At 58.2% G+C, this 57671-nt stretch carries 48 protein-coding genes and 5 pseudogenes (1 of these 53 cut by a window edge); 29 read left to right on the top strand and 24 right to left on the bottom strand.

Going from position 1 to position 57671, the window contains the following annotated elements:
* The 3 genes in view from FQ185_RS11880 to FQ185_RS11870 are tightly spaced (at most 11 nt apart) and all read right to left on the bottom strand, a layout consistent with a single transcriptional unit that may run on beyond the window.
* On the bottom strand, positions 1-726 hold the 5' portion of the coding sequence (locus FQ185_RS11880; protein ID WP_149417607.1) for a bifunctional 2-polyprenyl-6-hydroxyphenol methylase/3-demethylubiquinol 3-O-methyltransferase UbiG. 351 nt of this gene lie to the left of the window's left edge; only the first 726 of its 1077 coding nucleotides appear in the window; its start codon is at positions 724-726; its stop codon lies off the left edge, out of view.
* Positions 727-737: 11 nt separating this feature from the next.
* A complete protein-coding gene (locus FQ185_RS11875; RefSeq protein ID WP_149417606.1) occupies positions 738-2066 on the bottom strand; it encodes an ABC transporter ATP-binding protein in 1329 nt (442 codons plus the stop codon).
* Entirely contained in the window at positions 2056-2886 is an 831-nt protein-coding gene (locus FQ185_RS11870; RefSeq protein WP_256730402.1) for an ABC transporter permease, read from the bottom strand. The genes FQ185_RS11875 and FQ185_RS11870 overlap by 11 nt, the downstream gene beginning before the upstream one ends.
* 1455 nt (positions 2887-4341) lie before the next feature.
* Between FQ185_RS11870 and FQ185_RS11865 the strand changes: the two genes are divergently transcribed.
* Positions 4342-6336, top strand: coding sequence for a nucleoside-diphosphate sugar epimerase/dehydratase (locus FQ185_RS11865; RefSeq protein ID WP_149417605.1), 1995 nt, complete (start codon positions 4342-4344; stop codon positions 6334-6336).
* Positions 6337-6795: 459 nt separating this feature from the next.
* Here the strand turns inward: FQ185_RS11865 and FQ185_RS11860 are convergent, their stop codons facing one another.
* Positions 6796-7734 (bottom strand): NAD-dependent epimerase/dehydratase family protein, encoded by a 939-nt coding sequence (locus FQ185_RS11860; protein ID WP_149417604.1) that lies wholly within the window; start codon positions 7732-7734, stop codon positions 6796-6798.
* A 406-nt stretch (positions 7735-8140) separates the two neighbouring features.
* Here FQ185_RS11860 and FQ185_RS11855 point away from each other — a divergent pair.
* From FQ185_RS11855 to fabF, 4 genes and pseudogenes are all read left to right on the top strand, one after another.
* Positions 8141-8454, top strand: a pseudogene (locus FQ185_RS11855) (polysaccharide biosynthesis protein); the annotation flags it as partial.
* 112 nt (positions 8455-8566) lie between these two features.
* Entirely contained in the window at positions 8567-8902 is a 336-nt protein-coding gene (locus FQ185_RS11850) for a helix-hairpin-helix domain-containing protein (RefSeq protein ID WP_149417603.1), read from the top strand.
* A gap of 208 nt (positions 8903-9110) precedes the next feature.
* Positions 9111-9905, top strand: coding sequence for an SDR family oxidoreductase (locus FQ185_RS11845; RefSeq protein WP_149417602.1), 795 nt, complete (start codon positions 9111-9113; stop codon positions 9903-9905).
* Positions 9906-9937: 32 nt separating this feature from the next.
* Complete coding sequence (gene fabF, locus FQ185_RS11840) at positions 9938-11212, top strand: beta-ketoacyl-ACP synthase II (RefSeq protein WP_149417601.1); 1275 nt, start codon at positions 9938-9940, stop codon at positions 11210-11212.
* Here fabF and FQ185_RS11835 read toward each other — a convergent pair.
* The gene (locus FQ185_RS11835) at positions 11209-11766 is read right to left on the bottom strand and encodes a TetR/AcrR family transcriptional regulator (RefSeq protein ID WP_149417600.1); all 558 of its coding nucleotides are present in this window, start codon (positions 11764-11766) and stop codon (positions 11209-11211) included. The genes fabF and FQ185_RS11835 overlap by 4 nt on opposite strands.
* 175 nt (positions 11767-11941) lie before the next feature.
* Between FQ185_RS11835 and FQ185_RS11830 the strand changes: the two genes are divergently transcribed.
* Together FQ185_RS11830 and FQ185_RS11825 are read left to right on the top strand one after the other, a co-directional pair.
* Complete coding sequence (locus tag FQ185_RS11830) at positions 11942-12595, top strand: GntR family transcriptional regulator (RefSeq protein WP_149417599.1); 654 nt, start codon at positions 11942-11944, stop codon at positions 12593-12595.
* Positions 12596-12610: 15 nt separating this feature from the next.
* A complete protein-coding gene (locus FQ185_RS11825) occupies positions 12611-13462 on the top strand; it encodes a DUF1989 domain-containing protein (RefSeq protein WP_149417598.1) in 852 nt (283 codons plus the stop codon).
* A 45-nt stretch (positions 13463-13507) separates the two neighbouring features.
* Here the strand turns inward: FQ185_RS11825 and FQ185_RS11820 are convergent, their stop codons facing one another.
* A complete protein-coding gene (locus FQ185_RS11820; RefSeq protein WP_020796133.1) occupies positions 13508-13675 on the bottom strand; it encodes a DUF2897 family protein in 168 nt (55 codons plus the stop codon).
* A 139-nt stretch (positions 13676-13814) separates the two neighbouring features.
* Complete coding sequence (gene eat, locus FQ185_RS11815) at positions 13815-15179, bottom strand: ethanolamine permease (protein ID WP_149417597.1); 1365 nt, start codon at positions 15177-15179, stop codon at positions 13815-13817.
* A 406-nt stretch (positions 15180-15585) separates the two neighbouring features.
* Between eat and kdpF the strand changes: the two genes are divergently transcribed.
* From kdpF to FQ185_RS11780, 6 genes are all read left to right on the top strand, one after another.
* Positions 15586-15675 (top strand): K(+)-transporting ATPase subunit F, encoded by a 90-nt coding sequence (kdpF, locus tag FQ185_RS11810; protein WP_007899818.1) that lies wholly within the window; start codon positions 15586-15588, stop codon positions 15673-15675.
* An 8-nt stretch (positions 15676-15683) separates the two neighbouring features.
* The gene (gene kdpA / locus FQ185_RS11805) at positions 15684-17387 is read left to right on the top strand and encodes a potassium-transporting ATPase subunit KdpA (protein ID WP_149417596.1); all 1704 of its coding nucleotides are present in this window, start codon (positions 15684-15686) and stop codon (positions 17385-17387) included.
* Positions 17388-17405: 18 nt separating this feature from the next.
* Positions 17406-19463: a potassium-transporting ATPase subunit KdpB gene (kdpB, locus tag FQ185_RS11800; RefSeq protein WP_149417595.1), complete on the top strand. Its 2058-nt coding sequence runs from the start codon at positions 17406-17408 to the stop codon at positions 19461-19463.
* Positions 19464-19620: 157 nt separating this feature from the next.
* On the top strand, positions 19621-20166 hold the full coding sequence (gene kdpC, locus FQ185_RS11795; protein ID WP_149417594.1) for a potassium-transporting ATPase subunit KdpC: 546 nt from the start codon (positions 19621-19623) through the stop codon (positions 20164-20166).
* 136 nt (positions 20167-20302) lie between these two features.
* Positions 20303-22954: a sensor histidine kinase KdpD gene (locus tag FQ185_RS11785; RefSeq protein ID WP_149417592.1), complete on the top strand. Its 2652-nt coding sequence runs from the start codon at positions 20303-20305 to the stop codon at positions 22952-22954.
* 36 nt (positions 22955-22990) lie between these two features.
* Positions 22991-23680: a response regulator gene (locus FQ185_RS11780; RefSeq protein ID WP_149417703.1), complete on the top strand. Its 690-nt coding sequence runs from the start codon at positions 22991-22993 to the stop codon at positions 23678-23680.
* 34 nt (positions 23681-23714) lie between these two features.
* Here the strand turns inward: FQ185_RS11780 and FQ185_RS11775 are convergent, their stop codons facing one another.
* Positions 23715-24761 carry a patatin-like phospholipase family protein gene (locus tag FQ185_RS11775; protein WP_149417591.1) on the bottom strand — a complete coding sequence of 349 codons (1047 nt, stop codon included), beginning with the start codon at positions 24759-24761 and terminating at the stop codon, positions 23715-23717.
* Between the two features lie 222 nt (positions 24762-24983).
* Between FQ185_RS11775 and FQ185_RS11770 the strand changes: the two genes are divergently transcribed.
* From FQ185_RS11770 to FQ185_RS11760, 3 genes are all read left to right on the top strand, one after another.
* Positions 24984-25262 carry a hypothetical protein gene (locus tag FQ185_RS11770; protein WP_045058957.1) on the top strand — a complete coding sequence of 93 codons (279 nt, stop codon included), beginning with the start codon at positions 24984-24986 and terminating at the stop codon, positions 25260-25262.
* A 45-nt stretch (positions 25263-25307) separates the two neighbouring features.
* Positions 25308-26075, top strand: a complete 768-nt coding sequence (locus FQ185_RS11765; RefSeq protein WP_149417590.1) for a CHAD domain-containing protein — start codon at positions 25308-25310, stop codon at positions 26073-26075.
* A gap of 198 nt (positions 26076-26273) precedes the next feature.
* Complete coding sequence (locus FQ185_RS11760) at positions 26274-27071, top strand: acyl-CoA thioesterase II (RefSeq protein WP_149417589.1); 798 nt, start codon at positions 26274-26276, stop codon at positions 27069-27071.
* Position 27072: 1 nt separating this feature from the next.
* On the opposite strand, the gene FQ185_RS11755 is transcribed toward FQ185_RS11760, so the two are convergent.
* The 3 genes from FQ185_RS11755 to FQ185_RS11745 form a co-directional block, all read right to left on the bottom strand.
* The gene (locus FQ185_RS11755) at positions 27073-27438 is read right to left on the bottom strand and encodes an Mpo1-like protein (protein ID WP_149417588.1); all 366 of its coding nucleotides are present in this window, start codon (positions 27436-27438) and stop codon (positions 27073-27075) included.
* A gap of 219 nt (positions 27439-27657) precedes the next feature.
* On the bottom strand, positions 27658-29139 hold the full coding sequence (locus FQ185_RS11750; RefSeq protein ID WP_149417587.1) for a methyl-accepting chemotaxis protein: 1482 nt from the start codon (positions 29137-29139) through the stop codon (positions 27658-27660).
* Between the two features lie 207 nt (positions 29140-29346).
* Positions 29347-30156: a TatD family hydrolase gene (locus FQ185_RS11745; RefSeq protein WP_149417586.1), complete on the bottom strand. Its 810-nt coding sequence runs from the start codon at positions 30154-30156 to the stop codon at positions 29347-29349.
* A gap of 236 nt (positions 30157-30392) precedes the next feature.
* Between FQ185_RS11745 and FQ185_RS11740 the strand changes: the two genes are divergently transcribed.
* The 4 genes and pseudogenes from FQ185_RS11740 to FQ185_RS11725 all read left to right on the top strand — a co-directional run.
* On the top strand, positions 30393-31814 hold the full coding sequence (locus FQ185_RS11740; RefSeq protein WP_149417585.1) for a transglycosylase SLT domain-containing protein: 1422 nt from the start codon (positions 30393-30395) through the stop codon (positions 31812-31814).
* A 102-nt stretch (positions 31815-31916) separates the two neighbouring features.
* On the top strand, positions 31917-32351 hold the full coding sequence (locus FQ185_RS11735) for a DoxX family protein (protein ID WP_149417584.1): 435 nt from the start codon (positions 31917-31919) through the stop codon (positions 32349-32351).
* A 247-nt stretch (positions 32352-32598) separates the two neighbouring features.
* Complete coding sequence (locus tag FQ185_RS11730) at positions 32599-32907, top strand: class I SAM-dependent methyltransferase (protein WP_149417583.1); 309 nt, start codon at positions 32599-32601, stop codon at positions 32905-32907.
* A gap of 153 nt (positions 32908-33060) precedes the next feature.
* Positions 33061-33217 (top strand): annotated as a pseudogene (locus tag FQ185_RS11725) (GFA family protein); the annotation flags it as partial.
* 111 nt (positions 33218-33328) lie between these two features.
* On the opposite strand, the gene FQ185_RS11720 reads toward FQ185_RS11725, so the two are convergent.
* From FQ185_RS11720 to FQ185_RS11710, 3 genes are read right to left on the bottom strand one after another with little or no spacing between them, the layout of a single operon-like run.
* A complete protein-coding gene (locus tag FQ185_RS11720; protein ID WP_149417581.1) occupies positions 33329-34924 on the bottom strand; it encodes an aldehyde dehydrogenase (NADP(+)) in 1596 nt (531 codons plus the stop codon).
* Positions 34925-34941: 17 nt separating this feature from the next.
* Positions 34942-36159 (bottom strand): fumarylacetoacetate hydrolase family protein, encoded by a 1218-nt coding sequence (locus tag FQ185_RS11715; RefSeq protein ID WP_149417580.1) that lies wholly within the window; start codon positions 36157-36159, stop codon positions 34942-34944.
* Between the two features lie 28 nt (positions 36160-36187).
* On the bottom strand, positions 36188-37972 hold the full coding sequence (locus FQ185_RS11710; RefSeq protein ID WP_149417579.1) for an IlvD/Edd family dehydratase: 1785 nt from the start codon (positions 37970-37972) through the stop codon (positions 36188-36190).
* 277 nt (positions 37973-38249) lie between these two features.
* Between FQ185_RS11710 and FQ185_RS11705 the strand changes: the two genes are divergently transcribed.
* The 3 genes and pseudogenes from FQ185_RS11705 to FQ185_RS11695 form a co-directional block, all read left to right on the top strand.
* Positions 38250-39287: a LacI family DNA-binding transcriptional regulator gene (locus FQ185_RS11705; RefSeq protein ID WP_149417578.1), complete on the top strand. Its 1038-nt coding sequence runs from the start codon at positions 38250-38252 to the stop codon at positions 39285-39287.
* A 183-nt stretch (positions 39288-39470) separates the two neighbouring features.
* Complete coding sequence (locus FQ185_RS11700; RefSeq protein WP_149417577.1) at positions 39471-40823, top strand: MFS transporter; 1353 nt, start codon at positions 39471-39473, stop codon at positions 40821-40823.
* Between the two features lie 134 nt (positions 40824-40957).
* Positions 40958-41487, top strand: a pseudogene (locus tag FQ185_RS11695) (transposase); the annotation flags it as partial.
* Between the two features lie 273 nt (positions 41488-41760).
* Here FQ185_RS11695 and FQ185_RS11690 read toward each other — a convergent pair.
* From FQ185_RS11690 to xylA, 4 genes are all read right to left on the bottom strand, one after another.
* Entirely contained in the window at positions 41761-42897 is a 1137-nt protein-coding gene (locus FQ185_RS11690; RefSeq protein ID WP_149417576.1) for a sugar ABC transporter permease, read from the bottom strand.
* Complete coding sequence (gene xylG, locus FQ185_RS11685) at positions 42898-44454, bottom strand: D-xylose ABC transporter ATP-binding protein (RefSeq protein ID WP_149417575.1); 1557 nt, start codon at positions 44452-44454, stop codon at positions 42898-42900.
* An 82-nt stretch (positions 44455-44536) separates the two neighbouring features.
* On the bottom strand, positions 44537-45538 hold the full coding sequence (xylF, locus tag FQ185_RS11680) for a D-xylose ABC transporter substrate-binding protein (protein ID WP_149417574.1): 1002 nt from the start codon (positions 45536-45538) through the stop codon (positions 44537-44539).
* 149 nt (positions 45539-45687) lie between these two features.
* Complete coding sequence (xylA, locus tag FQ185_RS11675; protein ID WP_149417573.1) at positions 45688-47004, bottom strand: xylose isomerase; 1317 nt, start codon at positions 47002-47004, stop codon at positions 45688-45690.
* Positions 47005-47180: 176 nt separating this feature from the next.
* Between xylA and FQ185_RS11670 the strand changes: the two genes are divergently transcribed.
* Both FQ185_RS11670 and FQ185_RS11665 read left to right on the top strand, forming a co-directional pair.
* Complete coding sequence (locus FQ185_RS11670; RefSeq protein ID WP_149417572.1) at positions 47181-48356, top strand: XylR family transcriptional regulator; 1176 nt, start codon at positions 47181-47183, stop codon at positions 48354-48356.
* A 160-nt stretch (positions 48357-48516) separates the two neighbouring features.
* Positions 48517-48801: pseudogene (locus FQ185_RS11665) on the top strand (hypothetical protein); the annotation flags it as partial.
* Between the two features lie 468 nt (positions 48802-49269).
* Here FQ185_RS11665 and FQ185_RS11660 read toward each other — a convergent pair.
* From FQ185_RS11660 to FQ185_RS11650, 3 genes are read right to left on the bottom strand one after another with little or no spacing between them, the layout of a single operon-like run.
* A complete protein-coding gene (locus FQ185_RS11660) occupies positions 49270-50553 on the bottom strand; it encodes an epoxide hydrolase family protein (protein WP_256730400.1) in 1284 nt (427 codons plus the stop codon).
* Positions 50550-51152, bottom strand: coding sequence for an NADPH-dependent F420 reductase (locus FQ185_RS11655; RefSeq protein ID WP_149417571.1), 603 nt, complete (start codon positions 51150-51152; stop codon positions 50550-50552). The genes FQ185_RS11660 and FQ185_RS11655 overlap by 4 nt, the downstream gene beginning before the upstream one ends.
* Before the next feature lie 58 nt (positions 51153-51210).
* Entirely contained in the window at positions 51211-51945 is a 735-nt protein-coding gene (locus tag FQ185_RS11650; RefSeq protein ID WP_149417570.1) for an SDR family NAD(P)-dependent oxidoreductase, read from the bottom strand.
* A 114-nt stretch (positions 51946-52059) separates the two neighbouring features.
* Here FQ185_RS11650 and FQ185_RS11645 point away from each other — a divergent pair, with 114 nt between their 5' ends.
* Together FQ185_RS11645 and greB are read left to right on the top strand one after the other, a co-directional pair.
* On the top strand, positions 52060-52422 hold the full coding sequence (locus FQ185_RS11645; RefSeq protein ID WP_149417569.1) for a helix-turn-helix domain-containing protein: 363 nt from the start codon (positions 52060-52062) through the stop codon (positions 52420-52422).
* 326 nt (positions 52423-52748) lie between these two features.
* Positions 52749-53222, top strand: a complete 474-nt coding sequence (gene greB / locus FQ185_RS11640) for a transcription elongation factor GreB (RefSeq protein WP_149417568.1) — start codon at positions 52749-52751, stop codon at positions 53220-53222.
* A gap of 11 nt (positions 53223-53233) precedes the next feature.
* On the opposite strand, the pseudogene FQ185_RS11635 reads toward greB, so the two are convergent.
* The 3 genes and pseudogenes from FQ185_RS11635 to FQ185_RS11625 all read right to left on the bottom strand — a co-directional run.
* Positions 53234-53401 (bottom strand): annotated as a pseudogene (locus FQ185_RS11635) (transcription elongation factor GreB); the annotation flags it as partial.
* A 34-nt stretch (positions 53402-53435) separates the two neighbouring features.
* Complete coding sequence (locus FQ185_RS11630) at positions 53436-55940, bottom strand: ABC transporter permease (protein ID WP_149417567.1); 2505 nt, start codon at positions 55938-55940, stop codon at positions 53436-53438.
* Complete coding sequence (locus FQ185_RS11625; RefSeq protein ID WP_008148510.1) at positions 55940-56623, bottom strand: ABC transporter ATP-binding protein; 684 nt, start codon at positions 56621-56623, stop codon at positions 55940-55942. The genes FQ185_RS11630 and FQ185_RS11625 overlap by 1 nt, the downstream gene beginning before the upstream one ends.
* A gap of 10 nt (positions 56624-56633) precedes the next feature.
* On the opposite strand from FQ185_RS11625, the gene FQ185_RS11620 reads away from it, so the two are divergent.
* A complete protein-coding gene (locus tag FQ185_RS11620; RefSeq protein ID WP_149417566.1) occupies positions 56634-57239 on the top strand; it encodes an arylesterase in 606 nt (201 codons plus the stop codon).
* A 56-nt stretch (positions 57240-57295) separates the two neighbouring features.
* Entirely contained in the window at positions 57296-57589 is a 294-nt protein-coding gene (locus tag FQ185_RS11615; RefSeq protein WP_003226812.1) for a hypothetical protein, read from the top strand.
* Positions 57590-57671 lie beyond the last annotated feature (82 nt).

Raw genomic sequence — 57671 nt, 5'->3', positions numbered from 1 at the left:
ACCATTAGTGATTTCAGGCGCATTCCAAATGCCGAAATAATAGCTGCAATTCTCAGTATTAAATTCTGGTTTTTCACCACCATTTACAAGGTATGCACCTTGGACTGAGTTGAATTTCATCCAGCTATCGGGAACAGTTTCATAGTCTCGCTCGATATCTAGCGACGTTGAACCGAATCCAAAGACTGCGGTTCCTATGCTCCAATTGACGTTGTCTCCCAGTACGCTGCTGGCGAGCTGCTGAAACTCTTCGAATCGGTATTTTCGCAAGTGGTACGGGTTACGCTGATGCTCTTCCGGAAAATACCAATAGTCATTTGGGCAACTAATGATAATGATCGCGTCTTTTTTTGCGACGCGTTTCAGCGATTGTAAATAGGCTGCCGGATCTTCAATGTGCTCAATGGTTTCACACGAAACGATGACGTCAAAGTACTCGGACGGAAACCTGTCTTCGATGGTTGTTGCGTCCGCGGCAGTAAACTCTATCCCTGGACCACCAAATGAACGAGTGGCGCGATTCACTGCATCGACGAACACATCTACACCGACGACCTCTTCGGCTCCGGCCTGTTTTAAAAGATAGCTTCCATAACCCTCGCCGCAGGCAATATCCAGGACTCGCTTGTTTTTAACAAAGGGCGTGGCAACCGAATATCTTGCGAAATGGATTGACGCTTCTATGTTCGCTCTCTCTGGAGCAGAGTTGATATCTAACCGTTCCATTTGTGGCCTATTCAAATACTGTTGAGGTCGTTTGGTTGAAAATTCCACTGTCGCGGAAGGCTTAACATGCCAACCGCTTTGAAGTTGTCTTCAACACGGAACGAGCACGCATTTTTTGCTTCTGCGTAAGTTATGAATCCAACGTTGTCGTTAATTGCTACCCGCCATTTGTACTGACCGCTCAGCAGGGGGAGATCTGCAAAGTCAATCGATACGGTTCCTGCGCTTGAGGAACGGTAGGCCGGGATTTTGTCCATCAATGTGGTAGCGCCACATAGATACAACTCATCATGTCTATATAGATTGAAGACAAAACTGATCTCTTTCGGCGGTGTATCAACTAGTGCGACAAAATCAAAACACACGCTCACGGATTGCCCGGTTGTCACGGTATCCAGAGCTGTGCCTTCGGTGTCAGTCAGGCGGACATCAGTAATTTTAAACAGCTGATCTGCAGACTCGCTGTTACTTAGAGATGCTTTGGGGGCAGCACTTTTTGGCCTGCTGGCATCTGGCTCGACAGATTCTGAAGTGTCGTGACTTTCAGCGGCCGCTGCTGCCAGCGTGGCTGCGAATGCTGCGGTAGTGCTTTGAGCAACCTGCGCCTCCATTTCGATCATGTATTGATCTATGACTCTAGGTGCAGGACCGAACATGACTTGTCGGCCTTCTTTGAGGTACAACGCTCGTTCACATACCGACTTAACTTGATACTGGTCGTGGGATACAAAAAGGATGGTGCAACCACGATCACGTATTTCATAAAACTTCGAAAGGCAACGTCGCTGGAATGCCGCATCACCGACAGCAAGAATTTCATCGACGATCAATATTTCGGGTTCAACGTGAACAGACACCGAGAATGCAAGCCTGGCAAACATACCGCTCGAGTAGTGTTTTACAGGGCTGTCGATAAACTGTCCAATATCAGCAAAACCGGCAATTTCATCAAACCGATTATCAATTTCTTCTTTCGATAATCCAAGTATCGATGCACTTAGGTAAACGTTCTCACGCCCTGTGAACTCTGGATTGAAACCAGAGCCGAGTTCAAGCAAGGCTGATAAGCGACCCTGACGCTCTACGTGACCATGCGAAGGAGTAAGGGTTCCGCAGATGATCTGTAATAGCGTGGACTTGCCAGAGCCGTTACGCCCCACAATACCGACGGTTTCGCCTTTCTTTACATTAAAGTTGATATCCCGCAACGCCCAGAACTCATCGCTGGGATTAGTAGCGCCTTTCCAGAGAATTTGCTTCAGTCGGTCTTGTGGTTTTTCATAAAGATGATAAATCTTTGAGACACCTGCAACCGAAATTGCTAAGTCATTAGAGGACATCAGCAAACCCCTTTCTTGTCTTTTGGAACCAGATATAGCCTAGCCATGCAATGATGACTGCGCAGAGTGTGTAAACCGCTAAACCCTGAAAGTTTGGGAGTCTCCCCCATATCATCACTTCCCGTGCTTGCTCAATAATGAAGGTAAGCGGGTTAATCATTAGCCATGGACGTATGGCCGCAGGCAATGATGTGGCAGGGTAAAAAACCGGGGAAAGAAACATTAGCACGGTGGTGAAAAGACCAATAGTTTGAGCCACGTCGCGTAAGTAAACACCCAGCGAAGCGAGGAACCAGGCAGCCCCCAGCGAAAGTATAATCAGTGGCAATATTACCAGCGGAATAAATACAGCGGTCCATTGAATAAAGCCGTTGAAAACCAAGAAAGCGATCAATAGAACAGCAAGACTTACCGTTGCATGAAAAAGTGCCACGCCAATACTGATGGCTGGAAGAATTTCAATAGGGAATACAACTTTTTTGACGTAATTAGCATTGTCCAGGATCAGTCTTGGAGAGCGATTCAGGATTTCAGAGAACAAGCCGTGAACGATCATGCCTACGAACAATATAACGGCAAAGTCAGTCTTGCTATCGGTCCCGCCCGTGCCCCAACGTGATTTGAACACTACTGCGAAAAAAAAGGTGTATACCAACAGCATCAGCACCGGGTTAAAAAAAGACCACGCCAAACCCAGCATCGACCCGCGATACCGTCCGATTACTTCTCTCTTTGTCATTTGCAGAGTGAGTCGGCGGTTGCGCCACAAACACGATATCAAGGTGACCGGAGAAACTGAATGCTTGCTGTGTGGATTGATCGGTGTTGCCTTTTGCATCGATACACTCACTTTTTGAATCCTTTGGGGGGTTGCTCTGCCTGCGTCAATAACCTGCGTGCATAGTTTCAGTGCAGAGTTCAGCACACCAATCTGATTATGTGCTTGCGAATGCCGGATCGGCATCGCGAGCCACCTCACCATCCCAGCGTGGCCTAGTATAAGCGAATCACAGAGACAATTTTTTTTTCAAGGATTGGTCGCCGAGAGGGTATGACGCTTTGTTGCGGAAAATGCTGCAGGTTTCCATAAACACTCGCTGAGGAACTGAATCCTCCTATTTTACGCAACAAGAGCTAAAATCTCGCTGTTGAAGAGGGCGTGGGTAGTAAATAATTTGAGTGGATCCGCCAAAAAACTCTTGCCAGTGTCGGTGCAGCGAGTGATTGGAGCCTTGGATAGATTCTGCTTCCTCTGAATAGATCCGAGGCTGTTTCGGGGGCGGTAACGCACGATCGATACTTTCTAGCGAGCCTGATTTTTTCTTTATACGATAAAGCGCACTGACGTTAATCCGCGTTGTGTCGAATTGGCACCCCAGCGGATCTCCAGATCTATTTCCCAAAGCACCTTCGGTGGCTATTTTTCTTGGTTGAACCATGATAGGCACTCGCCCCTTGGAGGCGGCAGAATCCAAACGTATGGGAGCAAGTGTAACACCCTCGAATTAAGTCGTATAACCCCTAAATTATTCGTAACCGTTAATGATCCCCACATTCAAACCGAGACCTGATCTCCGGTGATGGTGCCCGATTTTTTGTCGGGAACCAGCCGGTCATCATGCGCCCGGCGCCATAGTGAAACAGTCGATTTCTACCTCAAATCAGTTGGTTTCCGAAAATCCATCGACGGTCTCGTTGCCCTGGCGGAGCTGGATATCTAAAGTAGCCGCGTTCGACTTGGTGTTTTTCGTTTTTCTCAATGGCCCTTGCAGCAGAGCCGAAGGTCGCTCATCTCGCAGAACAGAATACGCTGTTGCGTCAGCGCTTGTTTGTCCGTAGGTGGGGGCGCGCCGCTGACTTGGTAGCACCACTCTCGCGCTCTTCAGTGAAGTAGAAAGCATCGCCGCCTGTTGCTGTACAGGCCGATGAGGAAGTCGTCATGTCGGCAGGCCTGCCGCTTATCGAGGTCATCCACGAATTGCCCGAGCATGAGCGGGTCTGCTATTGCGAGTGTCGCAAACATGTCGTCGGCGAAGCTCTCATATAGACGTGTAAGCGGTTTTGTGATCCTCTGCCTGAGTCAGCTTGGCGCAGAATCAATTTTTGTTAACAGCCTTAGTCGTTGAACGTCCTGCAGGTATGCATGCATATGGTGTGCGATCATTGATCCGTGGGCAGTCTCTATCGTCAGGATTAAGGTGATGAGGTGGGATGTTAATGTACAATGACTTATCAGATCTAGTGATGAGGGACAGGCCTGGTAGGTCAAGTACTTATGGATAAATTTAGAGTTTTTTTGCTGGGTCTGCCTCGTAGGCAAAAAAGATTGTTACAGGTGGCCACTGATACGGTGCTGGTTTGGTTTGCTCTATGGCTTGCCTTCATCGTTCGTCTGGGCATTGATGGCATGTACAATCCTCTAAAGGTTCATTTCTGGCTCTTCGTGTGCGCGCCAGTGGTGGCTGTCCCTCTCTTCGTCCGCTTCGGTATGTACCGGGCGGTCATGCGCTATTTTGGCAACGACGCGTTGATTGCCATCATCAAGGCAGTCAGCCTGTCATCGCTGCTCCTTGCGGTTGTTGTCTATTGGTACAGCAACCACGAAGCCGTGGTGCCACGTTCCATTATCTTCAACTATTGGTGGTTGAGCCTCGTCATCATTGGCGGACTGCGTCTTTGTATGCGCCAATATTTTATGGGTGACTGGTTCACCGCTGCCCAGCACGTTCCGTTCACCAATCGTGACAATGGCCTGACCAAGGTGGCCATTTATGGAGCTGGTGTTGCGGGCAATCAACTTGTTGCTGCTCTGCGTATGGGCCGGGTTATGCGGCCTGTCGCTTTTATCGACGATGATACAAGCATTGCGGATCGTTCGATTGCTGGCTTACAGGTTTACAAGCCCAAGCATATTCAGCAGATGATCGAAGTGACGGGGGCGGAGGAGATTCTTCTGGCTCTGCCATCGTCTACTCGCGCGCGACGTCGGGAGATTCTCGATCTTCTGGAAGGCTTTCCTCTTCACGTTCGCAGTGTGCCAAATTTTACTGATCTGGCCAGCGGTCGGGTGACGGTCGATGACATCCAGGAGGTTGATATCGCCGATTTGCTGGGGCGCGATTCGGTTCCGGCACAACCCGATCTGCTGGCGCGCTGTATCAAGGGTAAGACGGTGATGGTAACGGGAGCTGGTGGTTCGATTGGCTCGGAGTTGTGCCGGCAGATTTTTTCCATTGGTCCGACCACGCTTTTGTTGTTCGAACATAGTGAGTTCAATCTTTACAGCATCTTGTTCGAGCTTGAGCAGCGTATTGCTCGTGAGTCGCTGTCTGTCCGACTATTGCCTATCCTTGGCTCCATTCGTCATCCCCATAAACTTCTTGATGTAATGAAGACCTGGAATGTAGACACGGTCTATCACGCAGCCGCGTACAAACACGTTCCCATGGTTGAACACAATATCGCCGAAGGCGTGCTGAATAATGTGATTGGAACACTCAATACCGCTCAGGCTGCATTGCAGGCAAGTGTTGCGAACTTTGTACTGATTTCCACAGACAAGGCAGTGCGCCCGACCAATGTGATGGGTAGCACCAAGCGGCTGGCCGAATTGATCCTTCAGGCGCTGAGTCGGGAGATTGCACCGGTATTTTTCGGCGATAAGGCTAACGTATCGCGGGTAAATAAAACCCGATTCACGATGGTCCGGTTTGGTAATGTACTGGGTTCTTCCGGTTCAGTGATTCCTCTGTTTCATAAGCAGATCAAGTCGGGTGGGCCGTTGACGGTCACCCATCCGAAAATCACCCGTTATTTCATGACCATTCCCGAGGCGGCGCAACTGGTAATTCAGGCTGGATCGATGGGGCAGGGCGGTGACGTGTTTGTGCTCGATATGGGCGAGCCGGTGAAGATTGTCGAGCTGGCGGAGAAGATGATTCACCTTTCGGGTCTGAGCGTTCGCTCGGAGAAAAATCTTCACGGTGATATATCAATCGAATTCACCGGTCTGCGCCCGGGCGAAAAGCTTTACGAAGAGTTGCTGATTGGCGATAACGTGGCAGCAACCCCGCATCCAATGATTATGAGTGCCAATGAAGAACACCTGTCTTGGGAGGTACTCAAGGCCAGGCTGACTGAACTGCTTGCTGCTGTTGAGCTGGATGACTACTCTCGGGTTCGTCAGTTGCTGCGCGAGACAGTCAGTGGCTACACACCGGATGGCGATATCGTCGACTGGATTTACCAGCAGCGTCGCCTCGAACCCTGATCACCCACATATATGACTCACCTTGAAAGCAGCGGGCTTTTTACGTCGATGGATGGGTCGCTAAAGATCACCTGTCTTTCATGGGGCTCGTTCAAAGGGTAGGGAAGGTGATGCTTTGCAAGAGGGGTTACAAAGTTAATGTCGATCGAGTAATTAAAGTTTATTTGAGCTAAGTGAGCTCGGATTGTATTGAGGCCCTGCAACAGCCATGACTAAAGAAAATACCCGGTGTCGAATTATGTAGGGTATTTTCGCATTGGCTGAGTGCAAGGCGATGCGCTTGACCAAACCAGTTTTTTTATATCTTCCACTTCTGAATATCAGCTTATGTGCATACGCGATGCAAGGTGTCCCCGCTCCTTATCGTCATCGTGAAAATATGAAGAGGTAGGACCGTTGATTTGAAAAGCGTCAGAAGCTAAGTTTTCACGTAATCTGGGTTCGGTCTTATTCAAGAATTCAACAAGTCTCTGTACCCAACAGCCGGGCTAATCCAACCTTCATCGGTGTCTGCTTGGAGAGTTGAAATCTTTCAAGTAGCCGTTGGTTATTTGCCCGCGAGTGGCGAATATCTCCGGAGCGCGCCGAACCATAGCTCACTGGTGGCAGTTGTCCTACTACCTCGGCCAATGTTTCCAGCATCTGATTGAGTGTGGTGGCTTGATTCATTCCGACGTTGATTGCGCCCACTTCGACCTGCGGTGCTTCGATGGCTTGCACCAACACCTTTACCAAATCTTCTACATAAACAAAGTCTCGGGTTTGTTCACCGTCGCCGAAGACTGTAATGGGTAGACCTTTATGTGCCCGCTCACTGAAAATACTAATCACCCCCGAGTACGGTGACGAAGGGTCTTGGCGTGGGCCAAAGATGTTGAAAAAACGGAAAACGACCGGCTCGAGAGCGTGCTGGCGTCGGTAGAAGTCGAAGTAATACTCGCTTGCTAGTTTGTCCGAGGCATATGGTGTTAAAGGCGCCTTAGGGGTTTCCTCGTCGATAGCTTGCTCTTCTCCATTGTTGCCGTATACCGCGGCACTCGAGGCAAATACCACGCGTTTGACTTCAGCTTGGCGCATAGCTTCGCAGACGTTCAAGCTACCTATAAAGTTGCTCTGGTGGGTGCGTACAGGATCGTCCACTGAGGCTTGGACCGAAGCCACTGCAGCTAAATGTACAACTGCCCGACAACCTATCATGACCCGCGCAACCAAAGCGGCATTGGCGACATCGCCTTCGACAAATTCGACGTGTGGGTTTTCTTGCGGCAGGTTGCTGCGCTTTCCGGTGGACAAGTCATCGAGAATTCGCACTGCGTAGCCCTTGGCGAGCAAAGCGTCGGTCAGATGAGAGCCAATAAAACCGGCACCGCCGGTGATTAAAATAGGGGCGTTAGCCATGATGGTAAACCTATCAAATGATGTCGGGGTGTTGTGCCGTGAAATACGCAGTTTTTTGCGAGCGGAGCCAGATACAGTGGCTCTTGGGTGATGTAGGGCTGTATGGTTCTCTGATGCTCAGCGAGAGTAAGTGTCCCATAACGACGCTACGCAATCGAGTCGTGTTTGTGTTCAAACGGTCTTTCCGCGTTCGTTCTCCCTGGTTTAGGAGGATTGACGCCAGTGCGGTATTGACGCGCTGATAGAGCTGAGTCTTGCTCGCTCCGTGCCTTTAAAGCGTTTGCAGTAGTGAGATACGTTTTGGTAACTCGACGTGCACGACAGTGCAAAGTTCTCTGCCAACGTCCAGATCAGGATGATAATGTTTTGGCCCTGCTGTATCTGCGCTGTCCGAGGCCGCTTATATTTGAGTGTCCGCTCAGACAAAAGCTGCGAGGTGACATTGCCATCGAGTTCGCAGGTTTCGCCCAGAAAAAACTCTACGAGGAGTTGCTGATTGGCGACAACGTGTCAGCGACCCGGCATCCGATGATCATGAGCGCCAACGAAGATCATCTGCCCTGGGATGTGCTCAAGGGTCGCCTGAGGGAATTGTTGGTTGCAGTCGATCAGGACGATTACTCTCGCGTTCGTCAACTCTTGCGCGAAACCGTCAGCGGGTACACACCCGACGGCGACATCGTCGACTGGATCTACCAGCAACGTCGCCTCGAGCCCTGATTGTTTCACATCCTGCAACAGACACATTTTTGACAAGCTCCACCCATCGCCTAAGTTTGAGAGGCAGCTTCGGAAAAGCTGCTTTCTCAATCGATGTCATGGAGCGTCATTTATGCGTACTGGCTATTTCTACTCTCTGGTTTTCGCCCTGCTTACCAGCGCCTCTATTGCGGCCACTGCTGCGCCAGCAGCCAAGCCAGAGGCTGGTAATTCACCTTTGGTGATGGAAGTCTCTCCCAAGGCACAGTCCGGCAAGATTGATCTGAATGGGGCCGATGCACCGACCCTGCAGCGCGAGTTGTCGGGTGTGGGAGAGGCCAAGGCCAAGGCGATTGTTGCTTATCGTGAGAGTAATGGGCCATTTGCGTCAGTGGACGAGTTGCTTGAGGTGAAGGGAATCGGTAAAGCCATTCTGGATAAGAATCGCGAGAAGCTTGAGGTGAACTAAGCTTGTAAGTCAGCGCCAGGGGCCGGTCATTGACCGGCCTTTTTGCATTTTGGCGCGCGCTGCAATGGTGCACCTTTCGTCGAAGCAAGAAAAATTACGGCTATCATATGCTGATAAAATTATGCCTATAATAAATCAATCATCCGCCCGAGCGTGCTAACGCGTCAGGCGCTCGTCTTCCTCTCAAGCCTCTCTCAGGAGCACTGTCATGAATTCTGTCCAGACTCAAGGTACGGCCCTCGTCACCGGGGCTTCTTCCGGCATCGGTGCGATTTACGCCGAGCGGTTGGCGGCGCGTGGTTTTGATTTGTTGTTGGTCGCCCGTGATCAAGAGCGGCTGGACGCGGCGGCGAGCACGTTGCGCACCGAACATGGCGTTCAGGTCGAGGTCCTCAAGGCGGATCTGACCCTTAAGGATGACGTGCTGAAGCTTGAACAACGTCTTCGCAGTGATTCGAGTATCAGCCTGTTGCTGAACAATGCCGGTGTCGCGGCTGATGGTTTGTTGGCTAATTCCGACATGGATCATCTGGATCGTTTGATTCAACTGAACGTCACGACAGTCACGCGGTTGGCATCGGCAGCGGCTGCCAGTTTTGCCAAGGCGGGTCGGGGGACGATTATCAATATCGCGTCGGTGGTGGCGTTGTTCCCTGAGCGCTTCAATGCAACGTACAGCGCCAGCAAGGCTTATGTGTTAAGCCTGACCCAGTCGTTGAACGCCGAGCTGGATGGCACCGGGGTCAAGGTTCAAGCTGTGTTGCCAGGCGTAACACGCACCGAGATCTGGGAACGCTCCGGTATCGACGCTTCCCAAGTTCCGGCGGATATGGTCATGGACGCGGGGGAGATGGTCGACGCAGCGTTGTCCGGTCTGGACCAGGGTGAGCTGATCACCATTCCATCGTTGCCTAACGCCTCTGAGTGGGATGACTTTGTAAAAGCCCGCCTGGTCATGGCACCGAATCTTTCCAAAAGTAAGGCCGCCGCGCGATACACGTGAGGCGTCATGAATCGGCTTGAGGTATTTGCGGTATGAGCGATCGTCGAGTAGTTGTTACGGGCATGGGCCTGGTGTCTCCATTGGGTTCTGGCGTCGAAGCCGTCTGGGAGCGTTTGTTGGCCGGGCGTTCCGGGTTGCGCATTTTGCCGGACGCGGTGGTTGCCGATCTGCCGGCCAAGGTCGGCGGCGTTGTGCCAATGCTGGCTGACGATGCCGAGGCGGGTTTTGACCCGGACCGGGCAACGCCGCCCAAAGAGCAGAAGAAGATGGACCGCTTTATTGTGTTTGCCATGGAGGCGGCGCGTCAGGCGCTGGAGCAGGCCGGTTGGCAAGCAGCGGACGCCAATGCCCAGGAACGTACTGCAACCATTATCGGTTCCGGTGTCGGTGGTTTCGGTGCGATTGCCGACGCGGTGCGCACAACAGACAGCCGTGGGCCGCGACGCTTGTCGCCGTTCACCATTCCTTCATTCCTGGTCAACCTCGCCGCGGGTCATGTGTCGATCCAACACGGTTTCAAGGGCCCATTGGGTGCGCCGGTGACCGCTTGCGCGGCCGGGGTTCAGGCGATTGGCGATGCGGCGCGGCTGATTCGTTGTGGTGAGGCGGATATTGCGGTGTGTGGCGGTGCGGAGGCGGCAATCGATCGTGTCAGTCTCGCTGGGTTCGCGGCTGCTCGTGCCTTGTCCAGCGGCTACAACGACACTCCGGAGCGTGCCTCGCGGCCGTTCGACAGTGGTCGCGATGGCTTTGTCATGGGTGAGGGGGCAGGTCTTCTGGTGATCGAATCCCTGGAACATGCCTTGGCCCGTGGCGCTCAACCGCTGGCGGAGCTGGTCGGTTACGGCACCAGCGCTGACGCCTATCACCTGACTGCGGGGCCCGAGGATGGCAGCGGTGCGCAACGGGCGATGTCGCTGGCGTTGGCCCAGGCGGGCATTTTGGCCTCTCAGGTACAGCATCTGAATGCCCACGCGACTTCGACCCCGGTTGGGGATCTCGGGGAGTTGGCTGCGATCAAAGCGTTGTTCGGCACCGACAACAAGATTGCGGTGACGTCGACCAAATCTGCCACCGGGCATTTGCTCGGCGCGGCGGGCGGGATCGAGGCAATCTTCACGTTGTTGGCGATTCGCGATCAGATCGTGCCGGCGACCCTCAATTTTGAGAACCCGGACCCGGCCGCCCAAGGCGTGGATATTGTTCACGGTCAGGCGCGACCGATGGCCATTGAGTATGCGTTGTCCAACGGCTTCGGCTTTGGTGGAGTCAATGCCAGTGTGCTGTTCAAGCGCTGGCAGGGTTAGTCCCGGGGTTGTTTGAGATAGGCGCCAGTAACGTCGAGAATCCTCTGAGCCAACTCGGGATTCTCGACACTGCGCGACAGCAACAACGCCCCGATCAATGTGGACATGATGAGGATGCTACGGTCGGCGGCGTCTTCGCCTTCAAGCGTGCCTTGCACTTGTTCAAGCCGTGCGTTCAGCACCACATCGGTGGTCGGGCTCTGTTGTCCGCGCAGGCCGAGTTCCGATGACATGGTCGGCAGTGGGCAACCTTCCTGAGGGGACGTTTGGTGCCATTCGGACAAATAGGCGTCGATGAACGCTTCCAGTGGGCGGTCCTGTGAGAAGAGTTCGGCGCAAATGACGTCAACCTGCTCGCCTGCGGCTTGCAAGGCCTTTTCCACCAGTTCGTCCTTGGACTTGAAATGCGAGTAGAAGCCACCGTGGGTCAACCCCAGGGCTTTCATCAGCGGTTGCAAGCCTGTCGCGCCAATGCCATCGCGGCGAAACCGAGCTGAGGCTTCCTTGATGATGCGTTGGTGGGTCTGGGCTTTATGGTCCTGCGAGTAACGCATCTCGAATCTCCGCAACGGTGCGCCATATTAACCAATGAAAATTGGATGGTGACTGTACTTCTACTTCTAAAAAGCATGCAGATGCGTCCAACTTACTCAGGAGACTTCCAGTTACTGGCACGAATAGTGATTACTCATTAAGTAACGATTGTTGAACAATCATGAGGCGATGAGCATGAGCAGCGGACTGTCCCTGGCCGACCACATCACATTGGAGTTGCGCGCTGACATCATCGGCGGTCGGTTGCTGCCCGGCATGGCGCTGGTGGAGAACGACTTGGTGTCTGCCTATAACGCATCCCGCAACACTATTCGCGAAGCGTTACATCGACTGGGTCAGGAAGGTCTGACGCTCTATGTGCGCAACAAAGGCGTGATGGTGCGCAGGTTGGGTGTCGATGACGTTCGGGATTTGTTCAATGTCCGTCGCACCCTGGAATTGCAGGCGATCAGCGTAAGTCAGCCACTGCGCGATTATCAGTCCGACCGGATGCTCGAAGCCCTTGAAGCCACCGAGCTTGCCCGGGAGCGCGAAGACTGGCGCGCCGTTGGCACCCACAGTCTGGCCTTTCATCAACACATCGTCGGGTTGCTGCGCAGTCCGTTGTTTGATGAATTTTTCACCAACGTCGTCGCGCAATTGCGCCTGGTGTTTTGCACCGCTCCCGATGAATCAAGTTTTCAGGCGCCCTGGCTGGCTCGCGATCGGCAAATACATGAGTTGCTGGTCGAGGGTGAAAAACGCTCAGCGGAGGACGCCATGAGCCTTTATCTCGACGATTCCGAACACCTTCTGTTGCAGTTGCTTGCCCCGATGTCCCATCACTGATCGAGGATTCGTGCCATGTACAAAGACTATCCGGCGGCCTATCAAGTCAGCAAAGGTTCGGCCTTGCAGGTGGACAAAGCGTTCTACGAACGGGTCCGCGATGCGAAGGACGGGCGCACATTGATCGAGACATTTGAAGTGCCGATTCGTACCGGTCGAGCCTGGAAGGTGCCGGCCGGGCATGTGTTTCGAGTGACCACGCCGGTCGGGCCGCAAGTCGGCGATTTCAACGTCTGGAATGCCAACGATCCGCGTGAACGTTTGTGGGCCGCGCGGACCCGGCAGTTGCAGGGCGCCCATGTCAGCACCCATGACCGGCTCTGGTCGAATCTGCCTTTTTTACGCCCGTTGGTGACCATCACCGATGACAGCCTGGCCGCTTACGGCATCGACGAACATGGCGGGCGTTTGCACGATTTGCTGGGCACCCGTTGCGATCCCTATGTGAACAAAATGCTCACCGGCGAAGATTTCCATCATCACTGCCACTCGAACCTGACCCGAGCGGTGCTGCCTCATGGGCTGACCGAGTTTGACGTGCATGACGTGCTGAACATTTTTCAGTGCACTGGCCTGAACCACGACGACATGTACTTCATGAAAGCCTGTCCGGCGCAGAAGGGTGACTACCTGGAGTTCTTTGCCGAGATCGATCTGCTGTGTGCACTGTCGACCTGTCCGGGCGGCGATCTGTCGCTGGCGATGTGGGGGCCGGATGCGCAGGATCCGCTAAGCGTGTGTCGTCCGTTGGGAGTGGAGATTTATCGTTTGGAGGATTCGTTGCTTGAGGGCTGGAGCCAGCCTGAGCGTGCTGCATACAAAGGGTTGCATGGCTTGCACATTGCCAAGGCGGATTGGGAAAAGTAGAAACGCAAAACCCTGTCATTCGTTGAGAATGACAGGGTTTTTGTTTTAGCGGTCCTGAGCTTCCTTGGCATCCATTTCCGCATTGCGTTCGGCGACGCGTTTACGTTGCTCATCGGTCAGTTCGACCTTGTGGGCGGTGTCTCGCAACATCATCAACCCGCCAACGATCGAGCCGATTGCAACGACCAGAATCAACCAGGCATACCAGGGCATAGGGCTCTCCTTAAGGGCAGGCCGATCGGCGGGTTTCGCCAATCGATCGTGCATACCACTTTTGAGCGATTAGTGTTCGCACCAGTTCCATCGCAGTCACTCCATTCTATGCCTGATATGACCGCCACACTGCGACAGTTTAGAGCCCGGTCAACATCGCATCCGCCGGCGCATCGGCGCGCAATTGTGCGGTCAGCATGAAATACACAAAACCCACCGCCATGAAGCCGAGAAAGATCACCCCGATCAAGCTGTTGAACCAGGCCATCGCCACCAGGCACACCACTGCCAGCACCAGCGCAATGAATGGCACCAGTGGGTAACACGGCGCACGAAAGGTACGCTCCAGGTTCGGTTCGGTTTTACGCAATTTGAACAGGCTGAGCATGCTCATGATGTACATCACGATCGCCCCGAAGACCGCCATCGTGATCATCGCCGCCGTCAGCGTCATGCCGCCGAGGTTGATCAGACCATCGCTATAAATCGCGGCAATGCCAATCACGCCACCGGCGATGATTGCTCGGTGCGGAGTCTGAAAACGTGACAACTTGGCCAGGGACGCCGGCAGATAACCGGCCCGGGCCAGTGCAAAGAACTGTCGCGAGTAGCCAAGTATGATCCCGTGGAAACTCGCCACCAGGCCGAACAGGCCGATCCATACCAGCATGTGCAACCAGCCCGAGCTTTCGCCGACCACGGTTTTCATGGCTTGTGGCAGCGGATCGTTGATGTTCGACAGCGTGCGCCAGTCGCCGACGCCACCGGCAAAGAACATCACGCCCATCGCCAGCAAAACCAGGGTCAGAATGCCGCTGATGTAGGCCTTCGGAATGGTGCGTTTCGGGTCCTTGGCTTCTTCGGCGGCCATCGCGGCGCCTTCGATGGCCAGGAAAAACCAGATGGCGAATGGAATCGCCGCGAACATCCCGGCAATCGCCGGCGCGCCGAACACGTTGGAACCGGCCCATCCGTTGAGCGCGAAATTGCTGAAGCTGAACGCCGGGGCGACCACGCCCATGAACACCAGCAATTCAGCGACCGCCAGTACGCAGACCACCAGTTCGAAAGTCGCTGCCAGTTTCACCCCGAGAATGTTCAGGCCCATGAACACAATGTAGGCGCCGACGGCGGCGTGTTTGGGATCGAGCGCTGGAAACTGCACGTTTAAATACGCGCCAATCGCCAAGGCAATTGCTGGCGGCGCGAAGACGAATTCGATCAGCGTCGCCAACCCGGCGATCAACCCGCCTTTCTCGCCAAAGGCGCGGCGACTGTAAGCAAAAGGACCGCCAGCATGGGGAATCGCCGTAGTCAGTTCGGTGAAACTGAAGATGAAGCAGGTGTACATGGTGGCGACCATAAACGACGTCACCAGAAAACCGAGCGTACCCGCCACGCCCCAGCCGTAACTCCAGCCGAAGTATTCACCGGAAATCACCAGCCCGACCGCAATGCCCCACAGGTGTAGCGTGCCCAGCGTGGGTTTGAGTTGTGTGTTCATGCGCTTGCTCCCTGAACGGTTTGGAAAGCTTCGGGGGAGGGCGTTTGCAGTGGGCGTGCCAGTGTTGTGATAGCGGTCGTAAAGCGCAAAAAGACGTCGTATCGAGGATGTTCGGTGTTGGATGTGCGTTTTTTATGCTCCAGTTAGGGGCGTCGACGCCTGTTCTGGCGCTATCGCGAGCAGGCTCGCTCCCACATTGGAATGCCGTCGTCCATACAACGTCGAACTCCTGTGGGAGCGAGCCTGCTCGCGATGAGGCCCGCCGGAACACCGCTGTAACAAAGCCATAACCCCACTCTTTACGCTTTCTTTATGCCCAGCCAACACCCTCGATCTCGTTCCTTTACAGCCTTCCTTCCGACAATGACTCCACACGCGGCAATACGCCGTAACACGGAGAACTTCCATGAGCGTTCTGGACGGAGTGTCACTGCTATTGGCAGTGGGGCTGTTCATTTATCTGTTGGTTGCGCTGTTGCGCGCGGACCGGAACTAGGAGCGGCTATGCACAGTTATGACTATTGGCTGATCCTCGCCTTCTTCGCCCTGGTGCTGATACCGGCACCGTTTCTGGGGCGCTTCTACTACAAGGTGATGGAAGGTCAGCGCACCTGGCTTTCGCCGATTCTCGGACCGGTAGAGCGTGGATGTTATCGGGTGGCCGGCGTTGATCCGCAGGCCGAACAGAGCTGGCAGAAATATACCCTGGCCTTGCTCGCCTTCAACCTTGCGGGCTTCTTGCTGTTGTTCGCGATCCTGTTGTTCCAGGATTACTTGCCGCTGAATCCGCAAAACCTGCCGGGTCAAGAGTGGACGCAAGCGTTCAACACCGCCGTCAGCTTCATGACCAACACCAACTGGCAGTCCTACAGCGGCGAAGCGACCCTGAGCTACCTGAGTCAGATGGTCGGCCTCACCGTGCAGAACTTCGTCAGCGCCGCCACTGGCCTCGCCGTGTTGGTAGCGCTGTGTCGCGGTATTGGTCGCAAGTCGAGCAAGACCCTCGGCAACTTCTGGGTCGACATGACCCGCGCCACCCTTTACGGCCTGCTGCCGCTGTGTCTGCTGCTGGCGCTGTATCTGGTCTGGCAGGGCGTGCCGCAAACCTTCGCGCACTATGTGAATGCAGTGACGATGCAAGGCGTCGATCAGGTGATCCCGCTCGGCCCGGCGGCCAGTCAGATTGCGATCAAGCAGCTGGGCACCAACGGCGGCGGCTTCTTCGGCGTCAACTCGGCGCATCCGTTCGAGAACCCGACGGCCTGGAGCAACCTGCTTGAAGTCAGCTCGATCATTCTGATTCCGGTCGCGCTGGTGTTCACCTTCGGCCACTACGTGAAAGACCTGCGTCAGAGCCGGGCGATCATCGCCTGCATGCTGGCGCTGTTTCTGATCGGTGGCGCGACGTCGATGTGGGCCGAATACCAACCAAACCCGACCCTTGCCAACGCCGCCGTCGAACAGACCGCGCCGCTGGAAGGCAAGGAAGCGCGGTTCGGCACCACCGCCACCGTGCTCTGGTCGGTGACCACCACGGCGGCGTCCAACGGCTCGGTCAACGGCATGCATGACAGCCTCAACCCGCTGAGCGGTATGGTCGCGCTGGTCAACATGATGGTCGGCGAAGTGATCTTCGGCGGCGTCGGTGCCGGGCTCTACGGCATGTTACTCAACGTGCTGATCGCGGTGTTCCTTGCGGGCCTGATGATCGGCCGGACCCCGGAGTATCTCGGCAAGAAACTGCAGGCGAAAGAAGTCCAGTTGCTGGTGGTGACCTTGCTGGTGATGCCGGTGGGCGTGCTGGTGCTCAGCGCGATTGCCGCGAGCCTGCCCGGCCCGGTCGCGGCGGTGAGTAACCCTGGCGCTCACGGTTTCAGTCAGTTGCTTTATGCCTACACCTCGGCCAGTGCCAACAACGGTTCGGCGTTCGGCGGCTTCGGTGCCAACACCGCGTTCCACAACCTGATGCTCGGTTTTGGCATGTTGATCGGTCGCTTCGGTTACATCCTCCCGGTACTGGCGTTGGCCGGCAGCCTGGCGATGAAGAAAACCGCACCGATTGGCCAGAACAGCTTCCCGACCCATGGCCCGCTGTTCGTGACGTTGTTGACCGTGACCATTTTGCTGGTGGGTGGCCTGACCTTCCTGCCGACATTGGCGCTGGGTCCTATTGCTGAACATTTGAGTATGGCTGCCCTTCCTAAATAAGGAGCTAAGGAATCCATCATGAATATGCCTGTAAGCAAAACCGCCGTCGCCAAAGCGCCGGAACAACCGAAAACCGCGATCTCGGCCCTGTGGCGCCCGGCGCTGGTGCAAGCCTTCGTCAAGCTCGACCCACGGCAATTGCAGCGTGCGCCGGTGATGCTGGTGGTCGAACTGACCGCGATCCTGACCACCGTGCTGTGCTTCATTCCCGACCCGGCGGTGCCGACCTTCGTCGCGGCGCAAATCGCCCTGTGGCTGTGGTTCACCGTGCTGTTCGCCAACTTCGCCGAAGCGCTGGCCGAGGGTCGCGGCAAGGCCCGCGCCGACAGCCTGAAGGCCGGTAGCGAAGGCCTGAGTGCTCGGCGCAAGACCAGCAACGACGTCTTTCAAGTCGTGCCGGCCACCACCCTGCGAAAAGGTGATGTGGTGCGCGTCGAAGCGGGGGAGATGATTCCCGGTGACGGCGAGGTGATTGAAGGCATCGCGGCAGTCAACGAAGCGGCAATTACCGGTGAATCTGCGCCAGTGATTCGTGAATCCGGCGGCGACCGTTCGGCCGTTACCGGCAACACTCGCCTGGTGTCCGACTGGCTGTTGGTGCGCATCACCGCCAACCCTGGCGAGTCGACACTCGACCGCATGATCGCCCTGGTCGAAGGCGCCAAACGCCAGAAAACCCCGAACGAAGTGGCGCTCGACATCCTGCTGATCGGCCTGACCCTGATCTTTCTGCTGGTGGTCGTTACCCTGCAACCGTTCGCCCACTTCGCCAACGGCAGCCTGCCGCTGGTGTTCCTGGCGGCGTTATTGGTCACGCTGATTCCGACCACCATCGGCGGTCTGTTGTCGGCCATCGGTATCGCCGGGATGGACCGTCTGGTGCGCCTGAACGTGATTGCCAAGTCCGGCCGCGCCGTGGAAGCGGCGGGGGACGTGCACGTTCTGCTGCTGGACAAGACCGGCACCATCACCTTCGGTAACCGTCGTTGCACCGCGGTTTACGCGGCGCCTGGTGTCACCGCGAGGGAACTCGCCGAAGGTGCGTTATTCGCCTCGTTGGCGGACGACACCGCTGAAGGTAAATCCATCGTCGAATACCTGCGCGGCACTCAGCCACAACCTGAGCCATCCACCGAGCTGCTGACCGCCGTGCCGTTCAGTGCCGAGACGCGCCTGTCCGGTGTCGACTATCAGGGCCGCGTTTATCGCAAAGGCGCCGTGGATTCGCTGCTGGCCTTCGTCGGCCTGAAACGCGCCGATCTCGCTGCGCCACTGTCCCGGGAAATCGACAAGATCGCCCAGAGCGGCGGCACCCCGTTGCTGGTTTGCGCCGACGGTAAATTGCTCGGCGCGATCCACCTCAAGGACGTGGTCAAGCCCGGCATCCGCGAGCGTTTCGCCGAGCTGCGCAAACTGGGGATTCGCACGGTCATGGTGACCGGCGACAACCCCCTGACCGCCGCAGCGATTGCCGCCGAAGCGGGTGTCGATGACGTGCTGGCCGAGGCCACGCCGGAGAAGAAACTGGCGCGCATCCGTCACGAACAGAACGACGGTCGTCTGGTTGCCATGTGTGGCGACGGCGCCAACGACGCCCCGGCCCTGGCGCAGGCAGACGTCGGCATGGCGATGAACGACGGCACACAAGCGGCGCGCGAAGCGGCGAACATGGTCGACCTCGACAGCGACCCGACCAAGCTGCTGGACGTGGTGCAGATCGGCAAGGAATTGCTGGTGACCCGAGGTGCGCTGACGACGTTTTCCATTGCTAACGACGTGGCCAAATACTTCGCGATTTTGCCGGCGCTGTTTGCCTCGATCTACCCGCAACTGGGCGTGCTGAACGTCATGCACTTGAGCAGTCCGCAGAGCGCGATTCTGTCGGCGATTGTGTTCAATGCCTTGATCATTGTGGTGCTGATTCCGTTGGCATTGCGCGGTGTGCGGGTGCAGGCCGCGAGCGCTGCAGCGTTGTTGCGACGCAATCTGCTGATCTACGGGGTGGGCGGGATTCTGGTGCCATTTGTGGGTATCAAGGCGATCGACATGCTGTTGACGGCGTTGCATCTGGTTTGACCCTGAATGGCGGTGTGTCAGACACGCCGCCATCGCGGGCAAGCCCGCTCCCACAGTGAACTGTGGTGCTTTTGTGGGAGCGGGCTTGCCCGCGATGAATACACCGCGATGAGTCTGAACGAACGCGGTAGTGATCTCTGAATTCGAGGATTTTGAAATGTCCACAATGATACGTCCGGCTCTGAGCCTGCTGGTGCTGATGACCCTGATCACCGGCGTCGCCTACCCCTTGGTGGTTACCGGCATTGCCCAGGTCGCTTTCCCGGACCAGGCCAATGGCAGCCTGGTACACGACGCCGACGGCAAGGTCCGTGGCTCATCGCAGATTGCCCAGGATTTCGTCGGTGACGCCTGGTTCCACCCACGGCCATCGGCCGGCGCTTTCGCCACTGTGTCGAGCAGTGCCAGCAACCTGTCGCCAAGCAACCCGGCCCTGGCCACTCGCGTGATCGACGACGCCAACAAACTGCTGGTGCCAGGCCAGGGGCCGGTGCCGTTGGCGATGCTGACCACCTCCGGCAGCGGGCTCGATCCACACTTGCCACCGGCCGCGATTGCCTATCAACTGGCGCGAGTTGCGGCCGCGCGCAATCTGCCGGTGTCTACGCTTGCCCAACTGATGGAGGCGCACATCGAGCAGCCGCTCGTTGGTCCACCGGTGGTGAATGTGCTGGCGCTGAACATGGCGCTGGAAAACCTGTAGAAGATGATCGTTCCCACGCTCTGCGTGGGAATGCATCAACGGACGCTCCGCGTTCGGCTCTGAAGGGGACGCGGAGCGTCCCGGGCTGCATTCCCACGCGGAGCGTGGGAACGATCAATTAGAGAGAACTTCAAGCATGAGTGATTCCGGCCGCGCCGACGCGCTGTTAGCAGATCTACCCCGGGATGGCCGTGGCCGGCTCAAGGTGTTCCTCGGCGCCGCACCCGGTGTCGGCAAGACCTACGCCATGCTGCAAGCGGCCCACACCCAACTGCGCCAGGGCGTGAAAGTCATTGCCGGCGTGGTCGAAACCCATGGCCGCGCCGAAACCGAAGCGCTGCTAGGTGGCTTGCCCCAGCAGCCGTTGGTGCGCTCGGAATACCGTGGCGTGATGCTCGAAGAAATGGACCTCGACGGCCTGCTCGCCGCCCAGCCGAAACTGGTGCTGGTCGACGAACTGGCGCACACCAACGCCCCCGGCAGCCGCCACGCCAAGCGCTGGCAAGACATTCAGGAACTGCTCGCCGCTGGCATCGACGTCTTCACCACGGTCAACGTTCAGCACCTGGAAAGTCTCAACGATCAAGTGCGCGGGATCACCGGCGTGCAGGTTCGCGAAACCCTGCCGGACTGGGTCCTGCAAGAAGCCTTTGAGCTGTTGCTGATTGACCTGCCGCCGCGCGAACTGCTTGAGCGTCTGCGCGATGGCAAGGTCTACGTGCCCGAGCAGGCGAGGGCGGCCATCGATGCATTCTTCACCCAGACCAACCTCACGGCGCTACGCGAACTGGCGATGCAAACCGCCGCGGCCCAGGTCGATAACGACCTGGCCCAGGGGTATCGCCAATTGGGGCAAGCTGCGCCGGCGGTGCGTGGTCGTTTGCTGGTCGGCGTCGATGGCGATGCCCAGGCCGAGCGCCTGGTGCGTCACGCCAGTCGTGTCGCCCAGCGTCGGCATCTGCCATGGAGCCTGGTGCACGTGGACAACGGCAGCGTGCGCGACGAGCAGTCTCGTCTGCGCCTGCAAAGCGCCCAGCAACTGGCCGAACGGCTCGGCGGCGAAGTGGTTTTGTTGCGGGCCGGCGAGGTGGCGAAAACCTTGATCCAACACGCCGCCGAACGCCGCGCCAGTCTGGTGCTGGTGGGCCAGTCCCGGCAGCGTTTGCGTCGGCGGTTGTTTGGTGGTGGGTTGGCGTCACGCTTGCTGCGCGATGCTCGCGGACTGGAAATCAACGTCCTCGACAGCGATCACGAACAACACCCGCCACGCCAGCGTTCGGCGCAGGCGTTGGTCTGGTTTGACTACGCATTGGCCGTGGTCGCTACGATTTTGGCCAGTGCTTTGGCCTGGGCAGTGGCAAGTGTTTTGCCGCTGCCGAACATCTCGCTGGTATTCCTCGCTGCCGTTCTGCTGGTGGCGGTGCGAAGCAGTCTCGGCCCGGCACTGGCCTGTGCGGCGCTGTCGTTTCTGACCTATGACTTCCTGTTCATCCCGCCTAACTTCTCCTTCAGCATCCAGCGCGAAGAAGACGTGCTGACCTTGCTGTTTTTCCTGCTGATGGCGGCGCTGACCGGTAATCTCGCAGCGCGGCAACGGCGCCAGTTGCAAGCGTTGCGCGACACTCAGGAAGAGACCACCGAGCTGCTCGACCTGTCGCGCAAACTCACGGCCGCTACCGATCGCCAGGCGGTGGTCAGCGCCGCCGCCCAGCACCTCAACGGCTGGAGCGATCTGCAACTGTGCCTGCTCAATCACGATGGCCAGGGTGGCTGGAAAGTCGAGACCGGCGGTCCGCTTGAGTTCTCCGAAGCCGAACGCGCCGCCGCGGATTGGGCCTGGCAACACGATCAACCGGCGGGCGCGGGTACCGGCACGCTACCGTTGGGACGCTGGTGGTGGTGGCCGTTGTCGGTGGAAGACGGGCCGCTGGCGTTGCTCGGCGTGTGCGCCAAAGAAGGCCAGACCTTGAGCGGTCAGCGCCGCCGTTTGCTCACCGCATTGAGTCAGCCGCTGGCCCAGGCGCTGGCGCGAGCGCAGTTGGCCGAGGACCTGGAAGCGGCGCGGCTGCATGGCGAAACCGAGCAACTGCGCAGCGCTTTGCTGGCCTCGGTGTCCCACGATCTGCGCACGCCGCTGACGTCCATGCGCGGCAGCATCGACAGCCTGTTGGCCCTGGGTGAAGCCATCCCGCTGGAGGATCGCCGCGAACTGCTCGAAGGCACTCGCGATGAAGCCGAGCGCCTCGATCGCTACATTCAAAACCTGCTGGACATGACCCGCCTCGGTCACGGCGCCTTGAAGCTGGCGCGGGACTGGGTGTCGCCGGCCGACATCGTTGGCAGTGCACTCAATCGCCTGCGCGCGGTGCTGGCGCCGTTGCAGGTCAGCACCGATGTACCGGCGCAGTTGCCGCTGCTCTTTGTCCATGCCGCGCTGATCGAACAGGCGCTGGTCAATGTGCTGGAAAACGCCGCGCGGTTTTCACCGTCTCACGGGCGCCTGCAATTGTGCGCAGGGGCCGACGACAGCGAGCTGTTTTTCTCGGTCAGCGACGAGGGGCCGGGGATACCGGAAGAGGAGCGGGCGAAGATTTTCGACATGTTCTACACCGCCGCGCGCGGTGATCGGGGCGGGCAGGGCACCGGGTTGGGGTTGGCGATTTGTCAGGGCATGGTCGGTGCTCATGGCGGGCGGATCAGCGTCGCCGACGGCATCGAGGGACGCGGCACCTGCATCACCCTTCACTTGCCGTTGCAGGAACAGCCGGGGTTGGAAAGTGAAGCCTGATACCCTTTGGATATCTCCATGCTGCGATCAGAAACCATGAGCCAGACCGCGACCATTTTGGTCATCGATGACGAACCGCAGATCCGCAAATTCCTGCGCATCAGCCTCGCCTCCCAAGGCTACAAAGTGCTGGAAGCCGGTACCGGCACCGAAGGCCTGGCGCAGGCGGCGCTGAACAAGCCGGACCTGCTGGTGCTCGACCTCGGTTTGCCGGACATGGACGGCCAGCAAGTGCTGCGTGAGTTCCGTCAATGGTCGACGGTGCCGGTGCTGGTGCTCTCGGTGCGCGCCAGTGAAGGGCAGAAAGTCGAGGCCCTGGACGGCGGCGCCAACGACTACGTGACCAAGCCCTTCGGTATTCAGGAGTTCCTTGCGCGGGTGCGTGCGTTGCTGCGTCAGGTCCCGGCGGGAGAAGCCCAACAAGCGGCGCTGACGTTCGGCCCGTTGACCGTGGACCTGGCGTATCGCCGGGTGCTGCTCGATGGCACCGAAGTGGCGTTGACCCGCAAGGAATACGCAGTGCTGGCGCAACTGGCGCGGCATCCGGGGCGGGTCATTACCCAGCAGCAACTGCTCAAGGACATCTGGGGGCCGACCCATACCGAAGACAGTCACTATTTGCGGATTGTGGTCGGGCATTTGCGGCAGAAGCTGGCGGATGATCCGACTCAACCGCGGTTTATCGTGACCGAGGCGGGGGTAGGGTATCGATTGCTTGATGCTTGATCGTTCCCACGCAGAGCGTGGGAACGATCGCCTTTCAAGAATCCCGCTTCTGCTCATTCTCATACCGATCCAGCGTGTCGCGCGCAATCTCCCGCCCTAGCGCGATCAGCTCCGGTGCTTTATAGAACTCGAAAAACCGGCACACGCGCTTCGGCACGTTGATCAAGATATCCGGCGGATACCCGGCGATTTTGTACTGCGCCAATGAGGTCTGCATCACCTCGAAACTCTGGTTGATCAGGTCCAGCAAGGACGCCGGCCCGACGTTGTCGATGATGAAAGAACCGGTGGCGGACTTCGGCGCGCCGTCGCGTTCAGGGGCGGCTGCCGGCTGCTGGGCTTCGGGTTCGGCGGATTCGACCCAAGGGTTGATCTCGGCTGCCTCTGCCATCAACGCTTCCTTTTCCAGCAGCAGCAATTGTTCCGCCTGCTTGCGACGGAAAGGCAATTTAGAACCGAGCGAGTTGATCAGGCTGTCGAAACGGGTCTTGAACGCCGCCGGGCGCTGGATCACCGGCAATTGATAGTGGCGCTGGTTGGTGGAGTTGAGGTTGACCGCGATGATCAGGTCGCAATGGCTCGACACCACTGGCACGATCGGTAAAGGGTTGAGGATACCGCCGTCCACCAGCATGCGATTGCCCTGCATCACCGGGGTAAACAGGCTGGGAATCGCTGCCGAGGCGCGCATGGCCTGGTGCAGACAGCCTTCCTGGAACCAGATTTCCTGCTGGTTGGTCAGGTCAGTGGCCACTGCCGTGTAGGGAATGCGCAGGTCTTCGATATTGATCTCACCGACGATCTTGCGGATCTGCCCGAACACTTTCTCCCCGCGAATCGCGCCCAGACGAAAACTGACGTCCACCAGGCGCAAGACGTCGAGGTAGTCCAGACTCTCGATCCAGTCGCGATAATCATTGAGTTTGCCGGCAGCGTAGATCCCGCCGACCACGGCGCCCATGGAACAACCGGCAATGCAGGCGATGTCATAGCCACGTCGCTCAATCTCTTCAATGACCCCGATATGGGCATAGCCCCGGGCCCCGCCAGAGCCCAGCACCAGTGCGACACGCTTTTTCATGAATCGCCCTCGTCTGACAAGGTTCAACAATGCACCCATCAAGGGGCGCGCTTCAATCGCTAAGGTCGCTCGGTGGGGGAAGGCGTCGTTTTTTCGACATTCAACGGCGGCAGATGGGTATTCTCTCAGGCGCTAGCGTTTCTGCTGCGGGGCCAAGGCACTTTTCACGCATCAGACCGTCTTACCTGCATAACTGTTTACCTATTTTTTGAGGTGTGAGTGATGAAAGCCTGGATCTGTGTGCCTTTGATTGCCCTGGCACTCGCCGGTTGTGCCGGTAAAACTGCTTACCGTGACAGCTGCGGTAGCGGGATCGATGCCGCGTGGCATGAGCTGGACCTGGCCAAGGCTGAAGGTTTTGCCGGGACCGTCAGTTACTCCAAGGCCCTGTCGTTGCTGACCGGCGCCAAGACCCAACAGCAATTCGAAGCGTTTGAGGGCTGCACCAAGAAGGCCGAGAAGGCGCGTTTCTACATTCGTGAGTCGCGCGCCGGGCGTTGAGGCGTGATGTAGGCAATAGGGGAAATTCGATTCAGGGAGCAAGTGATGTCTGGCTTGGTTGATCGGTTGGTGGCTCGAGTCCTGGGCCTGGAAGTTCGGCTGCTGGCCTGTCAGGCGCGCTTGAGTGCGCGCACCGACCCTGAAGCCTTGCATGACCTGCGCACCACGGTTCGCCGATTGCGCAGTCTGTTGCGGCCATTGCGCGGCTTGCCGGGGGTTGAACAGCTGGAAGCGGCGGCCTCCGGGGTCGGCGACCTGACCACACCGTTGCGCGATCGCGAAGTGCTGGCGGCGTACTTGCTGCAGCACGATCAACCCGAGGCCGCGCAACGGCGTATGGCACAGATGGCCGAGGCTTATCCGGTGGTATCGGTGAGCCCGGAGCTGGCGCAGTTGCTGATGATCCTTGATGCCTTTCCGCGTTTTCTGCGGGCCTCCCAGCGTCAGGGCTTGCTCAAGGGCTTGCGCAAACGCATCGAGAAGCGTCTGGCCAAGCAATGGAAGAAACTCGACCAGGCTTTGCATGATCCTGCCCATGATCGCCATCGTCTGCGCCTGCTGATCAAGCGCGTGCGCTATGGCATCGAAGCCTATCCCGAACTCGATCGATTGCCGAAAGCGGCGATGCCCCGATTGAAGTCGGCACAGGGCGCCCTGGGTGATTGGCATGATTGCTGGCAATGGTTGGCCAAAGCCGAACAGGAAGCTGATTTGCAGCCCTGCATCGCCCTCTGGAAAACCACCATGGCCAAGGCCGAAAGCCGCGCCGACCGCGTCCTCGACAAACTCAGCGCCTCTTGCTTCAAATCCTGAGAACGCTGCAAAACGAATGGGCCTGATCACCACCCGGTGTGGGCAAGCCCGCTCCCGCATTAGTTTGATGTTTAACAGGGAACGTGTGTTCGAGCCAAGCGCGGCTCTTCTGTCAGTACTTTTGGCCGGAATAAGCGCTGTGCCGTCCTCAACGGCTGGTTAAGATCCCTTCATCCTTTTCCTGCCTTAGAGGTTTTTATGCGCTTTTCCGATCTGCTCGATGCTGTCCGCAGCCAGCCGCTGGAGCTGTCTATCCCGGCCGAATGGGCTCAGGGGCGGGCCAGTTTCGGTGGCCTGGTGGCCGCCTTGCAGTACGAAGCCATGCGCGCAAAGGTTCCGGCGGATCGTCCGGTACGCTCGCTGGCAATCACCTTCGTCGGGCCGGTCGAGCCTGAAGTGCCGGTCAGTTTCGAAGTCGATGTGTTGCGCGAAGGCAAGGCTGTCAGCCAGGTGCTGGGCCGAGCGATGCAGAAAGGCCAGGTGGTGACGTTGGTCCAGGGCAGCTTCGGCGCCTCGCGACCGTCGGAAGTGGCAGTGACGGCCGAGCCTGCACCCGAAATGAAGCACTGGGACGACTGCCAGGAACTGCCTTACCTCAAAGGCGTGACCCCGGAATTCATGCGTCACTTAGCCATGCGCTGGAGCGTCGGCGGTCTGCCGTTCACCGGCAACAAATCCCGCGAGATGGGTGGCTGGGTGCGCTTGCGTGGGGATGTGAAGGAAGAGGCCGTCAGTGAATCGCATATTCTGGCGCTGGTGGACGCCTGGCCGCCGGCGCTGTTGCCGCATCTGAAGAAACCGGCAATGGGCAGCACGCTGACCTGGACCATCGAGTTCGTTCAGCCGTTGCTTGAGTTGAGCACGCTGAACTGGTGCAAATACTTCGTCGAAATCGAGCATGCCGCCGACGGCTACGGTCACGCGGCCGCGAAGCTGTGGAGCGCGGACGGTCAGTTGATTGCCATGAGCCGGCAGACCGTGACGATTTTCGCCTGAATCAGTGACGACGGTGGCGTTCCTTCCAGGCGCGCCACCAGCCGCCGCTCAGGAAAAACCGTGGGAAGGTCAGGAACTGCTCGACCAGCAAGCGTGACACCGCATCTTTGCGATCACTGAACGGCTCGCAGGCTTGCGCCTCCAGGCGGTGACCGTGGCGTTGCAGGCCAAGCGCAGCGAGCAAGCCGATGACGCCAATCGCGAAGTTCGCAAAGCTCAGGCCGAATACCCCGCAAACAATCAGCAGAAACGCCACGATGAACAGCGGCACGGCAATCAGGTGCAGCACCAGATTGGTCGGGTGCTGGTGATTGTTCGGGTACGCTCGCCATTGCCAGGCGGGAAGGTTGGGATGACGTTTGCCCATGATGGTAATCCTTGGTTCGTTGAGGCTCTTGAACAAAGAATAGGCCGGGTGCAGGCCGTCGGCGAATCAAGGCTGGCTATCGAAGTGATAGCGGGGCATGTTCGGAATTGATGTTGATTGAGCTGACGCTATCGCGGGCAAGCCCGCTCCCACAGGTAATGCGCAAATATTGAAACAGCGCTAAATGCTGTGGGAGCGGGCTTGCCCGCGATGAGGGCCTTACAGTTTGAGCTGACCGATAGCCTTGCTCAATTCCCCAGCCATCGCCGCCAATTCATTACTGGTTGTCGCCGAATCCACCGTCTGCTGCACAGTGTTTTCAGTCACATCGCGAATGCTCACCACCGCTCGATTCATCTCTTCCGCCACCTGGCTCTGCTGCTCGGCAGCTACCGCAATCTGCGTATTGCTTTCGCGCATCTGCGCCACCGCAGTGGTGATTTCCGCCAGCGCTGCACCGGCCTCTTGAGCCTGCTGTACGCAATCGTCGGCCTTGAACGAGCTTTCCTGCATAAAGTCCACCGCATCCCGGGTGCCGGCCTGCAAAGCAGCAATCATGAGGGTGATCTCGTCTGTGGACGTCTGCACACGTTTGGCCAGGTTGCGCACTTCATCGGCGACCACCGCAAACCCGCGTCCCATTTCACCGGCACGGGCCGCTTCGATGGCCGCGTTCAGGGCCAGTAGATTAGTTTGCTCGGCGATGCTGTGAATCACATTGACCACTCCATTGATCTTCTGACTGTCTTCGGCCAGACGCTGAATCATTTCGGCGGTCTGCTGCACCCCGCTGGACAACCCGGCAATCGATTTCTGTACCCGACTGACCACTTCCTGCCCGCTGCCAGCCAGAGCATCGGCGGTTTGTGAGAGGTCGCGGGTGGCGCCGGCATGCTGGGCGATGTGATAGACCGTGGCGGTCATTTCGTTGATCGCCGTGGCGGCCTGATCGGTTTCACTTTGCTGGCCCAGCATGCCGTGACGCACCTCGTTCATGCTCGACGCCAGCCGCGCCGCGCCGACATCCAGTTGCCGGGCGGTGCTGGCGACGGTGTTCACTACCCGCTGATAACCGGCCTGCATCGCGTTGAAGGCGTGGGCCATCTGCCCGACTTCGTCAGCGCAGGCCAGCGGGACACGGGCCGAGAGGTCGCCGGTTTTTTCGACGTGAAGCATCACGTCTTTCAGCGTATTGAGCTGGCTGAGCAGGAAGCGGATCAGCAGTTGCGAAGAACCAAGCATCGCCAGCATCAGGATGAACACCGCCACTGCGTAGTTGGCGAAACGCTCGCCGAACACCTGGGTCAGGCTCGGGCCATGGGCAATCACCGCAACTGGATTGCCATCGGTGCGAGTGAATACTTCGGCGCCTATTAGCGGGTTATTGCCCAACAGCGGCATGGAGTCGATCTCGACCCAGCCGTTGGCATCGGCCAGTTCCAATACCGGTTGCTGGTTCAGCAACGGCGCCTGCCCGCGACTGAAGGTCAGCAGGTTATCGGCCTTCGGTAGCGGTTGCCCGACAGGCCAGGCGCCAAGCAATCGCGCCTGAGCCTGGGCCGACGCCTGGGAGGCGTGGCTGCGGGCCTGCTGTTCGAGCTGTACGGCGTACAACACCAGCAACAGGGTGGTAACGAAGGCGACCGCGTTGACCGCCCAGAATTTGTATTTCAGCGAGATGTTGCTAAGCCAGGCACCCATGGAAGGTTTTCTCTGATAGCGGAAACAGCATTGGCAAGGTGCCAGTATTGTGCCGCTACTCAGGGGGACAACTCTTGATGTGTGTCAACTACCACCATCATTCCAATGTGGGAGCGAGCCTGCTCGCGATTGCGGTCTGGCAGTCACCTCAATGCTGACTGGCCCACCGCTTTCGCGAGCAGGCTCGCTCCCACAGGAGATGGGTGGTTACTGAGGTATTGAAGGCAACCCGTAAAATGCCCGCGCGCATGCGGTGGTGTGAGCGGCCAGGTCTTCCTCGCTCTCCCCGCGATGCAACGCCACTTCACGTAGCACTTCGGTCAGGTACGCCGGTTCGTTGCGCCCGTTTTTCGGCTTGGGTCGCAAGCTGCGCGGCAACAGATACGGCGCGTCGCTCTCGAGCATCAAGCGCCCGCGTTTGATCTCTTTCACCAACGGATGCAGATGCGTGCCCCGGCGTTCGTCGCAGATCCAGCCCGTGATGCCGATGTGCAAATCCAGGTCGAGATAGCTGAACAGCGCCTTCTTTTCACCGGTAAAGCAATGCACCACCGCGGCCGGTAACTGATCACGGTAATCACGGAGGATTTCCAGCAAACGCTGACTGGCGTCCCGTTCATGGAGGAACACCGGCAATTGCAGCTCGACCGCCATCGCCAGATGCTCTTCGAGCACTTTTTCCTGTTGTGGACGGGGCGAGAAATCACGATTGAAATCCAGCCCGCATTCACCCACGGCCACCATGTTCGGCTCCTTGAGCAAACTGCGTAGACGCTGTGCGCTGTCGGCGTTCCAGTCGCTGGCGTGATGGGGATGAATACCGCCCGTGGCGAACAGCCGTTGAGCGCTTTCATCCAGTTGCTGGCACAGCTCCAGAGCTTGTTCGCTGCCTTCGACACTGGTGCCGGTGAGTACCAGTTGGCAAACGCCGGCCACATAGGCGCGGTCGAGAACAGCCTGGTGTTTGTCGGCAAAACTGGGGTTGGTCAGGTTGACGCCGATATCGATGAGTTGCATGGTGCTACCTCGGACCAAAGGCCGGAAAGCATATCAGAGCTGTAGATTTATAAGAAAAACCAAGAACTACAACGAGTTATAGCTGTCTCTTGATGCCGCGAGTCAGACCGTGTTGGTGTGTATGCCATCACTGTGCCAGTCTTTCGCACTTTGCCAGCGCTCCAGGCGCTCTGTTTCTGTCGTTCGATTTCATGAAAATTCCTGAGATCGGCCCCAGTATTCTTTCCGGAGAGTGGATGATACGTCCCTCGATGTTGTTACTGCTGTGCTGTTCGTTGCTGCTGCCGATGCCGGCGGTTGCGCGTCTGGCCGGCCCGCTGCAAGCCGTGCCGGCGGCCAAGGTCCGTGACCTGGCGGAAATTCGCAGCAGCCGTGTGCTGCGGGTGCTGGTCAACCAGAGCCGTAACAGCTCCGGCGAAGTCCAGGGCCAGGCCATCGGTGTCGAATACCACCGCTTGCGCGCCTTTGAGCAATACCTCAACGGTCACGCCCGTGACGGTCAGGAAATCACCCTCAAGATCATTCCCAAAGCCAAGGATCAACTGATCGGCGCATTACAGCGCGGGGAAGGGGACCTGGTCGCCCCGGGGGAATTGCTCGATCTGCAACCGGGCCACGCGATCAGCACCAGTGAACCGATCGCCAGCAACATCCCGTTCGTTCTGGTCGGGATCAAAGGTGAGCGACGTTACACCCGCCTCGAGCAACTCGCTGGAAAAACCCTGGCATTGCCCACCGGCAGTGCGGCCGGGGACGCGGTCAGTCAGATCAACCAAAAGCTCGCTTTGCACAAACTGCCGCCGGTGAAGATCGAATGGGTCGATCCCAGTCTGGCGGTCGAGGATGTGCTGGAAATGGTTCAGGGTGGGATCTTTCACCTGACCATCGTCGAGCAACCGATTGCCGAGCGCTGGGGCAAGATCCTGTCCAAATTGCGTTTGGATCGGCAGGTGCGCATCAGCGAACCGGGCGAAGAGTTCTGGTTCGTGCGCCGCGATGCCTCGATGTTGCGCGCGAGCATCGACCGCTTCCTGGTCGGTTACAAAAAACCATCGGATCAGGATGCCGCGTTCCTGCGGATCTATCGACGCCTGTATCAAGTGCACTATCCCTTGGCCAAGGCCAATCGTCAGCGCCTCGAGAAACTTCGACCGGTGCTGCAGAAACACGCAGATGCCCAAGGCATGGACTGGTTGAACCTCGCGGCACTGGCGTTCAAGGAATCCTCCTTGCAGCCCAACGCACGTAGCGGCAGCGGCCCTACAGGCCTGATGCAGATCACTCCATCCGCGGCCCAGCGGGTGGGCGTCAACAATATTCAGAACCTCGACGCCAATGTGCAGGCCGGGGCCAAGTACCTGGCGATGATCCGTCGCAAGTTCTTTGCAAGCCCCAAACTCAACGAGCGCGAGCGCATGGCATTCGTGCTCGCGGCCTACAACATGGGCCCGGAGCGGGTTCAGGGCATGCGCGCCGAGGCTCGTCGGCGCGGCTTGAATCCCAATCAGTGGTTCTTCCAGGTCGAACGCATCGCCATGGAGCAGGTGGGAATGGGCCCTGTCAGCTATGTTAATAGCGTGAACAAGTATTATCTGGCGTTCGATCGTGAGAGGGAGTCGTTGGAGCCCCAGGGGCAGAAAATTGCCTCGCGTAAATGATCGACTAAACTGATGTTTGTGGCGAAATTTTTGCGCTTTTAACATTTGATTTGCTGATTAATATAGCGGCCAACCAACACAACTCAAAATGGAAGACACAGCATGAGCTCACTGATCAACAAGGTACTGTTTACCCGCGCTGGCTACGGCCTGACTGTGCTGCGGATCTTCGTCGGCATCATCTTCGCTGCCCACGGCTCGCAAAAACTCTTCGGAGCGTTTGGCGGTTACGGTCTGGCGGGCACTGCGCAGTACATGGAGAGCATCGGCCTGGCGCCGGGCTACCTGATGGCAACGCTGGCGGGCGGTACGGAGTTCTTCGGTGGTCTGGCCCTGATCATAGGTCTGCTGGCACGCCCGGCAGCACTGGGTCTGACTTTCCTCTCGCTGGTCGCCATTTTTACAGTGCACATCAGCAACGGTCTGTTCATGGCCAACAACGGTTATGAATTCGCCCTGGCCCTGCTCGGTGGCAGCATTGCGGTACTGATTGAAGGCGCCGGCAAGCTGTCGGTCGACCGCGCCATCGCTGGCTGACAGCTCTGGCTCAATGAATAGGCCCGCATTGCGCGGGCCTTTTTGTTGCGCGTGATTCTTGACACTGATCGGTCAGCTTCTCTAGGATGCTGCTCATGCGCCGATTTAAACAGCTACTTGCGGGGCGCCAGGTGACTCATTCAGTTGCCGATAGAAGCTTGAAACAGGCTTCGAAATACCGCTAAAGCGCTGGTTCGGTGTTGCCTCTCACCTGCCATGCAGACTTTTGAGGCAGAGACACGACTCGATGAATGCACTAAGCCCCGTAATCCGCCCCGCGCCGATCACGGCACATCTCACCCAGCGCAATCCAAAAATCCTGCTTGGCGGCAAACATCAGCCTACGCTCTTGCGTTATCTCGACGGCTGGCCACGTCGCACCGGTGGGCCTGCAGCGTTCCTGATCCAGTTTGTCGAAGACGGTGAATCCCTGGCTCGATTTGCCAGCGACAGTTTCGATCTGGCGGTGATTCAATCGCCCGGCGTCGAGGATGCCTGCGAAATGATCAAACAACTGACCCGGGTTGCCCGACAAGGGTTGATTACCCGCCGTTGAGGCTCATAGATAGTCGATCGCCACGGTATTCACGCATTGCTCACCGGTGGGTGTCTGAGCTACTTTTTCAACAGAATCGGCCAGAAGCAGTCATTCGACACTCCCCGTGCCAATCGTTTAAATCGACCCATTTGGTTCTTGCTGCCTCAAAAGATGACCAGCACTTTCCAAGGCAGCTGTCTCTGCGGCGCCGTCAGTTACGAAATCAAATCACGCCCCAAAGCGCTTTCACATTGCCATTGCAACCAATGCCGTGAAAGTCATGGGGCAGCGTTTGCCAGCTATGGCAGCGTGCTGCGAACTGACCTGCCTGTCATCCAGGGCAGGCCCTTGATTCCACTCAATCAAGGGCCCGAAGCAGGGATGCGGCTTTTCCACAAGCGCAAGAGACGGTCGATTTAACATCACCGTCGTACGAGATCTAACTTGCGCATTCACGCAAACGCTCATGTGTGCTGACGCCGTCTACCAAGCGCAGAATGCCAAGCGGATTGGCGTTTTTTAGTGCGTCCGGGAGCAAGCGGTCAGGGTAGTTCTGGAAGCAGATCGGCCGCAGGAAACGGTTGATCGACAGCGTTCCCACGGACGAGCCTCGGGCATCCGAGGTGGCCGGATAGGGGCCGCCATGAACCATCGCATCGCATACCTCGACACCGGTCGGGTAGTTATTTAGCAAAAGGCGACCCGCTTTCAGCTCCAACAACGGAATCAACTCGGCAAACACGTCCAGATCCGCGGTTTCGGCAATCAAGGTCGCGGTAAGTTGTCCCTGCAAACCGTGCAGCGCGTGCTGCAGCTGTTGCCGGTCATTGACTGCAACGACGACGACAACCGGGCCAAACACCTCGTGCTGCAGCAGTTCGTCATGGTTGATCAGCAGTTCGGCGTCCGCTTCGAACAGCTGTGGATGAGCCTGACCACCTGCTTGAAGATTCCCCGCTCGATGATGGATCTGCGGATGATCATGCAAGCGGGTCAGGCCATCGGAGTAATTACACAGCCCGCCAGCGTTGAGCATGGTATGTGCAGGCAGAGCGTTGATCTGCCGGGCTAGGTCATCGAGAAACGCATCGAACTCGGGAGAGCGTATTCCGATCACCATTCCAGGTTTTGTGCAGAACTGTCCTGCCCCTTGAACCACAGAGGCGCCGACCTCGGCCGCAATTTTCGCACCGCGGGTTTTGAGGGCCTCTGGCAGCACCAGTACCGGATTGACACTCGACATCTCGGCGAACACCGGGATAGGTTCTGGTCTCGCTGCTGCCATGTCACACAGTGCTCGGCCACCCTTGAGCGATCCGGTGAAGCCTACGGCCCTGATCGCCGGATGTTGTACCAGCCAGGCACCGACCGTCCCGCCGTAAATCATGTTGAACACGCCGGTCGGCATTTCCGTCTGTTCGGCGGCGCGGATGATTGCCAAAGCGACCCATTGCGCCGTGGCCATGTGGCCAGGGTGTGCCTTGAATACCACTGGGCAACCCGCCGCGAGCGCAGCGGCGGTATCGCCGCCGGCGGTGGAGAAGGCCAGAGGAAAATTGCTGGCGCCGAATACTGCGACTGGGCCGATACCGATGTGGTACTGGCGCAAATCGGGACGGGGCAGTGGTTGGCGATCGGGCAAGGCACGATCGATGCGTGCACCGAAGAAATCACCACGTCGCAGCACCTTGGCAAACAGCCTCAGTTGACCACTGGTACGGGCGCGCTCACCTTGAATTCGTGCGGCCGGCAGTGCCGTTTCCCGGCAGACCGTCGCAATGAATTCGTCACCCAGGGCGTCGAGTTCATCGGCGATGGCGTCGAGAAACACGGCGCGTCGAGTGGCGGGCATGGTGCGGTACGCTTGGTAAGCAGTTGCCGCCGCATGAGCGGCAGCATCCACTTCCTCTCGCGTGGCTTCAGTAAAGAAGCCCGGCAGTTCCTGCCCAGTGGTGGCGTCAAAACTTTGCAGGCGCGAGTGACCTTTGGCGCTTCGTGCGCCATTGATAAAGTTGTGTCCAGTGCAGGCGTTCATAGGCATTCTCGTTTTGGCTAGCGTGGCTTGATCGCGGCAGAAACCAACCCACGACCGTGCAAGTTATCGAGCAGGGCGCGATAACCCATCTGCCAGGCCGGAGCGCGATCGCTTGTTGTCACCCGGTTGACCAGCGTGCCGAACTTGGCGCTGCTGATGGCTACAAGGTCACCCTCTTTATGGGTGAAGCCTCCTCCGGGTAGATCGCGGTCTTGCTTGGGAGCAAACAGGGTGCCGAGAAACAGCACAAAGCCATCCGGGTATTGATGGTTCTCGTTGAGTGTTTGAGCGACCAGATCCAGCGGGTCGCGGCTGATCTGGTTCATGGAGCTGCTGCCATCCATGATGAAACCATCCTCGCCGACGACACGCAGTGCGACTTCTGCCGAGCGCACGTCCTCGATGCTGAAGGTCTCATCGAACAGCCGGATAAATGGCCCAAGCGCGGTCGACGCATTGTTATCTTTGGCTTTTGAAAGCAACAACGCACTGCGCCCTTCGAAATCGCGAAGGTTGACGTCATTGCCCAGCGTAGCGCCCTGTACCTTGCCACGACTGGAAACGGCCAATACCACTTCGGGCTCTGGATTGTTCCAGCTGGACTTCGGATGGATACCAATGTCCGATCCGTAACCCACCGCTGACAACGGCTGAGCTTTGGTGAATATCTCGGCGTCCGGGCCGATGCCCACTTCGAGGTACTGCGACCACATTCCCTGGCTGATCAGCACTTCCTTGAGCGCGGCGGCCTGGGACGAGCCCGGCACGATGTGTCCGAGGTCGGTACCGATACTTTCTACCAGGGTCGCGCGAATGCTATCGGCCTTGGCCGGGTCGCCCTTGGCCTGCTCTTCGACTACTCGCTCAAGCATGCTGGTGGCGAAGGTAACCCCGGCCGCTTTCACCGCTTGCAGGTCGATCGGAGCCAACAGCCACGGCTGTGTTTCGTCGCGAACGGATACATCGCTGTTGATCAGCAGATTGTCAAAACTGATCAACGGCGCGTTTAACGCCAAGCTGCGCAGGTAAGCAACGGGATCATCGAGCTCAAGCAGCGCTGAAACGGTCGCCACTCGGGCACTGATGTCATAGACCTGCCCGTCTTTGAGCAGGACGACGGCGGGCCCTGCACTGGCGCCAGGAATCCAGACGCGACTGACCCAGGTGCCTTGCGCGAGGTCTTGAGCCGGAACGTTCAAAGCCGACAATGTCGTTACAGCGGATGTTTGGGACATGGACGAAACCCTTTACGAAAATAGCGAATCAGTGGGAGTGACGTGGATCGCCGCTGCGCGCGATGACCCGCAGGTGCAAGGTCGCGGGCTCCAGACAACCACCGGTCGAGAGTTGGCCAACCTGCTGTCGGTAGAGTTCTTGCCACGGCGTTTGCGAGGCTGGAATGGAGGGTTTGAACGCCGCCTGGCGGCGTGCCATTTCGTTTTCATCCACCAGGAGATCGACTCGGCGAGCATTGAGGTCGACACGAAGGCGATCATTGGTTTTCAGCAAACCTATTCCGCCGCCCACAGCGGCTTCCGGGGACATGTTGAGAATCGACGGGCTTGCCGAGGTACCGCTTTGGCGCCCATCACCCAAGCAGGGCAGGGAGTCAATGCCTCGTTTGATCAGTGCTGCGGGTGGGGCCATGTTGACCACTTCAGCGCTGCCTGGATAACCCACGGTACCGCAGCCTCGAATGACCAATATGCAGCGCTCGTCGATGTCCAGCGCCGGATCGTTGATTCGAGCCTGGTAGTCCTCAGGGCCCTCGAAAACGATGGCTCTGGCTTCGAAACTGTTTTCTGCGCCCGGTTCGGACAGGTAGGTTTTACGGAAGGCTTCGCCGACCACCGACATCTTCATGATGGCGCTATCGAAGAAATTGCCGCTCAACACAATGAAACCGGCTCGTTGAATCAAGGGGTCTTCATACGCATGGATGACATCCGTATCGCTGGCGGCGGCATTGCTGACGATCTCGCCAATGGTCTTGCCGGAAACCGTGGCGCAATCTTCATGCAGCCGCCCGGCGTTTTTCAGTTCGTGCATGACGGCAGGCACACCGCCGGCGCGATGGAAACCTTCACCGAGGTATTTACCGGCGGGCATGCAGTTGACCAGCAGGGGCACGTCTTCGCCGATGCGTTGCCAGTCTTCCAGGCTGAGATCGATACCGGTGTGCCGCGCGATAGCGATGAGGTGCGGTGGGCAATTGGTCGAAGCACCCAGTGCCGACGCCACGGCGATGGCATTCTCAAAGGCTTCGCGGGTCATGATTTGGGATGGACGAATATCCTGGCGAACCATGTCGACGATGCGCTTGCCAGTGGCATAGGCCATCTGACCGCGTTCACGATAGGCTGCCGGAATGCTCGCGCAGCCGGGCAGGGACATGCCCAGCGCTTCGGCAAGAGCATTCATCGACAGCGCGGTGCCCATGGTATTGCAGTGACCAATCGAAGGAGAGGCCGCCGTGGTCATCTCCATGAACCCTTCGTAATCGATCTCACCGCTGGCCAGCAGGTTGCGCGCATGCCACAGCACCGTGCCGGAGCCAATCAATTGGCCCTTGTGGTGTCCATCAAGCATCGGGCCGCCCGAAAGGACGATCGCCGGCATATCAACCGTCGCCGCCGCCATGAGGCAGGCGGGGGTGGTCTTGTCGCAGCCAGTCGTCAGCACCACACCGTCCAGCGGATACCCATGAAGAATCTCAACCAGGCCCAGGTAAGCCAGGTTGCGATCCAGTGCGGCAGTAGGGCGCCGGGTTTGTTCGGCCATCGGGTGCACGGGGAACTCCATCGGAATACCCCCGGCATCACGAATGCCCGCTTTGGTGCGTTGCGAGAGTTCGAGGTGATGACGATTGCACGGCGCGAGATCGCTACCGGTTTGGGCGATACCGATGATGGGGCGGCCCGATTGCAACTCCTCGCGCGTCATACCGTAGTTCATGAAACGTTCGACGTAGAGCGCAGTCATGTCCGCATGACTTGGATCGTCAAACCATTGTTGACTTCGCAGGGGCGGAGGAGTTTTTTCAGGCATGGGTTTATCTCTTCTTAGGGGTATATCGACGGAAAGTGACCGCTGCGGAAGGCGACGAAACAGGGATTGAAAAAGCCTCAGCAGTGTTCGAATGATTCGATGTTACCGGTAACATTATTTTTGTAAAGACCCAATATCGATGTTCGAACCGGCGCGGGGCACGCTTGCAAGGAGTAGAGGTAGGCGTTTCGGCGCCCATGTATAATCAGCGACCATCGGTGTTAGCGGCGTTGATTTTCAGGGTCCGCCGGTCATTTTCAGGAAAAACAGGACGTTCATGAGTTACGAGGATTCAGGCAAGATCACCACGCCGCCGCGAATGGCCGATGTCGCTAAACTGGCCGGTGTTTCGAAGATGACGGTTTCCCGGGTCCTGGCCGGTCGCGACGTGTCAGAGCGCACGCAAAAGCTGGTCCACGAGGCGATTGAAACGCTCGGTTATCTGCCTGATGCCTCTGCAGGAACCCTGGCCACCGGACGTTCGGAATTTATCGTGGCGCTGGTGCCGTCATTAGCCAGCTCGAACTTTGCCGACACCGTGCGCGGCCTGAATGATGCCGTCAGTGAACATGGCCTGTGCCTGCTGTTGGGGGACACGGATTACCACTTGGAGCAAGAGGCCTTGCTGGTGCGCACGTTGCTGCGCCATCGGCCGGTGGGGGTGATGTTGACGGGCAGCGCGCATCTGGACGAAACCCGTAAGCTGCTACGCCAGGCGCAAGTGCCCGTTGTCGAAACCTGGGACATTCCCTCCGATCCTATTGAGCAATCGGTTGGATTCAGCAACGTGGCCGCTGCAGCGGCACTGTACGAACACCTGTATCAGCAAGGCTATCGACGGATTGGCTACATCGGCGGCGCGTCGGTGCTCGACCACCGTGGGCAGCAACGTCAGCAAGGCTACCTTCAGGCTGTCGAGGCGTTGGGGGCAGGGGAGCCCAGGGTGATGGAGTATGGCGAGTCGCCTATCACCATGAGTCACGGCGGAGAATCCGTGAAGCGGCTGCTGGAAAAGTGGCCGGACACAGAAGCGGTGATGTGCGTCAGTGATCTGTCGGCGTTCGGCGCCATCATGGAGTGCCATCGACAAGGGCGACGAGTGCCCGAGGACATGGCAATCGCCGGGTTCGGTGATTTCGAAGTCTCACGGTATTGCACCCCGACCATCACCACCGTATCGGTTGATCCCTATCGAATTGGCCGGCGCGCCGGTGAATTGCTGGTGGCGAGTGCTGCGGCACAGCGCCTTGGGCTGCCGCGTCCGCGGGAGTCCGATGTCGTGGAATTCAAAATCCTGGCGCGCGAAAGCACCTGAAACTATTTAACCGGGGCCGCTTGCTTTGCCCCGAAACTAATTGCTAAATTAAAAATGTTACCGGTAACAAGCAACTTGCAGAATCCTTTTATCCGTATGGATTGCTCTGGTCAGTCCAAGGAACTCAAGGTCGCAAGACAAAACAAAAACAATCGGCATGACAACATGCCTTGAGGTCAACACATGGAATCAGTATCTCAGCGTCCCCTCGACGGAGAGGGCGCGGCGGAGCTTACCTCCGAGGATCGTACCTACCGCAAGGTCATCCTGCGTATCCTGCCGATCCTGCTGTTTTGCTACATGGCGGCGTACCTGGATCGGGTCAACATCGGCTTTGCCAAGCTGGACATGCTCAGCGACCTGCAATTCAGTAATACCGTCTACGCCCTCGGTGCGAGCATTTTCTTCTGGGGCTATTTCCTTTTCGAAGTGCCCAGCAACCTGTTCCTCCATCGCTTTGGCGCGCGCCTCTGGATCGCTCGCATCATGATCAGCTGGAGCATTGTCTCCATGGCTGTAGCGTTTACCGTACCGCTGGCCAAGTTCTTTCACATTGAATCGGAAACCATGTTTTACATTCTGCGCTTCCTGCTAGGGGTATGCGAAGCCGGTTTCTTCCCAGGCGTGATTCTCTACCTTAACTACTGGTTTCCTACGCACCGGCAAAGCCGCGTCATGGCGGGCTTCCTGATGGCCATGCCGATCAGCCTGACCTTGGGCGGGATTCTTTCCGGGTGGTTGATGAGCGCGATGCAGGGTGTTCACGGTATGGCCGGTTGGCAGTGGATGCTGATCATCGAAGGCATCCCGTCGTTGATCATGGCCGTTGTCGTGGTGACGTTGCTGGTCGATAAAATCGACAACGCCAAGTGGCTGACCGCGGCAGAAAAAAACATGCTGAAAAACAACCTGGACCGGGATAACACGGCCAAGGCCTCAAGCCTGCGGGATGTGATTTTCAACGGTCGCGTGTGGTTGCTGGTGCTGATCCTACTGACATTCAACACGGGTTTTTACGGCCTGGCGTTCTGGATGCCGACGATCATCAAGGCCACAGGTGTTTCCAATACTCTGCACATCGGTTTGCTGACGGCAATCCCGTACACCACCGCCATCGTCGCTATGACCCTCAATGCCTGGCACTCTAACAAAACCGGCGAGCGCCGACTGCATGCCGCTATTCCAGCGTTCATCGGCGGGGTCGGGCTGATTTGCAGCGCCATCTTTGCCCATAACCTGCCGGTGTCTATTTTCTTCCTCAGCATATCCGCCTCAGGCTTGCTGAGCCTGATGCCGATTTTCTGGACATTGCCAGGCACGGTGTTGTCCGGTGTGGCAGCAGCGGCGGGCATTGGCATGATCAACGCAATCGGCAACCTTTCGGGGTTTACCGGTTCCATGATTACGGCCACTGCCGAGACACTGACGGGCGACATAAACAACGGCACGTATGTGCTGGGTGGTTGCCTGCTCGTTAGCTGTGTGCTGATCCTGCTAATTCCAAAATCGATGCTCTCCAAAGACATCAGAGCCTGACTGACTGTCGATCGCTCGATCCTGGTAGCCAAGACCAGGGTCGACGGCGGCGGAGTTCAGTGAGGGGAATTTCAATCCGGTGCGTGTAGTCGACGTCTTCGTCGACGAACTCGATCTGGTCAATCTTGGTGCAGTGTCAGCAGCTGGGACTGTTCGGAGAACATCTGGTCGCGATCGATGGCAGCAAATTCAAAGCCGTCAACAACCGCGACCGCAATTTCACCAGCGTCAAGCTGAAGCGGCGTATGGAAGAAATTGAATCGAGTATCAATCGGTACCTGACCGCGCTCGACGACGCCGATCGGCAAGAACCCTCGATTGCTCAGCCCAAGGCTGCCCGTCTGCAAGAGAAAATCGACAAGCTCAAAGCTCCGATGAAAGAGTTACAGGTCATTGAAACTCAGCTCGATGGCCAAGCAGGCCCGCGAAGCGGTGGCGTCAAAAATGCTGTCGGTGGTGGCTGCCGGAAATGATGCGGATCCGAAAATGAACGGTTGAGCCTCCCTTCGGGACACTCAAACAATGGAGGGGCGCCACGCATTTCCTGACACGAAAGCTGAGCGGAGTAAGCGCGCAGATGAGCTTGAACGTCCTCGCCTACAACTTGAAGCGGGTCATGAAAATTCTCGGTACCAGCGGTTTAATGAAGGCGCTGTCGGCCTGAAGAGGTCTGTATTTTGGCCCCCCAGCAAGGTAGAAGCGGCGCTGGGGGCTCCCGGGCCCTAGTGATGATCCGCAGGACTTGTTGCGAGCAATTACTCAGCTAACAACCGTCAGCGCGTTTTTACACACTCTGGGCCGATAGCTGCCTGTCGGAAGAGGCAACTTTCTACCCAAATCCACGGACGGCTGACCATCGGTGGCTGCATGACAACCGTCACGAAAAATCGCATCTCTCCAGAAGCAGACTGCCGCGGATCACTTCATACAGAGCAGATCAACGTCGCCCAGTCCGCGTGCTCACATCTACCCACACGGCCAACACCAGAATGCTGCCCTTGACGATCATCTGCCAGTAACTGTCGACGTCGAGCATGGACATGCCGTTGTCCAGGCTGGTGATGACCAGCGCGCCGAGGAGGGCGCCGTAGACGGTGCCGGAGCCGCCGCGCATGGAGGTGCCGCCGATGAAGCACGCGGCGATGGCGTCGAGTTCGCCCATGCTGCCGGCCGAGGGCGAACCGGCGGCCAGTCGTGCGGTGTTGACCACACCGGCGAGGGCGCACATCACGCCCATGATCCCGAAAATCCACAGCTTCACGGCCTGCACATTGATACCGGACAGGCGTGTCGCTTCCATGTTGCTGCCCACGGAATAGACGCGTCGGCCGAAGACGGTCTGGCTGGTCACGTAGCTGAACCCGCCCAGCAGAACCAGCAGAAGCAGGACCGGCACGGGAATGCCGTCATAGCTGTTGAGGATCTGGACGAAGCCGGCCAGCACTGCGCCGATCAACAGCACGCGCACGACGTCACGTACCAGTGAATGTGCCGCCAGGCCGTGAAGGGCGCGATTGCGCCGTTGTTTCCAGGTCAGGAACAACGTCAGTGCGAACAGCAGAACGCCCAGGCCCGTGCCGACCGCGTGCGGCAAATACCCCTGGCCGATGTAGACGAGTTCCGGCGATACCGGGGCGATCGTCGTGCCGCCGGTAATGCCCAGCAAAATACCTCGAAATGCCAGCATGCCCCCCAGCCCGACGATGAACGACGGGATGCGCAGGTAGGCGGCCATGTAGCCGTTGCCGAGGCCGATCATCAGTCCGCACAGGGCGACAAGGCTCAGGTTCGCCAACAGCGGTATGTGGTAGATCACGTCCAGAATCGCTGCCAGTCCACCCAGCAGGCCCAGCAATGAGCCGACCGACAAATCGATCTCGCCGCTGATGATGACCAGCACCATGCCGCAGGCGAGAATCCCGGTGATGGACATCTGGCGCAGCAGGTTGGAGAGGTTGCGCGGCGTCAGGAATCCGCCCTCGGTCTGCCAGCTGAAGAACAGCCAGATAAACGCCACGGCAAACACCAGCGCGAGCATCTTGTAGCGGGTGAAGAGTTGTTTGACCTGATTCATTTACGCGGATTTCCGATCATTATTGTTATGGCCATCAGGCTGGCTGAGTGCGGCGGCGAGCAGCTGTTCCTGGGTGAGTCCGTGGTTGATGAAGTCACCCCGCAACTGGCCTTCGCCGATCACCAGTACGCGGTCGGAAACGCCGAGCACTTCGGCCAGCTCCGAAGACACCATGATGATCGACACGCCTTCGGCCGCCAGCGCCCCCATCAGCTTGTAGATCTCGTACTTGGCACCGACATCCACACCGCGGGTGGGCTCATCGAGAATCAGGACTCGGGGTTTGGTCAGCAGCATCTTCGCCAAGACGGCTTTTTGTTGATTGCCGCCGGACAGGCTGGTGATCGGCAGGAACGGGCTCGCGGTCTTGAGGTGCAGGCGCGAAATTTCCCGATCGATGCTGCCCAGTTCGGCTTCGGCATCGATGCGGGTCAGTTTCGAGTAACTGTCGAGCACGGCCAGGGTGATGTTCTGGCCGACGCCCAGGTCTGGAATGATGCCCTGGCGCTTGCGGTCCTCGGGCACCAGGCACAGGCCGGCACGGATTGACTTGAGCGGCGTGCGGGTGTCGATGAGTTGGCCGTCCAGCCAGACTTCGCCTTCATGGCGACCGGGGTAGGCGCCGAACAGCGCTGTCACCAGTTCGGTGCGGCCTGCACCGACCAGTCCGGCGATGCCGAGGATTTCCCCGCGTTTGAGGCCGAAGGAAATATCGTCGACCCGTTTGCGCCTGGGGTTGTCGACGTCGTAGCAGGTGATGTGACGGGCCTCGAAAATCACCTCGCCAATGTCGTGTGGCTCGGTGGGGTAGAGGTTGCTCATTTCCCGTCCGACCATCTGGGTGATGATCTGTGGAATATCCATGTCCGCCATGGCAGTCGTCGCGATGTGTTTGCCGTCACGGATCACCGAAATGGTGTCGCACACGGCAGCCACTTCATCAAGCTTGTGGGAGATGTAGACACAGGCGACACCCTTGGCCTTGAGGTCGCGGATGATGTCCAGCAGCACCTCGATTTCCGAACGGGTCAGGGCCGATGAAGGCTCGTCGAGGATCAGCAGGCGCGCGTGCTTGTTCAGAGCCTTGGCGATTTCCACCAGTTGCTGATAGCCGCCGCCGTACTGAGAAACCGGCAGCGATACGTTCATGTCCGGCACTTTCAATTCACGCATCAGGGCTTCGGCGCGGTGGATCATCGCCGGGTAATTCATCCGCCCACCGGGCAGCGTCAGTTCATGGCCCATGAAAATGTTCTCGGCCACCGACAGGTCGGGAACCAGCGTCAGTTCCTGGTGAATGATGACGATGCCGGCGGCTTCCGTTTCGCTGATCGATTGCGCCTCGAGCGGTTGACCGTCCCAGAGGATTTCACCGTCCCAGGTGCCATGGGGGTAGACCGCGGAAAGGATTTTCATCAGCGTGGACTTGCCGGCGCCATTCTCGCCGCACAGCCCGACGCACTCACCGGGCTTGACCTTGATGTCGATGCCATTGAGCGCTTTGACACCGCCGAAGGTTTTGACGATACCGTTCATTTGCAGCAGATAGTCGAACATGGCAGAGACTCATAAGCGGCAGGTACGAGGCGGGTCCCGCAGGAGCGAGCTGGCTCCTGCAGGGTGCATCACGAGGTGATGATTACTGCCCGGCAATCTGCGCCTTGGTGTAAAACCCGTCCTGTTCCAGCAGGTCGATGTTGTCCTTGGTCAACGGAGTCGGAGTGAGCAGGATGGTGTCGACTTTTTTGCTGCCGTTGTCGTACTGCGAGCTGTAGGCGGGTTTCTCGTTACGCGCCAGTTGCACCGAGAGCTTGGCGGCTTCGGTGGCGATGAGTTTCAGCGGTTTGTACACGGTCATGGTTTGCGTGCCGGCGATCACTCGCTTGACCGCTGCGAGGTCTGCGTCCTGCCCCGAAATCGGCACCTTGCCGGCCAGTTGCTGAGAGGCCAGTGCCTGGATGGCGCCGCCTGCCGTGGCGTCGTTGGAGGCGACGATGCCGTCGATTTTGTTGTCATTGCGGGTCAAGGCGTTTTCAACAATGCTCAGCGCTTCGGTAGGGTTCCATTCTTTCACCCATTGTTGACCGACGATCTTGATATCCCCCTTGTCGATGGCCGGTTGCAGCACTTTCATCTGACCTTCGCGCAGGACTTTTGCGTTGTTGTCGGTAGGCGCACCACCGAGCAGGAAGTAATTGCCCTTGGGCGCCGCATGCAGCACACCGCTGGCCTGCATTTCGCCGACCTTTTCGTTATCGAAGGAAATGTAGGCGTCGATATCCGCGTTGAGTATCAGGCGGTCATAGGACACGACCTTGATCCCGGCTTTCTTCGCTTCGGCCACTGCGTTGGTCAGCACCGTGGCGTTGAACGGCACGATGACGATGACATCGACGCCACGGGAAATGAGGTTTTCGATTTGCGAAATCTGCTTTTGCTCGTTGGCATCGGCCGACTGTACGAAGACCTTGGCGTCCATTTTCTCCGCTGCCGCGACGAAGTAATCGCGGTCACGCGACCAGCGTTCCAGCCGCAGATCATCAATGGAGAAACCGATTTTCGGATGGGCAGCATCGGCCATTACCGGTAGCGACAGCAGCGCCAGGGCGCTGGCCAATAGCACGCGTTTTACATTCTTCATGGTGGTGCGTCCTTTTATTTTTGTTTGAAAGACACTGCCTGACGATGAGTCTCGGGCTGGTAGAACTGTAGAGAATCGGCAGACGCAGCGGACACAGATTTGTCGTGCGAATGTCACAGCGTTGTTGCGCCCGCAGACGCCGTTGGCGATCAGCGATAGATAAACCGGTTGACGACGTTTTCGAGCATTTCCTGCCTGCCACTGACGGCCTGCGGATTCAGTTCGTTGGCGAAGGCATGTTCGGCCAATGACTGGAGGTTGAACTCACCTGTCAGCACCGCCTGCCCGAATGGCTGCTGCCAGCCGGCGTAGCGTTGATCCTTGAGCAACTGAAGCTGGTCGTTCTGCACCATGGCGGCTGCCCGCTCCAGGGACAGGGCGAGGACGTCCATTGCGCCGACGTGACCATGGAACAGATCGATCTCATCGAGGCTCTGGCGGCGAACCTTGGAGTCGAAGTTGTAACCGCCATTCTTGAACCCGCCGGCCTTGAGGATTTCATAGGTGGCCAGGGTCATTTCTTCGACGCTGTTGGGAAATTGATCGGTGTCCCAGCCGTTTTGCGGATCACCGCGGTTGGCGTCGATGCTGCCGAAAATCCCCAGTGAGACGGCCGTCGCTATCTCGTGATGAAAGCTATGACCGGCCAGGGTTGCGTGGTTGGCCTCGATGTTGACCTTGATTTCCTTTTCCAGGCCGAACTGCTGGAGAAAACCAAACACGGTGGCGCTGTCGTAATCGTATTGATGCTTGGTCGGCTCCTGCGGCTTGGGTTCGATCAGCAGGTCGCCTTTGAAACCGATCTTGTGCTTGTGCTCGACCACCATGCGCATGAAGCGGCCCAATTGTTCGCGTTCACGTTTCAAGTCGGTATTGAGCAGGGTTTCGTAGCCTTCGCGACCGCCCCACAACACGTAGTTGGACCCTTTCAGGCGTTGGGTCGCGTTCATGGCGCTGAACACCTGGGCGGCGGCGAAGGCAAACACTTCGGGGTCCGGGTTGCTGGCGGCGCCGGCGGCAAAGCGCGGATTGCTGAAGCAGTTGGCGGTTCCCCACAGCAGCTTGATCCCGCTTTCTTCCTGGTGTCGCTCAAGGTGATCAATCATCTGCGCGAAGTGGTTGCGGTACTCCTTCAACGAATTGCCTTCCGGGGCGACATCCGTGTCGTGGAAGCAGTAATAGTCGATACCCAGTTTGGAGAAGAACTCGAACGCGGCGTCGGCCTTGCCAATCGCCATCTCCATCGGGTCGCCGGCGTGTTGCCAAGGGCGCTTGAAAGTACCTGCACCGAACACATCGGAACCCGGCCAGACGAAGGTGTGCCAATAACAGGCAGCCATGCGCAAGTGTTCGCGCATGGGTTTGCCGAGGACAATTTTGTCGGCGTCGTAGTGACGGAAGGCGAGGGGAGAATCGCTGGCAGGGCCTTCGTAGCGAATCCGGTCGACATCAGGGAAGTACGGCATTGGTAATGTCCTTGTTGTTCTTGGCGGTGTCTCGATACTAGCAACGGCCCCATGCCTGCTGATTATGAAAATCACCAACGCAGGGTGCGATTTTGCGTATTGAGATTCGTCGTCTGCGCGCCTAGTCTGTGCAAACCGCCCCGGTGACAAGGGGCCCCGGAACAAGCCTGAAAACAATGAAAACAGTACCGCCTGTTCACCGCATTGCACTGTTATTCAACGGGAGCAAGATCTATGACCGGGGCATCATCAGCGGCATCGGCAACTACCTGAGCAGCACCCGCGCGTCTTGGGACCTGTTCCTGGAAGAGGATTTTCTCTGCCGGTTGAAAGGGATCGAACGCTGGCAAGGTGACGGGATCATTGCCGACTTCGACGATCCGCTGATTGGCGAGGCGCTGGCCGACATCAAATTGCCGGTGGTGGCGGTGGGTGGTTCCTATCAGGATGAGCGCGCTTATCCGAAAGGGATTCCGTACGTCGCCACCGACAATAACGCGCTGATCACCCTGGCTTACGCGCACTTGATCGAGGCCGGGTTGCAGCGTTTTGCCTGCTTCAGCCTGCCTGAAGCGCAGGCCAATCGTTGGGCCCAGGAGCGGGAAAAATCCTTTCGACGACTGATGCAACGTGACGGCTTGCATGCCGAGGTCTATCGCGGCATGGGCACCAGTGCACCGCTGTGGGACAGCGCCGTCGAACAACTGATTGTTTGGCTCCAAAGTCTGCCCAAGCCCATCGGCATCATCGCCGTCAGTGACGCCCGCGCCCGACAATTGCTGCAAGCCTGCCTGACCGCCGGAATCGCCGTGCCGGAGCAGGTGGCGTTGATCGGTATCGACAACGACCCCCTGACACGCAGCCTGACCCGGGTCCCCCTGAGCTCGGTCATCCAAGGCACCGAAACCATGGGCCGCACCGCCGCGCAACTGCTCCACCAGATGCTGCACGGCATGCCGTCCACAGGCACGCACATCCTGATCCCGCCGGATGCGATCAACGTGCAGGTGTCGAGTTTGCACCAACCGTTGGGCAACCCCTACGTCATGCAGGCGCTGCTGTTTATCCGCCAGTATGCCTGCCAGGGCATCAAGACGGCGCAAGTGGCGGCTTATGTCGGCGTGTCGCGCTCATCGCTGGAGTCGCACTTTCGCACTGTGCGAGGCTGCAGCGTGCACGACGAGATTCTGCGTTTCAAATTGGCGGCGGCTACGAGCGGGTTGGAAAATACCGAAACAGCAATTGCGGACGTTGCCCGCACTTGCGGTTTCAAATCCGCACAATATTTGCACACTGTGTTCCGTCGCGAGTTTGGTTGTACGCCCCGTGAATACCAGCAGGGCGCGAGATAGTGGTGCCGGGTGCAATTGGTTGATTGGGTTGGTTTCGGCCGACTCTGTTGAAAAAGTAGTCCCCTGTCTGGCCTGCGGCAAAATCTCTGCATTGGCCAGCAGGGAAGCACGCAGCATGATGGGACAGTTATCGAGTGGGCAGGAGCGACTGTTTTACTCGTTCAACCTTGAAGATGAAGTCCCCAACCACTCGACGCTTTCCAAAAATCGACACGGCCGTTCTCGGGACAGTGATCTGTTTCGCTGGTTGTTCAATGGCGGATGCGAGTCGGCAGCGCGGTCGCTGACTGATCCTCAGGCCCGCTGGACAGCGGCTCCAGGCGGCCCAGCGTTCTGCGCTTACTCCACGAATTATCTGCTCGATACCGAGCACGGCGTGATCATGGATGTGGAACCCACACCGGCTCATCGCACGGCCGAGGTCGAGAGTACCAAGACGATGATCGCTTCCAGCAATCGGTTCCGGTCAGGCAGGTAGACCGCCTTTGCGTCCTCCTTCCAGGCAGCTACGGTCATTCCCAGAGATGCACAAAGAGTGATCTTTGCGTTGGCATCATTTCTGTCGGTATGTCGCGACTGTGACATCTCATTGGCCAGACCTGGATCTACAACCCGGTCAGAAAATATCACCGGTCCGACGTCCCACACCTCAGGGGCGCATACCTTCTGCGAAGGCTCCAGTTTGATAACGGCCATACCCCATAGGCGTATCTGAAGGATGTTCTTATACGTCCGCCGACGTAGCGGGCGAGTGAGTGAAATCGATCAGTTGCTGCCGCATCAGTGGATGCCTGCCTACACTACCCAAGGTGACCTCGGCGGACAGTCAAGCTGCATTGGTGATCCTGTTTGCTTGAAGTCGAACGGGGCTCGCTAGTTGCGCACGTTGCACATCATAGGAATTGCGATGGATCTAGCTCCTCAAAGGTCTAAAGAATGCCCTGATCTCTTCGGCAAGGATTTCGGGCTGCTCTAGCGCTGCGAAATGACCGCCACGCTCCATATGCTCCCAACGGTGGACATGAAATACGCGCTCGACCCAACTGCGTGGTGGCATGGGCAGCTCTTTCGGAAATAACGCCACACCCAACGGAGTCTCCACTCGTTCATTGGTTTCGAAAACGAGCGGATTAAGTCGATTTTCCTTGTATAGCCTCAAGGTTGCTTGGATGCTCCCGCTGAACCAATAAAGCGCTATGTCGCAGAGGAGAGAGTCAAACGACACTACTTGTTCAAGATCGTTGGGATGATCTACCCATGAGTGGAATTTTTCGATAATCCACGCAGCAAGACCCGCTGGCGAGTCCGAAAGTGCGTAAGCCAGGGTTTGAGGTTTCGTACCGTGTAAAGCCGCGTAAGCACCTTCGGTCGACGCGAATTGGCTGCTTCGATTCAGAAAGGCCTGTTCTTCTTCGCTCAAGGCGTCTCGTCCTCCCCCTAGAGATGGCCTGAAACTACCGGGGATATAATTGAGATGGGCACCTATCAAGTTGGGGCCGTAGTGACGAGCGAGCCACATTGATACACCAGCACCGATATCTCCTCCCTGAGCACCAAATCGATCGTAGCCCAGTTCTCCCATCAACGATGCCCATAGTCCAGCGATTTGCTTGGAACTGATACCCGCCTTGGTCGGAGCAGGAGAGCAACCGTAGCCTGGTAGAGATGGCACGACTACATCAAATGCATCAGAGGCATGCCCCCCATATTTCGCAGGATCAGTTAGCAGCGGAAGCAATCGTTCCATCTCTAAGAAAGAGCCCGGCCAGCCGTGGGTAATTATCAGCGGCATAGCCTTTGGCCCAATCCCCCGCTGGTGCAGAAAATGAATTTCCTCGCCGTCAATTTCCGCCAGGAACTGTGGTAACTGATTTATTCGCTGCTCATGAATGCGCCAATCAAATTGGTTGCTCCAATAATTCAGGAGGCGCGCAAGAAAATTTACATCAGTACCGTCATCCCAGCTATTCGCTGCCAAGGTGTCTGGCAAACGTGAAGAGCGCAGGCGTCGATCAAGGTCGTCTAGCTGCTCAGTGGTGATGGCAAGCGTGAAAGGGCGTATAGACATGGCTATTCTCGATGCGATGCGATGGGGTACGGCACGGCTTGCTGCCGGCGTCGCCCTCGCTTCAATCAGGTTGTGGCTGTCGTTTGTCCACGAGGCAGGATCGCATAAAAATTCGCGATCACGATTCATCTGTCGAACTTGACCAAATCCTTAAAGATCAGTTGCCCCCAGCTATTTCCGCGCGCCTGCACAAGCAGTCCACCTTCCGAAAGCCCGCCAAGTTTGATCGGTGAGAAACCGAGATTTTCCGCAAGCGCACCAATCTCCGCTGCGGCGCCTTCATCGTCGCTCGCCAGGAACACGACTCTCCTGCCACCCTGTACGGCCGGATCCTGGTCAAGGACGGCAGCGGCCAAGTGGTTGAAGCCCTTGACCAATCTTGCACCGGTGAAGGCCTGTGCGACGACCTTGGAAGAAGGTTGTTCTCCCAGTTCCTCAGGGGATACGCCGTAGGCATTGGTCACATCGATGATGGTCTTGCCCTCCCAAGTGGGCAGCACCTTAGCGACATCCCGGTGCGTCTCGTAACGGACCGCCAAAAAGACGATGTCCGCCTTGATGGCCTGCGCCAGTGTTTTTGGAATGATCTCGGGCCCAATGGTGGCCGCAGCAGCTGCAAAGCTTTCCGGGTCGCGGGTGGTTGCAACGGAGACTTCGATGCCGCTTCGGGCAAACGCCTTGGCAAGCGCCTGGCCGAGCTTGCCGAAGCCGATTATTGCATAGCTCATATGTTCTCCTCAGGTTTACTACGCCTATCGAATGGAGTGACCGGCCGGGCGTAGCGAGTCAGATTTGCGCCAGGCCACCGTCGACGGCGACCTCGCTGGCGGTCATGAAGCTGCTGTCCTGCGACGCGAGAAAGGCCGCCACCGCACCGATTTCCGCTGGATCGGCCATTCGCTGGAGCGGATTCATCGAGGCGAAGACCTTCATGCCTTCCTCGCCCAGCGCTGCCATTGCGAGTTCGGTCGCCGTCGGCCCGGGCGACAGCACGTTTACCCGGATACCGCTGCCCTTCAGGTCCTCTGCCCAGGTCCGCGCGAGATTGCGCACTGCCGCCTTGCTCGCGCTGTAGACGCTGAATGCCGGGGCGCCCGTGGTGCCGGCGCTCGACCCGGTCAGGATGATAGAACCACCCTCGCTCATCAGCGGCAGCGCCTTCTGCACCGTGAAGATCAAGCCCTTCACGTTGGTCTCGAAGATTTCGTCAATGTGCTTAGCGGTGATCTCGCCGAGGGCAAGCGGGCTTCCAGCCCCGGCATTGGCGAAGACGATGTCGAGGGTTCCGCGCTCGGCCTTCACCGCCGCGTAGAGTCGGTCGAGGTCGGCCTGGTCGGAGACCGAGCCCTTCACCGCGCGGGCATTGGGCCCGAGCTCAGCCACAGCGCCGTCGAGCGCTTCCTGCCGGCGGCCGAAGATGAAGACGAACGCGCCCTCCTCGATGAAACGCTTTGCCGCGGCGCGGCCAATGCCGGTAGCGCCGCCGGTGATCACGGCGGTCTTTCCATTCAGTCTGGTCATGTCGTGCATCCTTTGTTGGAGTTGTACCCAAGCAAGGAAATTGCTCGCTTGAGGACGAGGATGCAGCTCTGATAACCTAAGGACAAGTATGCACCTTTTGGTAAGTATCAAAAAATGACGACTATCTCTGAAATCTGCGGTACGGGATGCGGGCTCAACGCCACGCTGCGCATCATCTCAGGCAAGTGGAAACCGCTGGTCTTGTTTTTCTTGCGCGACGGCCCGAAGCGCTACGGCGAGCTCAAGCGTTTGATTCCGGGCGTCAGTGACAAGGTGCTGATCCAGCAATTGAAGGATCTGGAAGGCGATCAAGTGCTGGCGCGGACCGACTACAAAGAAGTGCCCCCGCGCGTGGACTATACGCTGACCCCGCTCGGCCGCAGCCTGGCTGAAGCGATCGTCCCGCTGTGCGCCTGGGGAACCGAGCACGCGGCGGAGATGGCAAGCATCTTCGCCAAGCGCGACACTTTGCCCTAGCAGGGTGCCGGACGCCCAGTTGCGGCAGGATCGACGCCCTCAAAACCAAGTGCGCCCAGGTCTTGAGGAGACAATGGCTTTGCAAGGGAGATAGGGGCACAACCAGCGCCCCTCGCCGAGAAGTCCACTTCACACAGTGCGAAATTTACCGGATGCTCAAGCAAATGGTGAGTTCCTTGATCGTGTGAACCTTCCTTTATAGCCGTTTATCTATCGCATCTCGCTGAAGCTATGATAAGAGCGCGCTAAAATGCTGGCGCAATCGTTGTGAGCATGTAAGTAGGGCACTAACCATTCGTGTCCCAATCGTTAGTGAGAGGCTTGTCTTGAGCACCAACATCATCACGAAGGAAGGTCACGAGGCCTTGAAGCAGGAGCTTGATTTCCTTTGGCGAGAAAAGCGCCCGGACACGACGCGCAAGGTTACCTGGGCAGCATCACTAGGCGATCGTAGTGAAAACGCTGACTATCAGTACAACAAGAAGCTGCTTCGAGAAATTGATCGACGCGTGCGATATCTTCGCAAGCGGCTCGACGATGTGCGGGTTGTTGAATACTCGCCTGAGCAGGAAGGGAAGGTTTTCTTCGGGGCTTGGGTCGAGATCGAAAACGAAACGGGTGAAATCAAAAAATTCAGGGTCGTGGGCTATGACGAAATCTACGGTCGTAACGATTACATCTCGATCGATTCGCCCATGGCGCGCGCGCTTTTGAAGAAAGAGGTAGGCGACGAAGCAGTAGTGCAGACTCCGGGTGGAGAAATGTTGTGGTGGATTAACGAAATTTTTTACAGAAAATAGTATGGACGTTATTCGGCGTTTTCCGAGCGATCGCCCTGGGCTGCGGCCTCGCTGACCGACTGCGTCACTTGCGGCCGCCGAACATGCCAGAGTCCATGAACCTCGGTCCGCATCCGCGCTTCACCTTCGGGGGTGATCAGCGCGGTGCCAGCGGTGCGGGGAGGGCGATAACGGCTCATGGCAACTTCTTGTGGTAGAGAGAACCTGAGTCTATCAACCCTCGCGCAAGACTGTCAGGGGGCTGGCGTTCAAGGCGCGGCGCGTACCGAACACGCCGGCACCACCGATCAGCACGGCGCCGATCAGCGGTAACACCAACAGCCACGGATGCGGGTGCCAAGGCAGATCGAACGCGTAGCGATAAAGCACCAGGCTCACCAGTTCCGACCCCAGCGCCGCCAACAGTCCGCTGACTGCGCCAAGCAAACCGAACTCGATCCGTCGGGCCTTGACCAGCAATTGCCGCTCGGCCCCCAGCGCTCGCAACAAGGCCCCTTGACGAATACGCTCATCGAGCGTCGCCTGCAAGCCGGAAAACAACACCGCCATGCCCGCCGCCAGTACAAACAACAACACGTATTCGACGGCCAGGGTGACCTGGGCGAGGATGCTGCGCAGCTGTTCCAGCAAGGCTTCGACTTGCAGAATGGTCACCGCCGGAAAGCTGCGGGACAGATCGACGATCTGCTGGTCGTGACCGGCCGCCAGATAGAAACTGGTCAGGTAGGTCGCCGGCAGATCCTTCAAGGTCCCGGGTTGGAAGATCATGAAGAAGTTGGGCTGGAAGTTGTCCCAGTTGATCTCTCGCAGGCTGGTGACTTTCGCTTCGCGATTGGCGCCGCCGACAGTAAAGACCATGTGATCACCGAGTTTGAGCTTCAGGCTTTCGGCGACTTTACCTTCCACCGATACGCCGGGAATCTCATCCGGTGCCTGTTCGGGCCACCAGTTGCCTGCGGTGAGTTTGTTGCCCGCCGGCAAATCCGCCGCCCAGGTCAGGCTCAGGTCGCGCTGGATCGCTCGATCACCGGCCGAATCCTTGCTGACGATTTCCTGCACCGGCTCGCCGTTGATGCTGATCAGCCGTCCCGGTACCACCGGGTACAGCGGCGCCGATTGTGCGGACAGTTCGATCAGGCGATCGGTGAAGGCCTGTTTGTCCGCCGGCAGAATGTTCAGCGCGAAATAGTTGGGCGCGTTTTTCGGTAACTGGTTCTGCCAGGTATCCAGCAACTCGCCGCGCAGCAATGCGATCAACGCCATGGACAGCAGAATCAACCCGAAGGCCAGGGCTTGTCCCGCGGCTGCCAGCGGGTGGCGCAGCAATTGGCCCAATCCGAGGCGCCACGGCAACGCGGCACGCGCCAGCATTCGGCGCAGGCTCTTCAGAAGCAGCAACAGCAAACCGCCAAGGATCAGCGCCGCGATCACGCCACCGCCGAGCAGGGCAAACGTTAGCAGCAGGTCCAGGCTCAGGCGCCACATGATCAGCCCGAGGGCGCCCAATGCCGCGCCGTAAACCATCCAGGTGCTGGAAGGAATCGGCAGCATGTCCCGACGCAACACCCGCAAGGGCGGAACGCGACCCAGGGCAGCCAGTGGCGGCAAGGCAAAACCGGCCAATGCCACCAGCCCGGTGCCGATCCCGGCGATGGCTGGAAACAGGCCGCCCGGTGGAACATCGGTCGGCAACAAATCATGCAGCAAGGCAAAGAGCCCAAGCTGCGCTAGCCAACCGATGAACGCGCCACTGATACTGGCGAGCAGGCCGAGCACCGTTAGCTGCAAACTGAACAGCACCAGGGTTTCCCGGCGCGACAGACCCAGGCAACGCAGTAATGCGCTGGCATCGAATCGGCGGGTGGCGAAGCGCGTCGCCGACAATGCCACGGCCACACCCGACAGCAGAACCGCCACCAGACTCGCCATGTTCAAGTAGCGCTCGGCCTTGCCCAACGCGCCGCCGATCTGCCGGTTGCCGTCGCGGGCATCCTGTATGCGCTGGTTGGCCGCCAGCCCGGGCTTGATCAGCTGACGATAGGTTTCCAGCGCCTCGGCTTTACCGCGCCAGAGCTCACGGTAACTGACCCGACTGCCGGGTTGCACCACGCCGGTCGCGGCGAGGTCGCTGAGGTTGATCAGCACTCGCGGCGTCAGGCTATAGAAATTGCCGGCACGGTCCGGCTCGTAGGTCAGCACCCGCGCCAGTTTCAGGGTTCGCATGCCGACGTCGATGCTGTCGCCGATCTTCAAATCCAGCGCCGTCAACAGTCGCGCTTCGACCCAGGCTTCGCCGGGTTTCGGTCCGCCTCCGGACTCTTCCGGGGCAAAGGGCTCGGGGGCGCTTTTCAGCTCGCCGCGCAGTGGATAAACATCATCGGCAGCCTTGATGCTGGACAGTTGAATGCCATTGTCGGTGGCGATGACGCTGGAGAACTCGACCACCTGAGCATGTTCGAGGCCCAGTTCCGTGCCGCTTCTTATCTGTTCGGGCCGAGCCGGGGAGCTGCCTTCGAGCAGCAGGTCGGCCCCGAGAAACTCGGTGGCGCGCAGCATCATGGCGCCGTTCAGGCGGGCGCCGAAGTAACCGATTGCCGTACTCGCCGCCACGGCCACCAGCAAGGCAAAGAACAGCACGCGCAACTCACCGGCGCGGGCGTCGCGCAGTAATTGGCGGATGGCAAGACTGAACATGCGCAACAGCGGCAGGCGTGCCATTAAACCTCCAGAGGCGGGACGAGCAGGCCGGCGTCAAGGCGGATCAGGCGCCGGCAACGATGTGCCAGGCGTTCATCGTGGGTCACCAGCACCAGGGTCGTGCCGCGTTCCTGATTGAGTTCGAACAGCAGATCGCTGATGCGCTCGCCGGTATGGCTGTCGAGGTTGCCGGTGGGTTCGTCGGCGAACAGCACATCGGGCTCGGCTGCAAAGGCTCGGGCAATGGCCACACGCTGCTGCTCGCCGCCGGAGAGCTGGCGGGGCGAATGGGTCAGGCGTTGGCCCAGTCCGACGCGTTGCAGCAGTTCGGTGGCGCGCTCACGGGCGTCCTTGCGCCCATCGAGTTCCAGCGGCAGCATGACGTTTTCCAGGGCGTTGAGGCTGTCCAGCAACTGGAATGATTGAAAGACAAAACCCACATGCTCGGCGCGGATGCGCGCGCGTTGGTCTTCATCGAGATTGCTCAGGGCTTGCCCGGCGAGCGTGACTTCGCCGCTGCTCGGCAAGTCGAGACCGGCGAGCAAGCCCAGGAGAGTGGATTTGCCGGAACCGGAGGCGCCGACGATGGCCAGACTGTCGCCCTTGTTCAGTTTCAGGCTCAGTTCGTGCAGGATGGTCAGTTCACCTTCCGCGCTGGGAACCACTTTGCTGAGGTTCTTCGCGGTGAGAATGCTTGCGCCCATGGAGAATCCGATGCGTGTGTGGTTTTTGAGTGCTGGCCTGGCCTTGATGTGCATGGCCCAGAACGCAGCGGCGGGTACTGTCCTGATCGTTGGCGATAGTATCAGCGCCGGTTTCGGACTGGATACCCGCTTGGGGTGGGTGTCGCTGCTTGAGCAACGGCTCAAGCGCGAAGGTTTTGACGATAAGGTGGTCAACGCGTCCATCAGCGGCGACACCAGTGCCGGAGGCCAGGCGCGCCTGCCAGCACTGCTTGCAGAGCATAAACCTGAACTTGTGATCCTCGAGTTGGGCGGCAACGACGGGCTGCGCGGATTACTGCCAACGCAATTGCAACAAAACCTTGCAGCGATGATCGACAGCTCCCGCGCCAGTGGCGCGAAGGTCCTGCTGCTGGGCATGCAATTGCCGCCCAACTACGGCGTCCGTTATACCGAGGCCTTTGCCAAGGTCTACAGCAACGTTGCCAGCGAGAAAAACATCCCGCTGGTGCCGTTTTTTCTCGACGGCGTGGGCGGTCATCCGGACTTGATGCAAGCCGACGGCTTGCACCCGGCTGCCGGGGCTCAGGACAAGTTGCTGGAAAATGTCTGGCCGACACTGAAACCGCTGCTTTGACGCTTTTCTAGCGGCGGTGTTTCGGCTAAGGTGGCGCCCCCGATTTGGAGCCCCCGATGCCGCGTCCCGCCTGGTCACTTTTTGCCTATCAACTGATCGAGCCTGACGAACAGCTGGATCTGTTCGCCTGCCAGGAAGTGCGGGTACATCTGGTGACCCGTCAACTGGAGTTGGGCGGCTCTGCGGATCGGACCTTGTGCGGCAGCCTGCTGCCGGCGCAGCCACGCTGGTCGAGCGTCGATCGCCGCGTGTTCCAGGATCAGCGCCTGTGTTCGCTGTGTCGGGCGATTCTTGAATCGCAAAAGCGCGGCACATCGCCGATCTGGCCAGAGCTGCGGTTCGAGCTCTAAAGCTTCAAAGATAGCTTGCTATCGGCCAACTCCCCGAAATTCCGGATGCCGGTGTACAATCGCGTTTTTATACCCTTGTCGA

Origin of the sequence: Pseudomonas sp. ANT_H12B (assembly GCF_008369325.1) — a bacterium.
In the GTDB taxonomy this organism is placed as follows: Bacteria; Pseudomonadota; Gammaproteobacteria; order Pseudomonadales; family Pseudomonadaceae; genus Aquipseudomonas.
Note: the sequence above shows the minus strand (reverse complement) of the source record. Positions and strands in the feature narration are given on the sequence as shown.

Excerpts from the sequence above, each read along its gene's own strand:
- FQ185_RS11620 (WP_149417566.1), top strand. The coding sequence starts at position 56,634 with ATGCGTGTGTGGTTTTTGAGTGCTGGCCTGGCCTTGATGTGCATGGCC.
- FQ185_RS11820 (WP_020796133.1), bottom strand. The coding sequence starts at position 13,675 with ATGCCCTGGTATGCCTGGTTGATTCTGGTCGTTGCAATCGGCTCGATC.
- FQ185_RS11625 (WP_008148510.1), bottom strand. The coding sequence starts at position 56,623 with ATGGGCGCAAGCATTCTCACCGCGAAGAACCTCAGCAAAGTGGTTCCC.
- FQ185_RS11630 (WP_149417567.1), bottom strand. The coding sequence starts at position 55,940 with ATGGCACGCCTGCCGCTGTTGCGCATGTTCAGTCTTGCCATCCGCCAA.
- kdpF (WP_007899818.1), top strand. The coding sequence starts at position 15,586 with ATGAGCGTTCTGGACGGAGTGTCACTGCTATTGGCAGTGGGGCTGTTC.
- fabF (WP_149417601.1), top strand. The coding sequence starts at position 9,938 with ATGAGCGATCGTCGAGTAGTTGTTACGGGCATGGGCCTGGTGTCTCCA.
- kdpC (WP_149417594.1), top strand. The coding sequence starts at position 19,621 with ATGTCCACAATGATACGTCCGGCTCTGAGCCTGCTGGTGCTGATGACC.
- FQ185_RS11835 (WP_149417600.1), bottom strand. The coding sequence starts at position 11,766 with ATGCGTTACTCGCAGGACCATAAAGCCCAGACCCACCAACGCATCATC.
- FQ185_RS11690 (WP_149417576.1), bottom strand. The coding sequence starts at position 42,897 with ATGAATCAGGTCAAACAACTCTTCACCCGCTACAAGATGCTCGCGCTG.
- FQ185_RS11780 (WP_149417703.1), top strand. The coding sequence starts at position 22,991 with ATGAGCCAGACCGCGACCATTTTGGTCATCGATGACGAACCGCAGATC.
- FQ185_RS11730 (WP_149417583.1), top strand. The coding sequence starts at position 32,599 with ATGAATGCACTAAGCCCCGTAATCCGCCCCGCGCCGATCACGGCACAT.
- FQ185_RS11825 (WP_149417598.1), top strand. The coding sequence starts at position 12,611 with ATGTACAAAGACTATCCGGCGGCCTATCAAGTCAGCAAAGGTTCGGCC.
- FQ185_RS11715 (WP_149417580.1), bottom strand. The coding sequence starts at position 36,159 with ATGTCCCAAACATCCGCTGTAACGACATTGTCGGCTTTGAACGTTCCG.
- FQ185_RS11865 (WP_149417605.1), top strand. The coding sequence starts at position 4,342 with ATGGATAAATTTAGAGTTTTTTTGCTGGGTCTGCCTCGTAGGCAAAAA.
- FQ185_RS11645 (WP_149417569.1), top strand. The coding sequence starts at position 52,060 with ATGACGACTATCTCTGAAATCTGCGGTACGGGATGCGGGCTCAACGCC.
- FQ185_RS11850 (WP_149417603.1), top strand. The coding sequence starts at position 8,567 with ATGCGTACTGGCTATTTCTACTCTCTGGTTTTCGCCCTGCTTACCAGC.
- kdpA (WP_149417596.1), top strand. The coding sequence starts at position 15,684 with ATGCACAGTTATGACTATTGGCTGATCCTCGCCTTCTTCGCCCTGGTG.
- FQ185_RS11775 (WP_149417591.1), bottom strand. The coding sequence starts at position 24,761 with ATGAAAAAGCGTGTCGCACTGGTGCTGGGCTCTGGCGGGGCCCGGGGC.
- FQ185_RS11845 (WP_149417602.1), top strand. The coding sequence starts at position 9,111 with ATGAATTCTGTCCAGACTCAAGGTACGGCCCTCGTCACCGGGGCTTCT.
- FQ185_RS11720 (WP_149417581.1), bottom strand. The coding sequence starts at position 34,924 with ATGAACGCCTGCACTGGACACAACTTTATCAATGGCGCACGAAGCGCC.
- FQ185_RS11700 (WP_149417577.1), top strand. The coding sequence starts at position 39,471 with ATGGAATCAGTATCTCAGCGTCCCCTCGACGGAGAGGGCGCGGCGGAG.
- FQ185_RS11765 (WP_149417590.1), top strand. The coding sequence starts at position 25,308 with ATGTCTGGCTTGGTTGATCGGTTGGTGGCTCGAGTCCTGGGCCTGGAA.
- FQ185_RS11875 (WP_149417606.1), bottom strand. The coding sequence starts at position 2,066 with ATGTCCTCTAATGACTTAGCAATTTCGGTTGCAGGTGTCTCAAAGATT.
- FQ185_RS11660 (WP_256730400.1), bottom strand. The coding sequence starts at position 50,553 with ATGAATCGTGATCGCGAATTTTTATGCGATCCTGCCTCGTGGACAAAC.
- FQ185_RS11615 (WP_003226812.1), top strand. The coding sequence starts at position 57,296 with ATGCCGCGTCCCGCCTGGTCACTTTTTGCCTATCAACTGATCGAGCCT.
- xylG (WP_149417575.1), bottom strand. The coding sequence starts at position 44,454 with ATGTTCGACTATCTGCTGCAAATGAACGGTATCGTCAAAACCTTCGGC.
- xylF (WP_149417574.1), bottom strand. The coding sequence starts at position 45,538 with ATGAAGAATGTAAAACGCGTGCTATTGGCCAGCGCCCTGGCGCTGCTG.
- FQ185_RS11760 (WP_149417589.1), top strand. The coding sequence starts at position 26,274 with ATGCGCTTTTCCGATCTGCTCGATGCTGTCCGCAGCCAGCCGCTGGAG.
- FQ185_RS11860 (WP_149417604.1), bottom strand. The coding sequence starts at position 7,734 with ATGGCTAACGCCCCTATTTTAATCACCGGCGGTGCCGGTTTTATTGGC.
- FQ185_RS11750 (WP_149417587.1), bottom strand. The coding sequence starts at position 29,139 with ATGGGTGCCTGGCTTAGCAACATCTCGCTGAAATACAAATTCTGGGCG.
- FQ185_RS11650 (WP_149417570.1), bottom strand. The coding sequence starts at position 51,945 with ATGACCAGACTGAATGGAAAGACCGCCGTGATCACCGGCGGCGCTACC.
- FQ185_RS11655 (WP_149417571.1), bottom strand. The coding sequence starts at position 51,152 with ATGAGCTATGCAATAATCGGCTTCGGCAAGCTCGGCCAGGCGCTTGCC.
- FQ185_RS11785 (WP_149417592.1), top strand. The coding sequence starts at position 20,303 with ATGAGTGATTCCGGCCGCGCCGACGCGCTGTTAGCAGATCTACCCCGG.
- FQ185_RS11770 (WP_045058957.1), top strand. The coding sequence starts at position 24,984 with ATGAAAGCCTGGATCTGTGTGCCTTTGATTGCCCTGGCACTCGCCGGT.
- FQ185_RS11670 (WP_149417572.1), top strand. The coding sequence starts at position 47,181 with ATGAAAACAGTACCGCCTGTTCACCGCATTGCACTGTTATTCAACGGG.
- FQ185_RS11745 (WP_149417586.1), bottom strand. The coding sequence starts at position 30,156 with ATGCAACTCATCGATATCGGCGTCAACCTGACCAACCCCAGTTTTGCC.
- FQ185_RS11705 (WP_149417578.1), top strand. The coding sequence starts at position 38,250 with ATGAGTTACGAGGATTCAGGCAAGATCACCACGCCGCCGCGAATGGCC.
- FQ185_RS11735 (WP_149417584.1), top strand. The coding sequence starts at position 31,917 with ATGAGCTCACTGATCAACAAGGTACTGTTTACCCGCGCTGGCTACGGC.
- FQ185_RS11710 (WP_149417579.1), bottom strand. The coding sequence starts at position 37,972 with ATGCCTGAAAAAACTCCTCCGCCCCTGCGAAGTCAACAATGGTTTGAC.
- eat (WP_149417597.1), bottom strand. The coding sequence starts at position 15,179 with ATGAACACACAACTCAAACCCACGCTGGGCACGCTACACCTGTGGGGC.
- kdpB (WP_149417595.1), top strand. The coding sequence starts at position 17,406 with ATGAATATGCCTGTAAGCAAAACCGCCGTCGCCAAAGCGCCGGAACAA.
- FQ185_RS11755 (WP_149417588.1), bottom strand. The coding sequence starts at position 27,438 with ATGGGCAAACGTCATCCCAACCTTCCCGCCTGGCAATGGCGAGCGTAC.
- FQ185_RS11830 (WP_149417599.1), top strand. The coding sequence starts at position 11,942 with ATGAGCAGCGGACTGTCCCTGGCCGACCACATCACATTGGAGTTGCGC.
- xylA (WP_149417573.1), bottom strand. The coding sequence starts at position 47,004 with ATGCCGTACTTCCCTGATGTCGACCGGATTCGCTACGAAGGCCCTGCC.
- FQ185_RS11740 (WP_149417585.1), top strand. The coding sequence starts at position 30,393 with ATGATACGTCCCTCGATGTTGTTACTGCTGTGCTGTTCGTTGCTGCTG.